60 protein-coding genes (2 of these 60 only partly in view) are annotated in these 55,875 nt (G+C 64.2%); 44 read left to right on the top strand and 16 right to left on the bottom strand.

The genetic code is table 11. The annotated features are described in order from the left end of the window. A protein-coding gene (locus FJ940_RS18310) for a FliM/FliN family flagellar motor switch protein (protein ID WP_140566253.1) crosses the window boundary here: on the bottom strand, positions 1 to 814 show its 5' portion. It extends 134 nt beyond the left edge of the window; the window shows 814 of its 948 coding nt (coding positions 1-814); it begins with the start codon at positions 812 to 814; its stop codon lies off the left edge, out of view. A 32-nt stretch (positions 815 to 846) separates the two neighbouring features. Further along, positions 847 to 1,722 (bottom strand): flagellar motor stator protein MotA, encoded by an 876-nt coding sequence (gene motA / locus FJ940_RS18305; protein ID WP_140496207.1) that lies wholly within the window; start codon positions 1,720 to 1,722, stop codon positions 847 to 849. 157 nt (positions 1,723 to 1,879) lie between these two features. Here motA and FJ940_RS18300 point away from each other — a divergent pair, with 157 nt between their 5' ends. The 31 genes from FJ940_RS18300 (at position 1,880) to FJ940_RS18150 (ending at position 30,444) form a co-directional block, all read left to right on the top strand. After that, complete coding sequence (locus FJ940_RS18300) at positions 1,880 to 3,691, top strand: DUF1217 domain-containing protein (RefSeq protein WP_140657410.1); 1,812 nt, start codon at positions 1,880 to 1,882, stop codon at positions 3,689 to 3,691. Between the two features lie 2 nt (positions 3,692 to 3,693). Continuing rightward, the gene (gene flgF / locus FJ940_RS18295; RefSeq protein WP_140513633.1) at positions 3,694 to 4,416 is read left to right on the top strand and encodes a flagellar basal-body rod protein FlgF; all 723 of its coding nucleotides are present in this window, start codon (positions 3,694 to 3,696) and stop codon (positions 4,414 to 4,416) included. Position 4,417: 1 nt separating this feature from the next. Next, positions 4,418 to 5,818: a flagellar protein export ATPase FliI gene (gene fliI / locus FJ940_RS18290; RefSeq protein WP_140657408.1), complete on the top strand. Its 1,401-nt coding sequence runs from the start codon at positions 4,418 to 4,420 to the stop codon at positions 5,816 to 5,818. Continuing rightward, positions 5,799 to 6,458, top strand: a complete 660-nt coding sequence (locus tag FJ940_RS18285; protein WP_140657406.1) for a hypothetical protein — start codon at positions 5,799 to 5,801, stop codon at positions 6,456 to 6,458. The genes fliI and FJ940_RS18285 overlap by 20 nt, the downstream gene beginning before the upstream one ends. An 86-nt stretch (positions 6,459 to 6,544) precedes the next feature. Further along, the gene (gene flgB, locus FJ940_RS18280) at positions 6,545 to 6,925 is read left to right on the top strand and encodes a flagellar basal body rod protein FlgB (protein ID WP_140496212.1); all 381 of its coding nucleotides are present in this window, start codon (positions 6,545 to 6,547) and stop codon (positions 6,923 to 6,925) included. Between the two features lie 2 nt (positions 6,926 to 6,927). Continuing rightward, positions 6,928 to 7,344 carry a flagellar basal body rod protein FlgC gene (flgC, locus tag FJ940_RS18275; protein WP_140496213.1) on the top strand — a complete coding sequence of 139 codons (417 nt, stop codon included), beginning with the start codon at positions 6,928 to 6,930 and terminating at the stop codon, positions 7,342 to 7,344. Beyond that, the gene (locus tag FJ940_RS18270) at positions 7,341 to 7,664 is read left to right on the top strand and encodes a flagellar hook-basal body complex protein FliE (protein WP_181165227.1); all 324 of its coding nucleotides are present in this window, start codon (positions 7,341 to 7,343) and stop codon (positions 7,662 to 7,664) included. Before flgC ends, FJ940_RS18270 begins: the two co-directional genes overlap by 4 nt. Before the next feature lie 11 nt (positions 7,665 to 7,675). After that, entirely contained in the window at positions 7,676 to 8,464 is a 789-nt protein-coding gene (gene flgG, locus FJ940_RS18265) for a flagellar basal-body rod protein FlgG (protein WP_140513636.1), read from the top strand. Positions 8,465 to 8,469: 5 nt separating this feature from the next. Further along, positions 8,470 to 8,994, top strand: a complete 525-nt coding sequence (gene flgA, locus FJ940_RS18260; protein WP_140496215.1) for a flagellar basal body P-ring formation chaperone FlgA — start codon at positions 8,470 to 8,472, stop codon at positions 8,992 to 8,994. Next, positions 8,991 to 10,232: a flagellar basal body P-ring protein FlgI gene (locus FJ940_RS18255; protein ID WP_140522322.1), complete on the top strand. Its 1,242-nt coding sequence runs from the start codon at positions 8,991 to 8,993 to the stop codon at positions 10,230 to 10,232. The genes flgA and FJ940_RS18255 overlap by 4 nt, the downstream gene beginning before the upstream one ends. A 3-nt stretch (positions 10,233 to 10,235) precedes the next feature. Then, on the top strand, positions 10,236 to 10,814 hold the full coding sequence (locus FJ940_RS18250) for a MotE family protein (protein ID WP_181169624.1): 579 nt from the start codon (positions 10,236 to 10,238) through the stop codon (positions 10,812 to 10,814). Continuing rightward, complete coding sequence (gene flgH, locus FJ940_RS18245; protein WP_140657404.1) at positions 10,811 to 11,515, top strand: flagellar basal body L-ring protein FlgH; 705 nt, start codon at positions 10,811 to 10,813, stop codon at positions 11,513 to 11,515. The genes FJ940_RS18250 and flgH overlap by 4 nt, the downstream gene beginning before the upstream one ends. A gap of 21 nt (positions 11,516 to 11,536) precedes the next feature. Further along, positions 11,537 to 12,031: a flagellar basal body-associated FliL family protein gene (locus FJ940_RS18240; protein ID WP_140496219.1), complete on the top strand. Its 495-nt coding sequence runs from the start codon at positions 11,537 to 11,539 to the stop codon at positions 12,029 to 12,031. Next, positions 12,028 to 12,759: a flagellar type III secretion system pore protein FliP gene (fliP, locus tag FJ940_RS18235; RefSeq protein WP_140513640.1), complete on the top strand. Its 732-nt coding sequence runs from the start codon at positions 12,028 to 12,030 to the stop codon at positions 12,757 to 12,759. Before FJ940_RS18240 ends, fliP begins: the two co-directional genes overlap by 4 nt. 214 nt (positions 12,760 to 12,973) lie before the next feature. Continuing rightward, entirely contained in the window at positions 12,974 to 13,972 is a 999-nt protein-coding gene (locus FJ940_RS18230) for a flagellin (RefSeq protein WP_140496221.1), read from the top strand. Between the two features lie 263 nt (positions 13,973 to 14,235). Further along, a complete protein-coding gene (locus FJ940_RS18225) occupies positions 14,236 to 15,300 on the top strand; it encodes a flagellin (protein WP_140496222.1) in 1,065 nt (354 codons plus the stop codon). A 124-nt stretch (positions 15,301 to 15,424) separates the two neighbouring features. After that, positions 15,425 to 17,074 (top strand): flagellar basal-body MS-ring/collar protein FliF, encoded by a 1,650-nt coding sequence (gene fliF, locus FJ940_RS18220; RefSeq protein WP_140522324.1) that lies wholly within the window; start codon positions 15,425 to 15,427, stop codon positions 17,072 to 17,074. Between the two features lie 3 nt (positions 17,075 to 17,077). Beyond that, complete coding sequence (locus tag FJ940_RS18215; protein ID WP_140657403.1) at positions 17,078 to 17,698, top strand: hypothetical protein; 621 nt, start codon at positions 17,078 to 17,080, stop codon at positions 17,696 to 17,698. Next, the gene (locus FJ940_RS18210; RefSeq protein ID WP_140657401.1) at positions 17,695 to 19,020 is read left to right on the top strand and encodes a MotB family protein; all 1,326 of its coding nucleotides are present in this window, start codon (positions 17,695 to 17,697) and stop codon (positions 19,018 to 19,020) included. The genes FJ940_RS18215 and FJ940_RS18210 overlap by 4 nt, the downstream gene beginning before the upstream one ends. After that, a complete protein-coding gene (locus tag FJ940_RS18205) occupies positions 19,017 to 20,381 on the top strand; it encodes a chemotaxis protein MotC (protein ID WP_140657399.1) in 1,365 nt (454 codons plus the stop codon). The genes FJ940_RS18210 and FJ940_RS18205 overlap by 4 nt, the downstream gene beginning before the upstream one ends. Continuing rightward, positions 20,378 to 21,745 carry a flagellar hook-length control protein FliK gene (locus tag FJ940_RS18200; RefSeq protein WP_140657397.1) on the top strand — a complete coding sequence of 456 codons (1,368 nt, stop codon included), beginning with the start codon at positions 20,378 to 20,380 and terminating at the stop codon, positions 21,743 to 21,745. The genes FJ940_RS18205 and FJ940_RS18200 overlap by 4 nt, the downstream gene beginning before the upstream one ends. Beyond that, positions 21,675 to 22,262, top strand: coding sequence for a transglycosylase SLT domain-containing protein (locus tag FJ940_RS18195; protein WP_181171782.1), 588 nt, complete (start codon positions 21,675 to 21,677; stop codon positions 22,260 to 22,262). Before FJ940_RS18200 ends, FJ940_RS18195 begins: the two co-directional genes overlap by 71 nt. Before the next feature lie 222 nt (positions 22,263 to 22,484). Then, positions 22,485 to 23,153: a response regulator transcription factor gene (locus FJ940_RS18190; RefSeq protein WP_140496228.1), complete on the top strand. Its 669-nt coding sequence runs from the start codon at positions 22,485 to 22,487 to the stop codon at positions 23,151 to 23,153. A 79-nt stretch (positions 23,154 to 23,232) separates the two neighbouring features. After that, positions 23,233 to 24,489, top strand: coding sequence for a flagellar hook protein FlgE (locus tag FJ940_RS18185; protein ID WP_140522332.1), 1,257 nt, complete (start codon positions 23,233 to 23,235; stop codon positions 24,487 to 24,489). A 28-nt stretch (positions 24,490 to 24,517) separates the two neighbouring features. Further along, on the top strand, positions 24,518 to 25,969 hold the full coding sequence (gene flgK / locus FJ940_RS18180; RefSeq protein ID WP_140560324.1) for a flagellar hook-associated protein FlgK: 1,452 nt from the start codon (positions 24,518 to 24,520) through the stop codon (positions 25,967 to 25,969). 3 nt (positions 25,970 to 25,972) lie between these two features. Next, positions 25,973 to 27,016, top strand: a complete 1,044-nt coding sequence (locus FJ940_RS18175; protein WP_140496231.1) for a flagellar hook-associated family protein — start codon at positions 25,973 to 25,975, stop codon at positions 27,014 to 27,016. Positions 27,017 to 27,046: 30 nt separating this feature from the next. Beyond that, the gene (gene flaF / locus FJ940_RS18170; RefSeq protein WP_140496232.1) at positions 27,047 to 27,394 is read left to right on the top strand and encodes a flagellar biosynthesis regulator FlaF; all 348 of its coding nucleotides are present in this window, start codon (positions 27,047 to 27,049) and stop codon (positions 27,392 to 27,394) included. Further along, positions 27,391 to 27,831, top strand: coding sequence for a flagellar biosynthesis repressor FlbT (gene flbT / locus FJ940_RS18165; protein WP_140496233.1), 441 nt, complete (start codon positions 27,391 to 27,393; stop codon positions 27,829 to 27,831). Before flaF ends, flbT begins: the two co-directional genes overlap by 4 nt. Further along, positions 27,831 to 28,238: a flagellar hook assembly protein FlgD gene (flgD, locus tag FJ940_RS18160; RefSeq protein WP_140513649.1), complete on the top strand. Its 408-nt coding sequence runs from the start codon at positions 27,831 to 27,833 to the stop codon at positions 28,236 to 28,238. Before flbT ends, flgD begins: the two co-directional genes overlap by 1 nt. 21 nt (positions 28,239 to 28,259) lie before the next feature. After that, entirely contained in the window at positions 28,260 to 28,526 is a 267-nt protein-coding gene (fliQ, locus tag FJ940_RS18155; RefSeq protein ID WP_140496235.1) for a flagellar biosynthesis protein FliQ, read from the top strand. Between the two features lie 274 nt (positions 28,527 to 28,800). Continuing rightward, a complete protein-coding gene (locus tag FJ940_RS18150; protein ID WP_140657395.1) occupies positions 28,801 to 30,444 on the top strand; it encodes an MFS transporter in 1,644 nt (547 codons plus the stop codon). Between the two features lie 53 nt (positions 30,445 to 30,497). On the opposite strand, the gene FJ940_RS18145 is transcribed toward FJ940_RS18150, so the two are convergent. The 3 genes from FJ940_RS18145 to FJ940_RS18135 all read right to left on the bottom strand — a co-directional run bounded on the left by FJ940_RS18145 (position 30,498) and on the right by FJ940_RS18135 (position 33,557). After that, positions 30,498 to 31,235: a DUF4336 domain-containing protein gene (locus FJ940_RS18145; RefSeq protein ID WP_140496237.1), complete on the bottom strand. Its 738-nt coding sequence runs from the start codon at positions 31,233 to 31,235 to the stop codon at positions 30,498 to 30,500. 96 nt (positions 31,236 to 31,331) lie between these two features. Then, a complete protein-coding gene (locus FJ940_RS18140) occupies positions 31,332 to 33,128 on the bottom strand; it encodes a chloride channel protein (RefSeq protein ID WP_140657393.1) in 1,797 nt (598 codons plus the stop codon). 129 nt (positions 33,129 to 33,257) lie between these two features. Continuing rightward, positions 33,258 to 33,557 carry a putative quinol monooxygenase gene (locus FJ940_RS18135; protein WP_140496239.1) on the bottom strand — a complete coding sequence of 100 codons (300 nt, stop codon included), beginning with the start codon at positions 33,555 to 33,557 and terminating at the stop codon, positions 33,258 to 33,260. A 114-nt stretch (positions 33,558 to 33,671) separates the two neighbouring features. On the opposite strand from FJ940_RS18135, the gene flhA reads away from it, so the two are divergent. From flhA to FJ940_RS18120, 3 genes are read left to right on the top strand one after another with little or no spacing between them, the layout of a single operon-like run. Continuing rightward, on the top strand, positions 33,672 to 35,759 hold the full coding sequence (flhA, locus tag FJ940_RS18130; protein WP_140496240.1) for a flagellar biosynthesis protein FlhA: 2,088 nt from the start codon (positions 33,672 to 33,674) through the stop codon (positions 35,757 to 35,759). Next, entirely contained in the window at positions 35,756 to 36,508 is a 753-nt protein-coding gene (fliR, locus tag FJ940_RS18125) for a flagellar biosynthetic protein FliR (RefSeq protein ID WP_140496241.1), read from the top strand. Before flhA ends, fliR begins: the two co-directional genes overlap by 4 nt. Before the next feature lies 1 nt (position 36,509). After that, positions 36,510 to 36,893, top strand: coding sequence for a hypothetical protein (locus tag FJ940_RS18120; RefSeq protein ID WP_140632544.1), 384 nt, complete (start codon positions 36,510 to 36,512; stop codon positions 36,891 to 36,893). A 175-nt stretch (positions 36,894 to 37,068) separates the two neighbouring features. Here FJ940_RS18120 and FJ940_RS18115 read toward each other — a convergent pair whose 3' ends face one another. Together FJ940_RS18115 and FJ940_RS18110 are read right to left on the bottom strand one after the other, a co-directional pair. Then, on the bottom strand, positions 37,069 to 37,527 hold the full coding sequence (locus FJ940_RS18115; RefSeq protein WP_140496243.1) for a nuclear transport factor 2 family protein: 459 nt from the start codon (positions 37,525 to 37,527) through the stop codon (positions 37,069 to 37,071). 90 nt (positions 37,528 to 37,617) lie between these two features. Beyond that, the gene (locus tag FJ940_RS18110; RefSeq protein WP_140632541.1) at positions 37,618 to 37,980 is read right to left on the bottom strand and encodes a hypothetical protein; all 363 of its coding nucleotides are present in this window, start codon (positions 37,978 to 37,980) and stop codon (positions 37,618 to 37,620) included. Between the two features lie 79 nt (positions 37,981 to 38,059). Between FJ940_RS18110 and FJ940_RS18105 the strand changes: the two genes are divergently transcribed. Both FJ940_RS18105 and FJ940_RS18100 read left to right on the top strand, forming a co-directional pair. Next, the gene (locus tag FJ940_RS18105; protein ID WP_140513927.1) at positions 38,060 to 38,638 is read left to right on the top strand and encodes a TetR/AcrR family transcriptional regulator; all 579 of its coding nucleotides are present in this window, start codon (positions 38,060 to 38,062) and stop codon (positions 38,636 to 38,638) included. Positions 38,639 to 39,087: 449 nt separating this feature from the next. Then, positions 39,088 to 39,882 carry an SDR family oxidoreductase gene (locus tag FJ940_RS18100; protein ID WP_140657391.1) on the top strand — a complete coding sequence of 265 codons (795 nt, stop codon included), beginning with the start codon at positions 39,088 to 39,090 and terminating at the stop codon, positions 39,880 to 39,882. Positions 39,883 to 40,116: 234 nt separating this feature from the next. Here FJ940_RS18100 and FJ940_RS18090 read toward each other — a convergent pair whose 3' ends face one another. The 3 genes from FJ940_RS18090 to FJ940_RS18080 form a co-directional block, all read right to left on the bottom strand. Then, a complete protein-coding gene (locus FJ940_RS18090; protein ID WP_140657436.1) occupies positions 40,117 to 40,998 on the bottom strand; it encodes a DUF1194 domain-containing protein in 882 nt (293 codons plus the stop codon). A 47-nt stretch (positions 40,999 to 41,045) separates the two neighbouring features. Next, entirely contained in the window at positions 41,046 to 41,687 is a 642-nt protein-coding gene (locus FJ940_RS18085) for a hypothetical protein (protein WP_224655832.1), read from the bottom strand. Positions 41,688 to 41,798: 111 nt separating this feature from the next. Beyond that, on the bottom strand, positions 41,799 to 42,797 hold the full coding sequence (locus tag FJ940_RS18080) for a DMT family transporter (protein ID WP_140657387.1): 999 nt from the start codon (positions 42,795 to 42,797) through the stop codon (positions 41,799 to 41,801). A gap of 151 nt (positions 42,798 to 42,948) precedes the next feature. Between FJ940_RS18080 and FJ940_RS18075 the strand changes: the two genes are divergently transcribed. The 5 genes from FJ940_RS18075 to FJ940_RS18055 all read left to right on the top strand — a co-directional run bounded on the left by FJ940_RS18075 (position 42,949) and on the right by FJ940_RS18055 (position 47,205). After that, positions 42,949 to 44,922, top strand: a complete 1,974-nt coding sequence (locus FJ940_RS18075; protein WP_140522356.1) for a BTAD domain-containing putative transcriptional regulator — start codon at positions 42,949 to 42,951, stop codon at positions 44,920 to 44,922. 174 nt (positions 44,923 to 45,096) lie between these two features. Then, entirely contained in the window at positions 45,097 to 45,696 is a 600-nt protein-coding gene (locus FJ940_RS18070) for a rod-binding protein (protein ID WP_181171779.1), read from the top strand. Positions 45,697 to 45,709: 13 nt separating this feature from the next. Further along, on the top strand, positions 45,710 to 46,135 hold the full coding sequence (locus tag FJ940_RS18065) for a hypothetical protein (protein WP_140496250.1): 426 nt from the start codon (positions 45,710 to 45,712) through the stop codon (positions 46,133 to 46,135). A 30-nt stretch (positions 46,136 to 46,165) separates the two neighbouring features. Then, positions 46,166 to 46,687 carry a hypothetical protein gene (locus FJ940_RS18060; protein ID WP_140496251.1) on the top strand — a complete coding sequence of 174 codons (522 nt, stop codon included), beginning with the start codon at positions 46,166 to 46,168 and terminating at the stop codon, positions 46,685 to 46,687. Positions 46,688 to 46,920: 233 nt separating this feature from the next. Then, positions 46,921 to 47,205 (top strand): SCP2 sterol-binding domain-containing protein, encoded by a 285-nt coding sequence (locus FJ940_RS18055; protein WP_140522358.1) that lies wholly within the window; start codon positions 46,921 to 46,923, stop codon positions 47,203 to 47,205. 83 nt (positions 47,206 to 47,288) lie between these two features. On the opposite strand, the gene FJ940_RS18050 is transcribed toward FJ940_RS18055, so the two are convergent. Both FJ940_RS18050 and odc2 read right to left on the bottom strand, forming a co-directional pair. After that, positions 47,289 to 47,846: an N-acetyltransferase gene (locus FJ940_RS18050; RefSeq protein ID WP_224618057.1), complete on the bottom strand. Its 558-nt coding sequence runs from the start codon at positions 47,844 to 47,846 to the stop codon at positions 47,289 to 47,291. Between the two features lie 266 nt (positions 47,847 to 48,112). Continuing rightward, positions 48,113 to 49,246 carry an ornithine/lysine decarboxylase gene (gene odc2, locus FJ940_RS18045; RefSeq protein ID WP_140496253.1) on the bottom strand — a complete coding sequence of 378 codons (1,134 nt, stop codon included), beginning with the start codon at positions 49,244 to 49,246 and terminating at the stop codon, positions 48,113 to 48,115. Positions 49,247 to 49,929: 683 nt separating this feature from the next. Between odc2 and FJ940_RS18040 the strand changes: the two genes are divergently transcribed. The 3 genes from FJ940_RS18040 (at position 49,930) to FJ940_RS18030 (ending at position 52,779) form a co-directional block, all read left to right on the top strand. After that, positions 49,930 to 50,829: a LysR family transcriptional regulator gene (locus tag FJ940_RS18040; RefSeq protein WP_140522360.1), complete on the top strand. Its 900-nt coding sequence runs from the start codon at positions 49,930 to 49,932 to the stop codon at positions 50,827 to 50,829. Positions 50,830 to 50,917: 88 nt separating this feature from the next. Continuing rightward, complete coding sequence (locus tag FJ940_RS18035; RefSeq protein WP_140496255.1) at positions 50,918 to 51,586, top strand: DUF1007 family protein; 669 nt, start codon at positions 50,918 to 50,920, stop codon at positions 51,584 to 51,586. Continuing rightward, positions 51,583 to 52,779: a nickel/cobalt transporter gene (locus FJ940_RS18030; protein ID WP_140556582.1), complete on the top strand. Its 1,197-nt coding sequence runs from the start codon at positions 51,583 to 51,585 to the stop codon at positions 52,777 to 52,779. The genes FJ940_RS18035 and FJ940_RS18030 overlap by 4 nt, the downstream gene beginning before the upstream one ends. A gap of 149 nt (positions 52,780 to 52,928) precedes the next feature. Here the strand turns inward: FJ940_RS18030 and denD are convergent, their stop codons facing one another. The 4 genes in view from denD to FJ940_RS18010 are tightly spaced (at most 60 nt apart) and all read right to left on the bottom strand, a layout consistent with a single transcriptional unit that may run on beyond the window. Then, a complete protein-coding gene (gene denD, locus FJ940_RS18025) occupies positions 52,929 to 53,903 on the bottom strand; it encodes a D-erythronate dehydrogenase (protein WP_140657385.1) in 975 nt (324 codons plus the stop codon). 12 nt (positions 53,904 to 53,915) lie between these two features. Next, positions 53,916 to 54,128: a SoxR reducing system RseC family protein gene (locus tag FJ940_RS18020; RefSeq protein ID WP_140496258.1), complete on the bottom strand. Its 213-nt coding sequence runs from the start codon at positions 54,126 to 54,128 to the stop codon at positions 53,916 to 53,918. Positions 54,129 to 54,188: 60 nt separating this feature from the next. Next, positions 54,189 to 55,202, bottom strand: a complete 1,014-nt coding sequence (locus FJ940_RS18015) for a cation diffusion facilitator family transporter (RefSeq protein ID WP_140657383.1) — start codon at positions 55,200 to 55,202, stop codon at positions 54,189 to 54,191. 27 nt (positions 55,203 to 55,229) lie between these two features. Then, positions 55,230 to 55,875, bottom strand: partial view of a GNAT family protein gene (locus tag FJ940_RS18010; protein WP_140657381.1) — the 3' portion only. The gene runs 41 nt beyond the window's last position; only the last 646 of its 687 coding nucleotides appear in the window; its start codon lies off the right edge, out of view; its stop codon occupies positions 55,230 to 55,232.

The raw sequence follows: 55,875 nt of genomic DNA, 5'->3' as shown, positions 1-55,875 counted from the left end.
CGCCGAGACGCGCTTGCGATTGCGCCGTTGCCTCGAATTCGATGATCTGGCCAATTTCGAAATCGGCAAGATCGCCGAGCGTCAGTCGGGCCAGCGGCATGGTCGCCTCGAGCGCTACCGTGGAGCGCATCACTTCTTCCGAAAAGCGCGCGCGCCAGCTGGCGCCCTGATCGTTCTCGCCGCCGGCAGCAGCGCTGTCTCGGCTGGCCAGCACGACACGCTGCGGCATCGTCACCGTGACGGTGCCGCTGTCGGCCGGCGTCGAGATGCCGAAGACGATGCGGATTGCAGCGCCGTCGCGGAACACGTGTCGTTTGGCTTCGGTGCCCGACATCGCCCGCGGCACTGGCAGGCGCAGGTCGAGCGACCGTCGTCCCGATCCGTTCAGTGCCTGCGCGACCTGCTGGAACATCATGGTCGAAACATCGACCTCGATCTGCGACAGATCACGCTCTATCGGCGATGCCGGCATCTCCGGGTCGCCGCCGAACAGCGTGCAAAGCGTGACCGCGATCGCCGGCGCATCGATCACCAGGGTCATGGCATCGGAGGACGTGGCTGACGCAACGATGGTCATGGCAAACGTATCGCCGGCACGGGAGCGGGCCTCCGCGACGCGGCTGACCTCGACCCCCCTGAGATCGACGGTGACCGGAACTCCAAGCTCACTGGTCAGGCTCTTCTGCAGCAGCGGCGCAGCGCGCTCTGCCATGCCCCGGCCGGCGCCGATGACCTGGGCGGCCTCGCCGCTGTCGCCGACCAGGCGCTCGATGATCAGGGAGCGCGCTTGTGAGGGACTGCCGGGACTGGTCATGACAATGTCGGCACCGATCTGTCGCGCATCGCTCAGGCGGCCCTTTTCTCGGCGGAGCCGGTGTTCATCGTGCTCTGCTCGACGGCGTCGATGGTCGGCCGTTCATAGGACGATATGGTCTTGCGGCCGAACTCGATCGCCACCTGCGGCAGGGCGCCGTTCATGTAGGCGAGCAACGTCTGCTTGACGATGATGTAGAGCCGGTTCTTCTTCTCGCGCACCGTCTTGATCTTGGTGGCGACGGGCCCGACCACCGCGTAAGACAGGAAGATGCCGAGGAAGGTGCCGACGAGGGCGGCGCCGATCAGGCCGCCAAGGATTTCCGGCGACTGGTCGAGCGCGCCCATCGCCTTGACCACGCCGAGCACGGCGGCGACGATCCCGAGCGCCGGCAGGCCGTCGCCGACCGCCACCAGCGCGTGGTAGGCTTTCATCTTGTCGGACTTGATGGTCTGGATTTCCTCATCCATCAGCGCCTCGATCTCGTGCGAACGGGCGTTGCCGATGATGATGATCCGGCAATAGTCGCAGATGAAATGCGTCAGGTCGTGGTTCTTCAGCACGGTGGGGAATGCCTGGAAGATCGCCGATTCCTCGGGATTGTCGATATGCGCCTCGACCTCGCTGCGCGACTTCGAACGCAGTTCACGCATCAGGCTGTGCAGCACGCCGAGCGTTTCCAGATAATCCTGCTCCTTCGGCACGGCCTGCTTGAAGGCTTCGAGGATGCCCCTGCCGGTGTCCTTGACCGTTTTCATCGGATTGGCGACGAGGAAGGTGCCGAGTGCGGCGCCGCAGATGACCACCGCTTCCCAGGGCTGCATCAGCACATGCAGATGCCCGCCCATGGCCATGAAGCCGCCAAGGACGCAGCCGAGCGTCACCACCAGTCCAATCAGAATGCCCACGAGAGGTCCTTCCGCATTTCAAGTCAGGTGCAAGGGATAGTCCCCGTGCCTTGTGTGAGGCTTGAATCGGAGCGGCATCGAGCCGATCGGCGCGATTCAGTTTCGCGCAAGGAAGTGAGTCTATTGTGCTGGCATAGCTTCGGCCGGAGGCGCGTCCTTGCTCAGTACCTATACCAGCTACCAGTTGATCACTAGGGACATCGACAAGTCGATCGACCGCATCGAAAAGCAGCCGGCGGTCGATCGCGACACCAAATATTATCTGGACAACATCACCAAGGTGAAATCGATCGACGATTTCGTCAACAATGACCGTTTGTTCAAATATGCCATGAAGGCCTACGGCCTGGAGGACATGGCTTACGCCAAGGCGTTCATGGTCAAGGCGCTCAAGGAAGGCGTTTCCGACCCCGACAGTTTCGCCAACAAGCTGACCGACAAGCGCTACGCCGAATTTGTCAGCGCCTTCAACTTCGCAGCCAACGGCGCCAATACCACCGTTTACAACAAGTCGCAGCAGCTGGTGACCGGCAACTATGCGCTGCAAGTCCAGATCGGCGCCTCGCAGGCGGGCTTCTCTTATTATCAGAGCGAAACCGCCTATTATGTCACCAACATCTCCAAGGTTAAGTCGATCGACGACCTGATGGGCGACAGCCGTCTGCTGACATACGCGATGGCCGCATTCGGGCTCGACGCCGAAACCGAACCGGCCGCAACGGTCAGGGCGATGCTCGAAGGTGGCGTCAGCGATCCCAACAGTCCCGCCAACAAGCTGACCGACAAGAGTTACGCCAACTTCGTCTCGGCGTTCGACTTCGCCCAGTATGGCGATCAGACGACCACGCGCGACAACGTCCAGCAGGCGGTGCCTAAGGGCTACATGGCCGGAGCCGGGCTGACGTTGGTCAAGCCGAGCGCGCAGTACGTCAAGGGCGAGGCCGACTACTACGCGGCAAACATTTCCAAGGTGAAGTCGATTGACGACCTCATGGCGGACAAGCGCCTGCTTACATTCGCCATGGCGTCCTATGGACTGGATGCGTCAACCGAAACCCCGCGGCAGATCCGCGCCATGCTCGAGGGCGGCGTGAGCGATCCCAACAGCCCTGCAAACAAGCTGACCGATAAACGATACGCCAACTTCGTCACGGCCTTCGATTTTGCCCAATATGGCGATCAGACGACCACGCGCGACGCAGTGCTGAAAGATACGCCGAAAATCTACACGACAGAGTCGGCGCTTGGCCTGATCAAGCCGAATGCGGACTACATCAAGTCGGAGACCGCATATTACCTGGCGAACATCACGAACGTGAAATCCATCGACGATCTGATGGCCAACAGCCGCTTGTACAATTATGCCCTGTCGGCCTACGCGCTCGATCCGGCGACAGAGAGCAAGGATCTCATCCGCAGCGTCCTGGCCGGTGGCGTCCGCGACCCCGACAGCGTCGCCAACAAGATGACCAACAAAGCCTATGCCGGGCTCGCCTCCGCCTTCAACTTCGAACAATACGGCGAAGCGGCCACCACGACCAATCCGGCACAGCAGCCGACCGTCGACAAATACATGCGCCAGACGCTGGAGGAGGATGCCGGCCAAACCAACGAGGGCGTACGGCTGGCGCTCTATTTCCAGCGCAAGGCGCCCGATATCACCAGCTGGTATAATGTGCTCGCCGACACCGCTCTTGCCAGTGTGGTGCGCACCGTGCTCGGCCTGCCCGATTCCTTCGCCACCGCCGACGTCGACAAGCAGGCGCAGCTGTTCGAGCAGAAGCTCGATATTTCCGATTTCTCCGACCCCGAAAAGCTCGGCAAGTTCCTGACCCGCTTCACCTCCATGTACGAGATCAACCACCCGACCTCGTCAGCCGTGTCGTCGATCAGCGTGCTCTTCGCCAAGCCGGTCACGGCGGGGATCTCCACCGACCTGATGATGGCCATGCAGAAGTTGAAGTTCTGACCATGCGGGACAGTCTCTACGTCGCCCTTTCCTCGCAGATCGCGCTCGAGCGTCGGCTCGACACGATCGCCGACAATGTCGCCAACGCCTCGACCGTCGGCTTTCGCGCCACCGGCGTGAAGTTCGAGGACGTGGTGTCCGGCACCGGGCCGAAATCCGTGTCCTTCGCCTCCTCGGGCAAGACCTACCTTTCCGGCGCCCATGGCTCCCTGACCGAGACCGGCAATCCGTTCGATTTCGCCATACAGGGCGACGCCTGGTTCGCCATCGAGACGCCGGTCGGCACCGTCATGACCCGCGATGGCCGCTTCTCGATGAACGAGAATGGCGAGCTGATGTCGGTCGAGGGCCATCCCGTGCTCGACGCCGGCGGCGCACCGATCCAGCTCGACCCCCGCAACGGCCCGCCCAAGGCCGGAGCCGACGGATCGTTGCGCCAGAACGATCAGCTGGTAGGCTCCATCGGCCTGTACAATTTCGATCCGGGTGAGAATTTCGTGCGCTACGGCAATTCCGGCATCGTGCCGGCGCGCACGCCCGAGCCGGTGACCGATCGCGCCGATATCGGCGTCGCCCAGGGCTTCGTCGAGGAATCCAACGTCAATCCGGTGCTGGAGATGACGCGGCTGATCATGGTCCAGCGCGCCTTCGAGAACACCGCCGCCCTGATGCGGCAGACTGATTCCTCAACCGACGAGGCGATCAAGACGCTCGGCTCGAAGTAGCATGTCGCTCGACCAGCCAACCCTGCGCGCACCCGAAAGACTGCCCCAGCCAACGCCGGAAGACCGGCTTGCCGCGCTGGAGCGGATATGGCGGCGCTTCAGCGATGCCGAGGGACTGCTCAAACGCGGCGGCCTCGTCACCGAAGTCACATCGACGCATTACAAGGTGCGCGGCCTTTCGGATTTCGCCAGGCTGGGCGATCTTGTCGAACAGCGCGGCCATGCCGGCACGCGCCGCGGCGAGATCGTCAAGATCAGCCGCGACGAGATTGTCGTGGCCCCCTTCGAACGCAGTGCCGATGCCGGCATAGGCGACGCCGTTTTCCGTCGCGGTCCGCTCGCGGTGGCGCCGCATGCCTCGTGGCGCGGCCGCACGATCGACGCGCTCACAAGGGCGATCGACGGCGGTCCGCCATTGGTCAGGGGCGACGGCATGTCGGCCGCCGCCGCAACGCCGGGCGCCATGGCGCGCCAGCGCGTCGGCACCGCCTTCATGACCGGGGTCAAGATCATCGACATTTTCACGCCGCTCTGTTTCGGCCAGCGCATGGGCGTCTTTGCCGGTTCCGGTGTCGGCAAGTCGACGCTGCTGGCCATGCTCGCCGGCGCAGACGCCTTCGACACCGTCGTTGTGGCGCTGATCGGCGAACGCGGCCGCGAGGTCCGCGAATTCCTCGAGGACACGATCGGCGACAGCATGGCCAAGACCGTAGCCGTCGTCGCCACCAGCGACGAAAGCGCCATGATGCGCCGGCGCGCGCCGGACACCGCGATGCGTGTCGCCGAACATTTTCGCGACCAGGGCCACCGCGTGCTTCTGGTGCTGGATTCGATCACCCGCTTTGCCCACGCCCTGCGCGAAGTGGCGACGGGAACGGGTGAGCCGCCGGTCGCGCGCGGCTATCCCGCTTCGGTTTTCACCGAGCTGCCGAAGCTGCTCGAACGCGCCGGGCCGGGAGTGGAAGGGAAAGGATCGATCACCGCGATCATTTCCGTGCTGGTCGACGGCGACGACCACAACGATCCAGTGGCCGATTCCGTGCGCGGCATCCTTGACGGCCATGTCGTGCTCGACCGCGCGATTGCCGAACAGGGCCGCTATCCGCCGGTCAATCCGCTGTCGTCCATATCACGCCTGGCCGGCAAGGCCTGGAGCGTCGAGCAGCGCGCGCTGGTGACGCGGCTGAAGTCGATGATCTCCCGCTTCGAGGACACGCGCGACATCCGCCTGCTCGGCGCCTACCAGGGCGGCGCCGACGTGGAACTCGATATGGCGGTGCGCCAGGTACCCCTGATCTACGAGGCGCTGATGCAATCGCCGAAGGACCGCCCGTCCGCTGATCCGTTCTCCGATCTCGCCCGCCATCTCAAGGGAAAGCAGAATGCCGAACAAGGGGACTGAGCTCCAGCATACCGAGCGTATCCTGCGCGAAATGATCGCTGAGACGAAAGCCGAAGAAGAGATCGAAGCCAGCCGCAACTCGGCCATCGACGGGCTCTTCGCGGCGCCGCAATGGCCGCAGCCGCCCAAGACCGCGTTTCCCAGGCTGGGCAAGAAGGCCGGCCGGCGCAGCGATTTCGTCATCGCCGCGCTCGGCATCACGCTCGGCCTGATCTGCGCGCTGTTCCCCTGGTATATCTTCTTCAATCAGGAACAGTTCGGCGTCCAGGCAATCAAGTTCGGCGGCACCGGCACCAATTCTGGACGCGAGGGCGGCGGCGTGGTTGCCGAGCGCAGCGCGCCGCTGACGGCCAAGGACGTTCCGAATGCCAATATCGACCTGCTTGCCACCGGAACCGTGCAGGACGATCCCAGCGCCGCCCCGGCACCAGATGACCAGCCCTTTCCAGCCGACGTCACCAAATTCCGCATGGTCCACGTCGCCAATGGCCGCGCCATGATCGAGGACGACACCGGGCTGTGGATGGTCCAGCGCGGCTCGATACTGCCGGATTCCAACAAGGTGTCGTCGATCGAGCAACGCAACGGCAAATGGGTGATGGTCACCAGCGCCAACCAGGTGATCGAGCTTTCCAGATAAGTTCGCCGCGCTTGCCGGTTGCGTCCGCCCGCAAGGTCCGCGCAAGACTGGCGGCCTAGTCTTTGGGCACACGCCCGGAGATTCCCATGGAGCCCGTTTCTCTTTTCGATCTCGCCGCCAAGCAGGCGCAATGGCTGGCCGTGCGTCAGTCGGCGGTCGCCGGCAACATCGCCAACGCCAACACGCCGGGCTATACGGCAAACGATGTCGAGCCGTTCGAAAAGGTGCTCGACCGCGCGGCGGTGTCGTTGCAGACGACACAGGCCGGACACCTCGGCAGCGCCGCGACCAATGCCGGTTTCGCGATCAAGCCACAGGAAGACGACGGCGTCGTCATGCCGTCAAAAAACACCGTCGTGCTCGAGGACCAGCTTCTCAAGGCCGGTGAGGTGCGCCGCTCCTTCGAGCTCAACACGGCAATCGTCAAGGCATTCCATTCGATGATGATGATGGCGGTGAAGAGCTGACCATGGACGCGCTCACAGCAGCCCTCAAAGTAGCAGCCTCCGGCCTCGGCGCCCAGTCGGAGCGGCTGCGCGTGGTTTCCGAAAACCTCGCCAATGCCCAGTCGACCGGCACCACCCCCGGCTCCGACCCCTATCGCCGCAAGACCATCAGCTTCGTCTCGGAGCTCGACCGGACCACTGGCAGCTCAACGGTCGAAGTGAACTCGATCGACCGCGATCCCAGCGATTTTCCCGTGGAATTCCAACCCGGCAACGAGGCCGCCGACGACAAGGGCTACGTCAAGATGCCCAACGTCAACGTGCTGATCGAAATGGCTGACATGACCGAGGCCAACCGCTCCTACGAGGCTAACCTGCAAGTCGTGAAGCAGGCGCGCGATCTCATTTCAATGACCATCGACCTGATGAGGAACCAATGATCGTGAACGGCATCGGCGCGCTCAACTTGAAGCCTGGACTTGGCGACACGGCGACTGAGCTGCTTCAGGGCGGCGTTGCGCCCGCGAGCGCAGGCAACCTCGGCACCTCCTTCGCCGAGGCGCTGAGCCAGGCGGCCACAAAGACCGTCAACACGCTGCAGAACGCCGAGCAGGTCTCGGTCCAGGCGCTCAAGGGCGACGCCGACACCCGTCAGGTCGTCGATGCCGTGATGAGCGCCCAGCAGGCGCTGCAGACCGCCGTCGCCATCCGCGACAAGGTCGTTTCGGCCTATCTCGAAGTCAGCCGCATGGGCATCTGAGGAGTTCGGCCATGAAAGCACTCGCCATCGCCGCCACCGGTATGAACGCCCAGCAGACCAATCTGGAAGTCATCGCCAACAATATCGCCAACATCAACACAACCGGCTACAAGCGGGCGCGGGCCGAATTCTCCGACCTGCTCTACCAGGTCGACCGCACGCAAGGCGTGCCCAACCGCTCCAACGCTTCGCTGGTGCCGGAAGGCGTCTCGATCGGCCTCGGCGTCAAGACCACCGCCGTGCGCAACGTCCACACCCAGGGCGAACTGACCAGCACCGGCAACAGTTTCGACATGGCGCTCACCGGCAGGGGCTGGTTCCAGATCGAAGGCGCCGATGGCGGCACGCTCTATACCCGCGCCGGCGCCTTCAACACCAACGCCACAGGCCAGCTGGTGACGGTGGACGGCGCCAGCGTCATTCCAGCGATCAACGTCCCGGTCGACGCCGTCGAGGTCATCGTCAACAAGACGGGCCAGGTCTTCGCCCGCATCGACGGCCAGACCGATCTGCAGAATCTCGGCCAGCTCCAGATCGTCAACTTCGCCAACGAAGCGGGACTGGCGCCGCTCGGCGACAATCTGTTCCAGGAAACCACCGCTTCCGGCCCCGCCAATGCCGGCGTGCCGGGCGATCCCGGCTTTGCCACCATCCAGCAAGGCTATCTCGAGGCCTCCAACGTCGACCCGGTCAAGGAAATCACCGAACTGATCTCGGCGCAGCGCGCTTATGAGATGAATTCCAAGGTCATCCAGGCCGCCGACGACATGGCCTCGGTCGTCTCCAAGAACATCAGGTAACGACAATGGCCGGTCCGGTCTCCTGCTCCGCGTTCCGCCGCACCGCGCTCGTCCTTGCGCTGGTGACCGGCGGCATGCCGGCTTTCGCGCAGGACGCGGCCAACCGGTCGGCAACGCAGATCGCCAGCAGCCAGCCTGCCGGCGAGGTCGTGCTGATCCCAAACCGGGTCATTTATCCCGGCGAGACCATCGAGCTCGCGGCCCTCAAGCAGGTGACCCTCATCCCCGGCAAGCACAAGCCCGACGCGGTGGCGACCCTTGCCGAGGAACTCCAGGGCAAGATCGCCAAGCGCACGCTGCTGCCCGGCCGCTACATCCCCGCCGCCGCCATTCGCGACGCCTGGCTGGTCGAGCAGGGCGCAGCCGTGCAGGTCTTCTTCATCGCCGGCGGACTGACGATATCGGCCACCGCCGTGACCTTGCAGCCAGGCTCGGCCGGCGATCTCATCAAGGTTCGCAACAGCGACAGCGGCAAGATTCTCTCCGGCACGGTGATGGCCGACGGAACCATCCAGGTCAGCGCTTCATGATGCGTCCGCTTGCTCTTCTGCTTGCAGCCGCGCTCGGCCTGCAGCCTGCCTTGGCCGACGGCCTCACGCCCAAGGCCAAGCGCGAACTCGCCGCCAGGAATGGCGGCGTCTATGACGATCCTGAATATGATCCGGCCACCACCACGCGCATGTTCCGCGTCTCGCCCGGGCCAAGCTCGCTGCCGCCGGGCCAGGTCGCCTCGCGCATCAAGGACATCGCGCAGCTGCAGAGTTCGCGCGACAACCAGCTCGTCGGCTACGGCTTGGTCATCGGCCTCGCCGGATCAGGCGACAGCTTGCGCAACTCGCCGTTCACCGAACAGTCGATCCGCGCCATGCTGGAGAATCTCGGCATCGCCACCGAAGGCGGCAGAGCGCGCGCCAAGAACGTCGCCGCCGTCATCGTCACCGCCAACATGCCGCCCTACGTGCAGTCGGGCGCGCGCATCGACATCGACGTTTCTTCGATGGGCGACGCCACCTCGCTCGCCGGCGGCACGCTGATCATGACGCCGCTGAAGGCGGCGGACGGCGAAATCTATGCCGTCGGCCAGGGCGCGGTCATCGTTTCGGGCTTCACCGCCCAGGGTCAGGCCGAGCAGTTGACGCAAGGCGTCCCGACCGCGGGCCGCGTGCCGAACGGCGCCATCATCGAGCGTGCCGTGAAGGCCGAGTTCGATGACCAGCCGATACTGACGCTGCAGTTGCGCAATCCCGATTTCTCGACCGCCATTCGCATCGCCGACGCGATCAATGACTACACCAGCCAGCGCTTCGGCATGCGCGTGGCGGCCGAGCGCGATTCCCGCACCGTGCAAATCAGACGGCCGAAAAGCGTATCGGCGGCCCGCTTCTACGCCGAGATCGAGAACCTCGTGGTCGAATCCGATACGCCGGCCCGCGTCGTCATCGATGAGCGCACCGGCACCATAGTCATCGGCAACGACGTCAAGATCTCGCGCGTGGCCATCAGCCACGGCACGCTGACGGTGCGCATCACCGAAGCACCACGCGTCGTGCAGCCCGAACCCTTCTCCAAGGGCGAAACCGCCGTCGAGCCGTTTACCGCCATCGACGCCAGCCGGCCCGACGCACGCGTCGCCGTGCTCGACGGCCCCGACCTGCAAACCCTTGTTTCCGGTCTCAACCGCCTCGGCGTGAAGCCCGACGGCATCATTGCCATCCTGCAAGGCATCAAGTCGGCCGGCGCCCTGCAGGCCGACCTGGTTCTCCAATAGGCGATGCCGATGATCTCCTCCCTCTCATTCCATCAAGGACGCCGCCCCGCCGCGATCCTGTTCGCGGCCTGCGCTCTGGCGGCCTTTTCCAGCGGCGTGCATGCCGAGGAAGCCGTCCGCCAGGTCCTGCCGGGGGCGCCGCCCGCACCCGCGCCGCAGCTGTTGGCCCGGGAGAAGGCTCCCGACCAAAGCGAGATCGAGCGCTTCTGCTCCAACATAGCCGACGCCGCCCGCGACCGCCGCTACGTGTTGCAGGCGGAGGAGTTGAAACAGCTCCAGGCCGGCATCGACCAACGCATGAAGGCACTGGACGAAAAGCGGGCCGAATACGAGACCTGGCTGAAGCGGCGCGAGGTGTTCCTGGCCCGGGCCGAGGACAGCGTCGTCAAGATCTATGCCGGCATGAAGCCCGACGCGGCGGCCGAGCGCCTGGCCATTGTCAATGCCGATCTAGCCGCGGCCATCCTGATGAAGCTGGATTCGCGCAAGGCCGGCGTCATCCTCAACGAAATGGACCAGAAGGCGGCGGCGACGCTCACCGGCATCATGGCCAGCGCAGCCCGAAGGGTAGATCCGTCATGATCCGCAGAACGCTTATCCTGTGCGCGGTCACAGCTTTGTCCGGCTGCGGCACCAATCTCAAGGAGATCGGCAGGGAGCCTTCCCTGTCGCCGGTCGGTTCCGGCATCGGCAATGAAGGAGCTTCGCCTTACAGCTATCCCGAGCCGCCTGCGGCGCCGGTCAAGAAATTCTCGCTGTGGGACGATCGCCAGAGCCGGCTGTTCACCGATCCCAGGGCGTTGCGCGAAGGCGACATTCTCACCGTCAGGATCAAGCTCAACGACAAGGCCAACTTCAAGAACCAGAACGACAGGAGCCGCACCGCCTCGCGCAAGCTGGGTTACGACGTCACGCTCGGATGGGAAGACAAGAGCACGAGCGGCAAGGGCGACGCCGGCCTGAGCTCCAGCACCGAAACCAATGCGGACGGCGAGATCAAGCGCTCGGAGAACCTGGAGCTCAACGTTGCTGCCGTCGTCACCGAAGTCCTGCCCAATGGCAATTTGATGATCAGGGGCTCGCAGGAAGTGCGTGTCAATTATGAGCTCAGGGTGCTTACCATCGCCGGCATGGTGCGCCCGTCGGATATCGGCGCGGAGAACACCATCTCCTATGAACGCATCGCCGAGGCGCGCATCTCCTATGGCGGCCGCGGCCGCGTCAGCGAGGTCCAGCAGCCGGCCTACGGCCAGCAGATCCTCGACCAGGTTCTTCCGTTCTAGGGCATTGGAGACCGCAGCACCGTGGCCAGCGTCGAACAGGTTCCGTCTCGCAAGGGTCCTTCCCTTGCCGTCCAGGGCGCCATGCTGCTCCTGGTGACGGCTGCCGCCATCGGCATGGGCTGGCTGTCCGGCGGCTATCTCAAGGGTGTGGGGGCACCGGCATCGGTACCCGTCGCGCCGGAAAACGAGGGCAAGGTGCCCAAGCCCGCCGACGCGCAAGAGCCCGGCACGGGACCGTCACTCGTCGCGCTGGCGCCGATCACCACCAACATCGCCTCGCCCGCCGAGACCTGGATCAGGATGGAAGTGTCGGTGGTCTACGACGCGCCGCAGCCGCCGGCAATGTCGGATGAGATCCATCAGGATCTTCTGGCCTTCGTGCGCACCCTGAAGATGCACCAGATCGAAGGCGCCAGCGGCTATCAGCACCTGAAGGCCGATATCGAGGAGCGCGCCTCGATCCGCAGCCAGGGGCATGCCAAGCAGGTACTCATCAGGACGTTGCTGCTCGAATGAAGAAATTTCTTCTTGCCGCGGCGCTGCTCGGCGCCGCCACATCGATCGCAACGGCCCAGCAACTGGACCTCGGCGGCATCGGCAAGGCCGACGGCACCACCGTTGGCTACATCATCCAGATGTTCGGCCTGCTCACCGTGCTTTCGGTGGCGCCGGGCCTGCTGATCATGGTGACAAGCTTCACCCGTTTCGTCATCGCCTTCTCGATCCTGCGCGCCGGCATCGGCCTGCAGTCGACGCCGGCGAACCTTATCCTCATTTCGCTGTCGCTGTTCATGACCTTCTATGTCATGGCACCGACCTTCGACCAGGCCTGGAATACCGGCGTCAAGCCGCTGATGGACAACCAGATCAGCCAAACCGAGGCTTTCGAGAAGATTTCCGATCCCTTCCGCACCTTCATGCTGCACAATGTGCGCGACAAGGACTTCGACCTGTTCGCCGACCTCGCGCGCGAACGCGGCCAGACCGTTGCGAAGGAAACCGTCGACCTGCGCATCCTGGTGCCCGCCTTCATGATCTCCGAGATCAGGCGCGGCTTCGAGATCGGCTTCCTGATCGTGCTGCCGTTCCTGGTCATCGACCTGATCGTCGCCACCATCACCATGGCGATGGGCATGATGATGCTGCCGCCGACGGTGGTGTCGCTGCCGTTCAAGATCCTGTTCTTCGTGCTGATCGACGGCTGGAACCTGCTTGTCGGCAGCCTGGTGCGCTCCTTCAACTGATCGCGCCCGGCGCCGAACCGCGCCCTCCCGTTTTTTTCGACAATATTTTTCGATTAACCGTCCGGTTTAGTCCTTTGGTAGGGACTTGCCGCCATATTCCCCGCAGATGGCGGGTGATCGGGTCTCAGACAGATCATTGGCATGATGCCGCTCCGTCATACCGGCCAATCCGGTATGTCAAAAAACACCTGTAAAAAGTAAGGTACGAGTAGACATGGCCAGTATCATGACCAATGCCTCGGCGCTGACCGCGCTGCAGAGCTTGAACGCCACCAACAAGAACCTCGAAACCACCCAGGCCCGCATCTCGACGGGCTATCGCGTTTCCCAGGCTTCGGACAACGCCGCTTACTGGTCGATCGCCACCACGATGCGTTCCGACAACCAGCAGATGTCGACCGTTTCGGACGCGCTCGGCCTCGGCGCCTCGAAGGTCGATACCGCTTACACCGGCATGAACAGCGCGATCGACACCATCAACCAGATCAAGACCAAGCTGACCGCCTCTTACGGCCAGACGGATGCCGACAAGGAAAAGACCCAGACCGAAATCGCCGCCCTTCAGAAGCAGCTGAAGGCCTATGCCGACGGCGCCAGCTTCTCCGGCACCAACATGCTGTCCGTGGACAGCGGCACGGGCACGTCCGTGGCGGACATCAAGATCGTTTCGGCCTTCAACCGTGACGCTTCCGGCGCGGTATCGATCTCGACGATCGACGTCAACGTGGAAAGCACCAAGCTGTACGAGGCGGGTACCACGGCCGGCACCGCGAAGGGCATCCTCGACGCCGCGCGTCTGGGCACCGACGGCAGCGTCACCGCCACGGCGGCTACTCCGGCTGCTGGTGCTACCGTTGCGGCCGGCGACACCTATTCGGTCGCCAGCCTGAAGATCTTCGACTCCGCAACGGGCAAGGGCTTCAGCGACGACCAGATCTCGGGGATGATGAACGTCGTCGACGCCGCGCTCAAGGACATGACGAACGCCGCCACCACGCTCGGCGCCGCCAAGAGCAGCATCGACCTGCAGAAGACGTTCACGCAGAGCCTGATGGACTCCATCGACCGCGGCGTTGGCCAGCTCGTCGATGCCGACATGAACAAGGAATCGACCCGCCTCCAGGCCCTGCAGGTTCAGCAGCAGCTCGGCATCCAGGCGCTGTCGATCGCCAACGGTTCGTCGCAGTCGATCCTGTCGCTCTTCCGCGGCTGATCGCCTTCACCATCCACGAACAGCACCAAGATATCGGGCCGCGCCAAAAGCGCGGCCCGATTGCGTTTGCTCCAGCCCCGCGCAATCCTCGTTCCTTAACTGTCGAAAGCTGACTTTTAACAGGGCGTTAACCATATCGCGCTAGCTATGGTTAACCAATAGCTTACGACAGGTTGTCGAATCGGCCCGACCGGCACGATCGCAGCCGATGGGCAGGCCGACCAGGCCTGTGGGCATGCCGGCTTAGAGAAGGAGCGAGTTTCTTGGCGAGCATCATGACGAACGCTGCGGCGTTGACTGCACTTCAAAGCCTCAACGCCACCAACAAGTCGCTCGAGCAGACACAGGCCCGCGTCTCGACGGGCTATCGCGTCTCCGAAGCCTCCGACAACGCCGCCTACTGGTCGATCGCCACCACCATGCGCTCCGACAACCAGGCGCTCTCGACCGTGCAGGATGCGCTCGGCCTCGGCGCCTCGAAGGTCGACACCGCCTATACAGGCATGAACAATGTGCTGGACACGATCGGCAAGATCAAAACCAAGCTGCTTTCGACCGTCGGCCAGACGGATGCCGCCAAGGCAAAGACGCAGACCGAAATCACGGCGCTTCAGGCGCAGATGAAATCCTTTGCCGACGCCGCCACCTTCTCCGGTTCGAATTTCCTGTCGGTGATCTCCAAGCAGGTGTCGGCCGCCAATGACGGCGTCCAGCCCGACTCCAAGATCGTGTCCTCGTTCAACCGCACCTCGTCCGGCGCCGTCCAACTCGGGACGATTGACATCGATGTCGAGAGCACCAAGCTTTTCGATTCCGGTCTCGCCGGCGAGGTCAAGAACCAGGGCATTCTCGACCGCAAGACATCGGTCTATTCGACCGCGGCCGCGCAGACCCTGTATGACACCGCCTATGCGGCATCGATCGCGGGTGGATCAACGGATATCGCAGCCAACACCGCCGGCCAGACCGCGGCGGGGGCGGTTGCCAAGGTCGACAATATTTCCGCCTACAATCTCGACATCACTGCGGCGGGCGTGACCGACGACATCATCACCCAGATGATCACCAAGATCGACAACGTCATGAGCCAGCTGACCGATTCCGCCACCATCCTCGGTTCGGCCAAGAGCAGCATCGACCTGCAGAAGACCTTCACGCAGAGCCTGATGGACTCCATCGACCGCGGTGTCGGCCAGCTCGTCGATGCCGACATGAACAAGGAATCGACCCGCCTTCAGGCGCTCCAGGTGCAGCAGCAGCTCGGCATCCAGTCGCTGTCGATCGCCAACAGTTCCTCGCAGTCGATCCTGTCGCTGTTCAAGAGCTGACCGCCCACTCGACGTCTTCACCTCAAGGTTGACGGGCCGCGCGCCGAGCGCGGCCCGATTTCATTTTCGCACAAGCTTCGAGGGCTAGTGTTCCAGCGGACAGTCATGCTGGGAGTAGTCGACCGTGCCGGAACAGATCCAGAGCATCATCGCGAATCTCCGCGGGTTTGGCGTGAAGCGCCTGGCCATGCTGGCGGGCATCGCCGCATTGGTGATGAGCGTCATCGGTGTCGCTTCCGTCTATCTCAACCGTCCGGCCTACGACACGCTCTATGTCGGGCTCGACCGCGCCGACGTGAACCAGATCGGCCTCGTGCTGGGCGAGGCCGGCATCGGCTTCGACGTCGGCTCCGACGGAACCTCGGTCCTGGTCCCGGCCGGCACCACCGCGCAGGCCCGCATGCTGCTTGCCGAAAAGGGCCTGCCGACCAGCGCCAATGCCGGCTATGAACTGTTCGACAATGTCGGCTCGCTCGGCCTGACCTCCTTCATGCAGCAGATCACGCGTGTGCGCGCGCTGGAGGGCGAAATATCGCGCACCATCCAGTCGATCGCGGGCGTCAAGGCTGCGCGCGTCCATATCGTTATGTCCGAGCGTGCCAATTTCCGCCGCGACGAGCAGCAGCCCTCCGCGTCGGTCGTCATCCGCTACGCCGGCATCGACGCCGAGAAAAGCGCCATGTCGATCCGCCATCTCGTCGCCGCCGCCGTTCCCGGCCTGTCGGCCGACAAGGTGACGGTGCTCGATTCCAACGGCAATCTGCTGGCGGCGGGAGACGATCCCTCCAACACAAGTGCCGCCCGCACGCTGGGCGTCGAGCAGACCGTCGAGGCGCAGATCGGTGACAACATCCGGCGCGCCCTCACCCCGTATCTTGGCCCGGACAATTTCCGCGCCAGCGTCAAGGCCGACGTCAACACCGATACCCGCCAAACCGAGGAGACGATCTTCGATCCGGAGTCGCGCGTCGAGCGTTCGGTGCAGTCGGTGCGCGCCAACGAGAACAACAACCAGAAGCAGGCCTCCACCCCGGCCAGCGTCGAGCAGAACCTGCCCGAGACGCAGACGACCGCCACCGAGGGTCCGCAATCCTCCTCGCAGAACGACCGCAGGGAAGAGATCACCAACTACGAGATCAACTCCAAGAAGATCGCCACCGTCTCCAACGGCTACAGCGTCACCAAGATGTCTATCGCCGTGGTCGTCAACCAGGATCGGCTGAAGGCGATCCTGGGCAAGGACGCCACGCCCGAACAGATCGCCAAGCGCGTCGCCGACATCCAGAAGATGGTGACCTCTGCCACCGGCTTCGACGACAAGCGCGGCGATGTCATCGACGTCTCGGCGGTCGAGTTCATCGACGGGCTCGACGGCGAGGCGATCCCGCAGGCCGGAATGCTCGATTCCGTCGGCCAGCACGCCGGCACGCTGATCAATGCCGGCGCCTTCATCGTCGTGGTGTTCCTGGTGGCCTTCTTCGGCCTGCGCCCGATGGCGGCGGCCCTGACAGCAAAGGCGACGCCGTCCATAGCCGGTCCCAATTTCGACGAGGTCCAGCGCTCGCTGCCGACGCCAGAGGGCACGGCTTCCGCCGAAGCCGGCTCGGCCGTCGGCGCCTTGCCGGGCGTGCGGGCCGGCTCCACGCCGCTCGACGACCTGCGCCAGAAGATCAGGCCCGCGCCGCAGGAGCGGCTTGCCCGCATGGTCGACCTCAACGAGGAGCGCACAGCGCAGATCCTGCGCAAATGGGCGGCCCAGGAAGTCGCGGTGTAGTCCATGCCTTCCCTAGCCCTTTTCGATCTCCTGCCGGATTTCGGCCCGCGCCCGCAACGTGTCAGCCAGCCGAGGGCCGCCGCCGAGCACGAGCCGGAAGCAGCCGTGCCTCAAGCCGATATCGGCACGCTGATCGCCGAAGCGGTCGCCCAGGCGGAGGCAGCGCTTGGCGAGCGGCTTGCGGCTGCCCACGAAGCAGCGATGGACGCTGAACGCCGGGCGAATGCCGAGGAAGCGAAGGCCTTTCTGGAGAGCTTCGGCGGCGATGTCGGCGAGGCGGTCTCGCTGCGCATCGATACCATGGAGGCGCGCGTGACGGACCTCGTCGCCGCCACGGTCGCCCGCATCATCGGCGGCATCGTCAGTGATGACCTGCAAAAGCGCTCGCTTGAAGCGCTTGCCGGTGCGGTCCGCGAAGCGGTCGGCGATGGCGAAGCGGTGCGCATAGTCGTTCGCGGCCCGCTTTCCCTTTTCGAAGCGCTGAAGGCCTCGCTCGGAGCGCGCGCCGCCAATCTCGACTTCATCGAAGCTCCCGGCTTCGACCTCACGGTCTCCATCGACGAAGCGGTGTTCGAGACGCGCATGGCCGAATGGTCGGCAACGCTCTCCCAGGTGTTGGCATGAGCGTCGCCGATGCCGATCAGGCCAGGCACGAGATCATCATCGTGCGTCGCGGCCATGACGACCACGAGGAGGGCCATCACGGTGGCGTCTGGAAGATCGCCTTCGCCGACTTCATGACGGCCATGATGTGCTTCTTCCTGGTCATGTGGCTGATCAACGCCGCCAACGAACAGACCAAGGCGGCGGTCGCCAGCTATTTCAATCCGGTCAAGCTGGTCGACCGCACGTCGAGCCGCAAGGGCCTGGAGGATCTCGGCGACGGTCCGCGCGCCATCGGGCTGACCGCCGACAATCCGGAAGAGGCGGCCACCAAGGCCGGACAGGATGGAGCCGGCGGCGCGGGTTCATCCGACCCCAAAAAGGAAAAGCAGGAGCCGCAGCAGTCGGAGCAGTCCGACGAACACCTGTTCGCCGATCCCTACGCGGTGCTTTCGGAAATCGCCACCAACACCGGCATCATGCAGAACGTCAGCCAGAAGGGCGATGGCGGCGCGCAGAGTGCCGGCCCGGCAACGGGCGCTTCCGGCGGCGCCTCCTATCGCGATCCGTTCGAGCCTGATTTCTGGTCTCAGCAGGTGGCCTCGCCGGGCGCCGAGGCCAGCGCGCAGCGCGCCAGGATCGAAGGTGATCCGGTGAAGCCCGGCGACAAGGCCGCCGAGGCGCAGGTCGCCAAGGTCAAGGCCGTGCCGCCTGCGCCGCCGGTCATCGCGGCGCCTCTGGCAAAGGACGGCAAGCCCGCAACGGCAATCGCCGAGGCCACCGATGCGAAAGCCGGCACCGCCGGACCCGCGGACGCCAAGGTTGCCGCCGCCCAGGAGGCGGCCAAGCCCGATGCCGGCGAAAAGAAGCCGGGCGCGGCCGCGCTCAAGGCTGCGGCCGATGTCAGGCAGCAGCTGGCCGATGCCTTCAAACCTGGCGACAAGTTGCACGACGGCGTCTCGGTCGAAGCCACCGACAAGGGCGTCCTCATCTCGATCACCGACCAGCTTGACTTCGGCATGTTCGAGGTCGGCTCCGCGATGCCGCGCCGTGAGCTGGTGCTCGCGATGGAAAAGATCGGCCGCATCGTCAACAGCCAGAAGGGCACGATCAGCATCAACGGCCACACCGACGCGCGGCCGTTCCGCAGCGCCGGCTACGACAATTGGCGGCTGTCGACCGCGCGCGCGCATTCGGCGTACTACATGCTGGTGCGCGGCGGCGTCGACCAGCGCCGCATCACCGAAGTCGCCGGCTTCGCCGACCGCCAGCCGAAGGACCCCGCCGATCCGCTGTCGGCGGTGAACCGCCGCATCGAGATACTGATGGCGACCGGCGGATGAAGCGGGCGGTCTTCACCAGCCGCTTGATGGGCCTTTTGCTGTTGGCCGGCCAGCCTACGGCCGCCCTCGCCCAGGATTCGTTGCAGCCCTATCAGCTGGTGCGCTCGTTACAGCTTATTCAAGACCGTATCGCCGTCGGCGACCACGCCGCGCTGCCGATGCAGTCCAAGCTGCTGGAGATGATCGATACGCGCCTTCGCGAGGCGGACAAGAACGATTTCAGGGATCCGAAGAATTTTCGCGCGCTGCTGGTCTACGGCATGAGCGGCGGCAATCCGGTGACCGTCGAGGCGGCCGTGTCGCGCGCCACCGCCGATGCGCGGGATCTAGCCCTTGCCAGGGGCGTCATCGATTACCTGAACGGCCGCCCCGGCGAGGCCATCGAAGCCTTGAAGCCGGTCGATCCGATGGCGCAGCCCAGCGACCTCGGCGCCTTCCTTGCCCTGGTCAAGGGTTCGCTGCTCGCCAGCGACCAGCCGGCCGCGGCGCTGATGCTGCTCGACGAGGCGAAATTGCTCGGCCCCGGGACACTCGTCGAGGAGGCGGCATTGCGCCGCTCGGTCGGCATTGCGGTCGCGCAGCGCGACGCGGCGCGCTTTGCGCTTGCCTCCACACAATATGTCGAGCGCTATCTCTATTCGCCCTATGCCAGCCAGTTCGCCGACTCCTTCGTCTCGGGCGTGATTGAGCTGCACATGTCGATCAGCCAGGACAAATTGGCCGATATCACCTCAATGATGGATCCCGAGCGCGAGAAGGTCATTTATCTGCGCATCGCCCGCCGCGCCGCGATCGACGGCCTGAACGAACTGTCCGCCTTCGCCTCGGCGCGGGCCGAGCAAGGCCGCGACGGCAACACCAATCAGGGCGATCCGCGCGCCCTGCTCTACTCAAGCCTGTCCACCGTGACATCGGGTACCATCGAGGACGTGCGCGCCAAGCTGGGCAAGATCGACCGCAGCCGGTTATCGGACGGCGACCGCGCGCTGCTCGACGCCGCCGAGGCCATCGCCGGCGAAGTGGTGGCGCCGCCCGCTTCCCTCCCGACCGCCAGCTCGGCACCTGCCGAGGTCATGCCATCGCACGAGCCCGAGCCTGCCGCCGCGCAGACGGCCGACGCCGCCGGATTGCCGCCCGTCGAGGGTGCTGTGTCCGAACGGCCGGCCGTCGCGCCATCCGGCGATACAGTGGCCGTTGCGCCGAACGCGCCGGCTCCGGGCGATGCGGCAACTGTCCTGCCGGCATCGGCGCCGGCGGCCGCGGCCAGCACCGACACGTCAGACCCAACCGATGCCGCCATGGTCAAAACCCGTCGACAGCTCGACCTGATCGACCAGATGCTTGGAGCCGCTCCGAAATGACCCCCAGCCTCGGTCCGGCGCTGCCGGGAATCACCACCGCGCGCACGACGGCGGAACAGCCGGCGGCGACCGGAAAAAATGACGACACGGGTTTCGGCAAGATGCTGGACGACAAGGCCGGGCCGGCCCACCCGGACAAGCATCCGGCAGCCGGGGCCGGATCGCGCGATGAGCGCTGGAGCAGGCTTGCCGCCGGTCCTGCCGGGCAGAAGGACGAGCCACTGCCGGCTGGCAAGGCAAGGATCCCATCCAGCGGAATGCTGGCCGCGAAAGCAGCCAGGGACGACAAGACCGCCGAGTCGGACAAGGACGCCGATGGCGCAGCGGCCGAGACAGGTACAACGCCGCTCGAGGACCATCTGCCGTTGCTGATCGCGTTGCATGACCTGCGCCATTTCTCGACATCGGCCAGACCGGCCGATACGAACGAAACCGGACAGGAACCGGCGCTCGACGGGCAGCTCCTGCCGAAGGCCTACCGGCCGAAATCCGCCGCCGGGCATGACGATCTCGACCCGATCTCGAAGCCCGAGCGGACATCGCTCGTCGATGGGTCGCTGACCAAGCTCGATGGCCAGACCGTCCACGACGCCGCCGGCACGCCAAAACGCGACAATGCGATCGCGGCCGGGCCGCTGCCCCAGACAGCGCCGGCCGAAGTGCCGGGCGTGGATCCGAAGCAGGCGGCACCGCAGCTGAAATCCATGGCCGATGTTCAGTCCTCGTTGCGGCACGAGCCCGGAAAACAACTGTCGGCGGCAGGGCGCATCGACGTGGTCTCCGAGCGCAGCTTCCCTGCCCCGCCGCAGGCGCCGATGAGCCAGGCCGCCCTCAACGTGATCGGCGCCATAACAGCCGATGGCGGCCCGAAAACGACGCTTTCGACACACTCCGCAACCGCGCAACTGACAGGCCCTGTTGCCGCCGCGACACATGTGTTGAAGATCGAACTTCATCCGGCCGAGCTTGGCATGGTCACCGCCAATCTTCGCCTCTCCGGAGAACAACTTTCGATTGAGTTGAAGCCTCAAACACATGACGCCTACCACCGGCTGTCCTCTGATAGCGATGTCATCGTCAAGTCCCTGCGCGGACTCGGCTTCGAGGTTGACGAGGTCACGATACTACAACCTTCGGTAGCGATCCCCGCAACGACCCGCACTGATGCAACCGCATCCTTGCAGGCGGCAGCGGGCCGCGACCAGTCGTCCTTTCAACCCGGGAATTCCGGCGGCGGCAACAGCGGCGCCGGCGGCCAGCAACCGGGCCAGCATTCCGCCGGAAGACACAATGATGACGCGCAAACACACGGCCGCCCCGCTTCGCCTTCTCGCGAGCGCGCTGGCGGCGATATCTTTATCTAGTCTCGCGGGCGGCGCCGCTGCCGCCGCCAATGCTTGCGAACCGGAGATCCTGCGCGCCGCCGACCGCTATGGCGTGCCGGCTGGCATCCTCTATGCCGTCGGCTTGACCGAGACCGGCAAGAAGGGCAGCTTGCAGCCCAACGCATTGAATATAGGAGGAAAAGCGGTCTTCCCGACAAGCCGCGCCGAAGCTCTTGCCACCTTCGCCAATGCCCGACGCGAAGGCAAGACGCTGATTGATCTCGGCTGCATGCAAATCAATCACCACTACCACGGCGCGCATTTTCGCAGCGTCGAGGACATGCTAGATCCGCGTCAGAATGTCGACTATGCGGCGCGTTTCCTGGCCAGCCTTCATGCCCGTCACGTGACCTGGTCGATGGCTGTCGCCCGCTATCACGCGGGGCCCGACAACGACCCGGCGCAGAAGGTCTATGTCTGCCGCGTGATATCAAACATGGTGGCCACAGGCTTCGGCAAATGGACCGGCAACGCTCGCACGTTCTGCAATCCATGAGTGTATTGTTGCATCTCATGCAATCGGTCGCAAAGTCTCGGCGTTGCGCTTCGACTTGGCCGGGACTTGGAGCACCAAGCATATCTCACCCCATGCTAATGCAACCGATGCGATTCCGGACTCCCAAGAAACTAGTTACAAGAAATGACGGTTGTTCAGGATTCCTGCCAGCGGATACGGCTTTCCCCACGGGGCAGATGAGCTGATTCGGAGGCGGGGCCGATGATCGTTATCGTTGACGAGCGAGAGCTCGTGACAGACGGATACAATTCACTTTTTGACCGCGAGGGCATCGCCTGCGCGGGCTTCGCTTCCGGCGAATTCGGCGAGTGGGTGAACTCGGCCGCCGATGCCGATCTGCGCTCGGTCCGGGCCTTCCTCATCGGCGACTGCCGCGAAGGCGCGATCTCTCCGCGCCAGATCCGCGACCGCACCGGAGCCCCGGTGATTGCTCTCAGCGAGCAGCATTCGCTGGAAAACACGTTGCGGCTGTTCGAGAGCGGTGTCGATGACGTCATCCGCAAGCCGGTCCATATCCGCGAGATCCTGGCTCGCATAACAGCCATCCGCCGCCGCGCCAACGAGGATGCCGCCTTTACCGAGATCGGCGCCATGCGCATTTTCATGGATGGCCGCGACCCCGAAATCAATGGCCAGCCGCTTCCCTTGCCGCGCCGTGAGCGCCGCATTCTCGAATATTTGGCAAGCAATCGCGGCCGCCGCGTCACCAAGACCCAAGTATTCAACGCCATCTACGGCATCTTCGACGAAGAGGTCGAGGAGAACGTGGTGGAAAGCCACATCAGCAAGCTGCGCAAGAAGCTGCGCGAGAAGCTGGGCACCGATCCGATCGATTCCAAGCGCTTCCTCGGTTACCGGCTGGTGTTCTGATGCACCGCCGCGCCAGCCTCGCGCAAGACAGGACGCGTAGCCTCGCTGCCAGTGGCATGGACATTGCGGAGACATTTCGATGAGCCTCTACGGGATGATGCGGACCGGCGTTTCCGGCATGAACGCGCAGGCCAACCGTCTGTCGACGACAGCCGACAACATCGCCAATTCCGATACCACCGGCTACAAGCGGTCCTCCGCCGAATTTTCAACACTGGTCATGCCCTCGACGGGCGGCGCCTATAATTCCGGCGGCATCACCACCACGATCCGGCAGGCGGTCAGCGATCCCGGCGTGCTCCAATACACTACCTCTGTCTCCGACCTTGCCGTCAGCGGCGACGGCTTCTTTGTCGTCCAGGACCCGAGCGGCACGCCTTTCCTGACCCGCGCCGGCGCCTTCGTTCCCGATGGGCAGGGCAGGCTGGTCAACTCGGCCGGCTTCCAGCTGATGGCCTACAGCTACGAAAACGGCGTGCCGGCGGCGACGGTGAACGGTTTTGAAGGATTGGTCCCGGTCGTCATCTCCGACCAGGGAATGACCGCGACCCCGAGCACCGAGGGTCTCTACAGCGGCAACCTGCCCGCAGGCGCGACGCCAGTCGCGGCCGGCAACCTGCCCACCACCAATGCCGCAGGCGCGCAGTACACCTCGAAATCCTCGATGGTCGCCTATGACAATCTCGGCAACAAGAAGCTGCTCGACGTCTATTTCACCAACACCGGCGCCGGCACCTGGCAGGTGTCGGTCTTCGACCAGTCGAAGGCGACCGCCGGAACGTCATTCCCCTACACCGGCGGCGCGCTTGGCTCGGCCAACCTGACCTTCGACACGACCACGGGCAAGCTCACCGGCGCCGTCGACAGCGTCTCGCTCACCGTGCCCAACGGCAGCACCTTTTCACTGGATCTGTCGGCATTGACTCAGCTCGGCACCGGCTTCACGGTTTCGGACGCTCAGGTCAACGGCAACGCGCCGAGCACCATCGACAAGGTGCAGATCAGCAAGGACGGCACCATCTACGCCCAGTACAAGGACGGCTCCACCAAGCCGCTCTACAAGATCCCGCTGGCCGATGTGCAGAGTCCCGACCAGCTCACCGCGCTGCCCGGCAATGTGTACTCGCAGGGCACCGAATCCGGCGCGGTCCGCGTCGGCTTTGCCAATGAAGGCAAGCTCGGCTCCATCATCTCCGGCGCGCTCGAGAATTCGAACGTCGATATCGCCGAGGAACTGACCAACATGATCGCGGCGCAGCGCAGCTACACCGCCAATTCGAAAGTCTTCCAGACGGGTTCCGACCTGATGGACGTCCTTGTCAACCTGAAGAGATAAAACCGGGCAACGCCCGTGAAAGACCCGCATGTCGCTTTCCACCGCATTGAGCATCGCCCAATCGGCGCTTATGAACACCGCTCGGCAGACCAGCGTTGTCTCGCGCAACGTCGCCGACGCTTCCAATCCGGACTATACGCGCCGTATCGCCGTCGTCACCAGCACGGCGCCGGGCGCGCGCTCGGTTGATATCCAGCGCGTAGCCAACGACCTGCTCTTCCGCCAGAATCTCAGCGCCCTGTCGGCATACAGCGGCCAGAACGCGCTCTATAGCGGCCTGGATCAGCTGGATGTTTCGGTCAATGGCGTCGACAATGCGTCCTCTCCCTCGACCGCGATCGGCAATTTGCAGCAGGCGCTGCAGCTCTATGCCACCTCGCCGTCCAACCAGAATCTCGGCTCCAGCGTTATCGACGCGGCTAAGCAGGTCGTGCGCTCCCTGAACGAAGGCTCCAGGGCCATTCAGGACTTTCGCACCCAGACCGACGGCCAGATCGCCACCGCGGTAGACGATCTCAACTCGCTGCTCAGCCAGTTCCAGGATGCCAACCAGGCCGTCATATCAGGCACGCGCTCCGGCACCGACGTTTCCGATGCGCTGGACCAGCGCGACGCGCTTTTGAAGAAGATCTCGGACTATGTTCCGGTCTCGACCTTCACGCGCGGCGACAATGACATGGTCATCACCACGGGTGACGGCACGACGCTGTTCGAAACCATCCCGCGAACGGTCAGCTTCGCCCCATCCTCCGGCTACAGCGCCGGTACCGTCGGCAATGCCCTCTATATCGATAACGTGCCGATCTCGGCGGGAACCGGCGGCAACACCAGCGCCAGCGGTAAGCTTGCCGGTTTGCTGCAATTGCGCGATGGCGTAGCCTCGACCATGCAGAGCCAGCTCGACGAGACCGCGCGCGGCCTGATCACGGCCTTCGCCGAGACCGCGCCGTCAATGCCCAACGCCGCCGGGCTGTTCACCTGGTCGGGCGCGCCGGCGGTGCCGGCCGCTGGCACGCTGGTCAATGGCCTTGCCGGCACGATCAGCGTCAATGCCGCCATGGATCCAAGTGTCGGCGGCAATCCGGCACTGCTGCGCGACGGCGGCGCCAACGGCGCGGCCTATGTCGTCAACACTGGCGGCGCCTCTTATTCCAGCCTTCTGGTCGCCTATGGCGACCGGCTCGATCAGCCGATGACATTCGACCCCGCCGCCGGGATTTCGGCGACGTCGAGCGTTGCCGACTATGCCGCCAATTCGATCGGGTGGCTCCAGGGCGTGCGCCAGCAGGCGTCGACCGCAGCCGACGCCAAGCAAGCTTTGGCATCGCGTAGCGCCGAGGCGCTGTCCAACGCCACCGGCGTCAATGTCGACCAGGAAATGTCGCTGCTTCTCGATCTCGAACACACCTATCAGGCATCGGCCCGAATGATGAAAACCGTCGACGACATGTTGGCGGCTCTGCTCAGCGCGGTGGGATAATCCATGACCTCAGTCTCTTCGGCCGCTCTCTCGAACGCCATGCGCTATCAGCAGATGCGCATGCAGGCCGAACTCGTCAAAGCCACGAAGGAGTCCTCGACCGGCAGGGTCGCCGATGTCGGCCTGGCACTGGGCGGACGCACCGCCCAGTCCGTCACCTTCTCGCGCGATCTCGACCGGCTCAACGTCATCATCGATTCCAACGGCCTGGTGGCCGCCCGGCTCTCCTCGACGCAGACCTCGCTCGGCCAGCTTTCCAGCGTCGCGCAGACCTTGCTGTCGAGCCTGACCACCTCAACGTCGGGCGATTCTTCCGCCAACCTCACCCAGTCGGCCGGCAAGACGGCCGTCCAGCAGCTCGCCTCGATCCTCAACACCAGCGTCAACGGCGAGTATCTGTTTGCCGGCACCAACACCGACGTCAAGCCGATCAACGATTTCACAGCGGCCGGATCACCCGCCAAGGCTGCCTTCGACGCCTCCTTTGTCGCCAATTTCGGTTTCACGCCGGATGACCCCGCCGCGGCAAACATCACCGCGGCCCAGATGGACGATTTCATCACCAACGACGTCGAGCCGCAGTTCTTCGGTTCGGGCTGGCAGGCCAACTGGTCGAACGCCACCGACCAGCAGATCGTCAGCCGCATCGCGCTCAACGAAACCACCGCGACCTCGACCAGCGCCAACAGCGACGGCATCAAGAAGCTCGCCATGGCGGCGGCCATGGTCTCCAGCCTGATGTCGACCAACATCAGCCAGGCGGCGAAGGACACCATCGTCGGCCGCTCGCAGTCGCTGGTTGGCGAAGCGCTCAGCGGCATCGGCCAGGTTCAGTCCGAAACCGGTATCGTCCAGAAGCGCGTGTCCGACGCCGTCGACCGCATGAAGACGCAGGTCGACCTGTTCGAGCGCCACATCCTCGATCTCGAAGCGGTCGACCCGGCCGAAGCCGCGACCCGCGTCGCCGACCTGACGCAGCACATCGAGACCTCCTTCGCATTGACGGCGCGGCTCCAGCAGCTCAGCCTGTTGAATTACCTGACCTGACAACTCTGAACCGGAACGGTAGAGCCAACGATGTACCAATTCTCCTACGCCGACATCCAGAGCACCTCTGTCGCCGATGCGAAGGACCGTGAACGGGAGCTGTTGACCCGCTCGATCGACATGCTGGCGGCGGCCGCCGCCCTTGGCCCCGCTTCGATGGAGGCAGTGGAGGCGCTGCATTTCACCAACCGCGTCTGGACCGCCTTTGTCGAGGATCTCGGCTCCAACGACAACGCGCTTCCCAAGGAACTGCGCGCCAACCTGATTTCGATCGGCCTTTGGCTGCTGCGCGAGGCGGAAGACATCCGCCAGGGCCGCACCCAGAATTTCGAGGGACTGATCGAGGTATCCCAGATCATCCGCGACGGCATTCAATGACCAACACGCTGAAGATATCGCTGAAGCCGAACGAGAAGATCTACATCAACGGTGCCGTCATCCGCGTCGACCGCAAGGTCACCGTCGAACTGATGAACGACGTGCAGTTCCTGCTCGAAAGCCATGTGATCCAGGCCGATGACGCCTCGACGCCGCTCAAGCAGCTGTATTTCATCCTCCAGGTGATGCTCATGAATCCGGCCGGCGCCGGCGAGGCGCGCGAAATGTTCCGCCGCTCCCTGCCGCTGCTGCTTGCAAGTTTCGAGGACGCCGAGATCGGCAGTGCGCTGAAACAGATCGACCGCATGGTCGGCGAGGACCACATCTACGAGGCGCTAAAGGCGATCCGGTCGCTCTATCCGCTCGAACGCCGCGCGCTGGGCGGCAATGACGACGTTCCGGGCGCCTCGCGTCCGCTGGCTGTGGGAGCACGCTGATGACCGTGGACATGACGACGACGATACCGGTTGGCACCAATCAGGCCAGCCAGCAGACCTCAAAGACCGCTGTCGACTACCAGTCCTTCCTGAAGCTTCTGATCGCCGAGATGAAGAACCAGGATCCGACCAAGCCGATGGATTCGACACAGTACGTCGCCCAGCTCGCCACCTTCTCGCAGGTCGAGCAGTCTGTGCAGACCAATACCAAGCTGGACCAGATCATGCAGTCCTCGGCGCTGTCGCAGGCCGATGCGCTGATCGGGCGCTCGATAACGTCCGCCGACGGCAAGACGACAGGCACCGTCGCGTCCGTGCGCCTTGCCAGCAGCGGCCTCATCGCCGTGCTGGGCAACGGCACCGAGATCGCGGTCGGCCCCGGCGTCTCGGTCAAAGCGGCAAGCTGACGGCTCCGGCGGGCCGACCCCATGAACGAGGCCGACGCACTCGACATCGTCCAGTACGCGGTGTGGACGGTGCTGACCGCATCCGCGCCGGTGGTGCTGGTCGCCATGGCGGTGGGTATCGGCATCGCCTTGATCCAGGCCCTGACGCAGGTCCAGGAGATCACCTTGACCTTCGTGCCGAAGATCGTCGCCATCATGCTCGTGGCGGCGCTGACCGGTCCCTTCATCGGCAGCCAGATATCGGCCTTCACCAACGTCGTCTTCGAGCGCATTGAAAACGGGTTCTAGCCGCAGCTTGCGGCGAGCCGGCCCGTTCTGTCCCGACGACTTACCGGCAGCAGCCTGCTGTCGCCGATGCGGACCGTGTATGGCATAGGGCTGCATCCGCGGCGCGGCGTCGAAGCAAAGCCGCACGGCTGCGTGGTCCTCCTCTATCCCCTTGTTGGACCATGATCTTTTTTTCAAGACGGTCGCTCTTTGCGGCACGATGCCATAGTTTCGGCAAACCATCCGGGGAAACGGATCACCGCAACGATCGGCAAGCCATGGCAGGGCCTTTCCTATGATTGACGAAAAGCCGGAGAGCGAGAGCGTTTCGGCGCTGGCGCCGTTCCGGCACGGCATCTTCCGCGCCGTGTGGTCGGCCAGCCTCGTGTCGAATTTCGGCGGCCTCATCCAGGGCGTCGGCGCCGCCTGGATGATGACCACGATCGCCACCTCGCCCTATCAGGTCGCGCTGGTGCAGGCCTCGACCACCTTGCCGATCATGCTGTTCGCGCTCGTCGCCGGCGCCATCGCCGACAGCTTCGACCGGCGCAAGGTTATGCTGGTCGCCCAGACCTTAATGCTGGTCGTCTCGGTGCTTCTGACCCTGTTCACCTATTCCGGCCTGATGACGCCGTGGACGCTGCTTGCCTTCACCTTCCTGATCGACAGCGGCACGGCCCTGAACAGCCCGTCCTGGCAAGCCTCCGTCGGCGACATCGTGCCCCGCAACAAGGTGCCGGCCGCCGTCGCGTTGAACTCGATGGGCTTCAACCTGACCCGCAGCGTCGGTCCGGCGATCGGCGGCATCATCGTCGCCGCAGCCGGGGCGGCGGCCGCCTTCGCGGCCAACGCGGTGAGCTATATCGGTCTCATCGTCGTGCTGGCGCGCTGGAAGCCGCAGGTTCAGCCATCGACGCTGCCGCGCGAATCGCTTGGCGCGGCCATGGGCGCAGGCCTGCGCTATGTCGCCATGTCGCCCAATATCGGCAAGGTGCTGGTCAGGGGCTCCGCCTTCGGCTTCAGCGCCGGCGCGGTGCTGGCGCTCCTGCCGCTGGTGGCACGCGACGTCGTCAAGGGCGACGCCTTGACCTATGGCATCATGCTGGGCGCCTTCGGCATCGGCGCGGTCGGCGGCGCGCTGATCAGCGTGCGGCTGCGCCAGCTTTTGTCCAGCGAGACCATGGTGCGCTCGGCCTTCGCCGGCTTCGCCGTCTGCGCCTTCAATGCCGCCGTCAGCCACAACGCCTGGCAGACATCGCTCGGCCTGCTGGTCGGCGGCGCGTGCTGGGTGATCGCGCTTTCGCACTTCAACGTCACCGTGCAGATGGCAACGCCGCGCTGGGTCGTCGGCCGGGTGCTGTCGGTCTATCAGACCGCGACCTTCGGCGGCATCGCGCTCGGCAGCTGGATCTGGGGCATCGTCGCCGACGCGCATGGCGCCGGGACAGCGCTGATCGCGGCGGCCATCGCCATGCTGGCTGGCGGCGCCATCGGCCTCGTGCTGCCGCTGCCGCAGCAGCAGGTGCTGAACCTCGATCCGCTCAACCGCTTCAAGGAGCCGCACCTCGCGCTCGACCTGAAGCCGCGCAGCGGCCCCATCGCCATCATGATCGAATACATCATCCGCGACGAGGACGTGCCGGAGTTCCTCGCCACCATGGCCGAGCGCGGCCGCATCCGCCGCCGCGACGGTGCCCGCAACTGGACGCTGGCGCGCGATCTCGAAAATCCGGCGATCTGGATCGAGCACTACCACACGCCGACCTGGCTCGAATATGTCAGGCACAACGGCCGCATCACCCAAGCCGACGCCATGGTCGGCGAGCGCCTGCGGGCACTGCACAGCGGCGACGAGCCGCCGCGGGTGCGCCGCGTGATCGAGCGCCCGACAACCGCGGGCACGGCGCTGGTCATGGCAAAGGGGCCGATCGAGCATTAGGAGTGCAGGAAAGCGCGAAGACGTTTTCGTCCGGGCTTGCATCAGACAAAGCGTTAGAGCGGACCCAGCCAGCGGAACGCGCGCTTCAGTTCGGCGACGCCATCGTGTTCGTACCAACGGCCGTGCGCCATGATCACGCGTTCCGGATTCCATTCTATCATCTTTTCGACTGCCGCCTTGAGTTGCCCCCTGGGGAAGGTCAATCGCAAATCGCGCGGCGTCTTGCCATCCGGATCAACGACACCAGCCGCCCTGGCAAGCCAGCGCCACGGCCAGCCAAGCTTCCGCGGTTCGAAGTTCTCGATCACGTCTGTCAGGATCAATGTTCGGCTGACGGAATGGAAGAAAACCATCTCTGTCATGAAGCTGCCTTCCACCGGCAGCGACTTGAGGTCATCGTCCCACGGGTAGCCGCTCTCGGCACCAAGCTCGTTCGCCTCGAAATCGATCCTGTCGCCCGCCTGCTCGCGAATCCGCGGTGCCAGCCAGATGCCCGCATCCGCAAAGGCCCTGCGCCACATCGGAATCCACCAATAGTGGATCCGGTTCGGCCCGATGATGTAGCGGACCTTGCCCAATCCAGCGATCTCGGCCTCGAGGCTCTCTGTCAGCAAGGTGGGTGAATGGACGAACAAATCGCCATCGTTGACGCGGATGACGGTCATCCGCGTCGGAAACCGCATTTTCGGCCAAGGCATGCCGAAGCGGATGACCGGGCCATCCACGATCCAGATGTCCTTCGAAACCAGCTTTAACGTGTTGAGCGGCGGATATGGTGTGCGGTCGGCCATGGTCTGCTGATGTAGGGTGGAGAACAAGCTTGGCCACGGCAGCTTCGCCTTGCACGAGTTCAGCCGGGCCGGCTCGGCAGCCTACCTTCGCCCGACCTACCCTTCGCCCGACAAGTCCCGGCGCGCTTTTTCCAGCTCCTCGGCATAGCGCCGCATCAGATGGCCCTCGGTCAGCAGTCCGAGCACGATGTGGTCGGTGAAATCCTCGACCACGGCCAACTCCTCGGCGCCGGCCCGCTGGAAGGTCTCGGCGGCCGACTGCACGTTCATGCTCGGCACCAGGACGGCATCCTTGTATTGCGCGAGGTCGCGCACCGCCGTCTCGCCGTCGGACAGGTCGCTGTGCAGTTCGGCAACGATCAGCACGCCGACATATTGATCGCCGGCGTCGACGGCAATGACGCGCTGGGCCGAACCCAGCGGCACCTGCTTGCGGAAGGCCGCAAGCGTCGTGTCGGCATTGATGGTCTTGATGTCCTTGCGCATCATCGAGCCGACGGTCAGGCTGCGCATCCAGCCGACGTCATGGGCGCTGCGGATCGTCTCGCCGCGCAGATGAAAACGCCACGTCGAGAAGGAGTAGCCGAAGGTCTCGCGCACCAGGATCGCCGCTATGATCGAGGCCGCCAGGACGACGCCGGTTAGCGTCAGGTCGCGGGTCGATTCCAGCGCCAGGAACGTCATCGTCAGCGGCCCGCCGACGACGCCGACCGCCAGCGATGTCATGCCGACGACGGCAGCGACGGCGGGATCGATGCCGGTCGACGGCGAGATGAAAGCCATCACATCGGCGAATGCCTTGCCGAGCAGGGCGCCAAGAAACAGAGAAGCGAAGAACAGTCCGCCGCGAAACCCCGAACCCAGCGAGATCGCGGAAGCCGCCAGCTTCAGCACGAAGACGCTGGCCACCACGCTCAGCCCATAGTTCATGGCGAATTCGCGATGCAGCGCGCCGTGGCCGCTCGACAGCACCTGTGGCGTGACCAGCCCAAGCAGGCCGACGATGACGCCGCCGATGACGGGACGCAGCGAGGCGTCGACCGACAGTTTGGCAAAGGCGCGCTCGACCAGCGTCACCAGATGCATGATGGCGATCGAGGCGGCCCCGCCAAGAAGCCCAAGCAGCAGGAAGGGCACGTACTGGCTGGCCGTGAGTGCCGGTAGGCCCGCAAGCTCCAGCGGGAACGGCACGCCGCCGAACATCTCGGCGGTGAGCGAGGCGGAGATCGCCGCGGTCATGACAGGCACCACATTGGCGACCGAATAGATGCCGATGACCAGTTCGAAACCATAGAAAGCGCCGGTCAGCGGCGCGTCGAAAGCCGCCGCGATGGCGCCGGCCGCGCCGCAGCCGACCAGGATGCGGACATCGTTGCGGCGCAGCTTGAAAAGCCGCGCCAGCCGCGAAGCCAGGCCGGAACCGACCTGCGTATAGCCGGCTTCCAGCCCGACAGAGGCGCCGAAACCGCTGGAGATCATGGTCTGGCCGGCGATGATGAACGTATCGGTCAGCGACATGCGACCGCCATAGAGCGCGTTGGCCTCGATCGGGTCGACAGGCGTGCGGAATCTCCGCTTTCTCAGCCAGATCACCGTCAGCCCGAGCAGGATGCCGCCGATCGCCGGGATCAGGGCCTGCATGGGGTGGGCGAGGGAGAACATGCCGGAAAGCCGGCCGCCGGGCTGCACGCCGAACAACAGTCCGTGCAGGTCCTGCACGATCTGGCTCATCGCGGTGACCAGTATGCCCGCCATCACGCCGACGATGCCGGCAAGGACGACAACCGCGATGCCTCGCGCTTCGAGCAGCGGGATCGAATTGATGAGCACCGCGCGCAGCCGGCGAGCGTAGACTTGCGGTTGATTCCTGGGCGATTGGTTTTTGGTAAGCACCGGAGCGGCTCGCCGACATCAGCAAGGCATTGAAAACACTGCCGTGCTGATACGCCGAGCGGCACCGCATGGCAACCACAATGACGGCGCCCGCGCGCCGTTTGGAGGGGCCCGTCCGGCCGCCGATGGTCAGGTCGGCTTCGGGTCGCCGGCCTCGTAGAGCACGAGATTGCGCTCGCCGATGCCGAGCGACGGCCAACTTGCGCGCCAGTCCACAAGGTGTGGCGCGGCGAAATGTGCGTCGAGCGCCGCCCTGTCATTCCAGACTTCCGTGACCCGGATCAACCCGGCGTCGAGGACATCCTGCGCATAGGAGTATGCGAGGCAACCGGGCTCGGCACGGCTGGCAACAACCATGCGTTCCATCGCTGGCCTTGCCTGTTCGAGCTTGTCGGGTGGCAGACGAACCGTGCCGATGACCAGCAGCATGAGATTTCCTTTCGATGGTTGGGCAGGCCACTCTCCCACCCTCGCGCAAGCTTGGCCAGCTACCCTCGCCGGGCTGTCGCATGCTCGGCAGCCCCACGGTTTTCGAGGACTAGAATGGCGATAAGCGAAAGCATCCAGCCCGGCGCCGTGGCCAAGAACGGCCGCGACGTCTTCTTCGCGCTGGGCATCGTCATCATCCTGGCCGTGCTGTTCCTGCCGATCCCGGCTTTTCTCATCGACGTCGGCCTTGCCTTCTCGATCGCACTTTCGGTGCTGATCCTGATGGTCGCGCTGTGGATCCAGCGGCCGCTCGACTTCTCCTCGTTTCCGACCGTGCTGCTGATCGCAACCATGCTGCGGCTGTCGCTCAACATCGCCACCACGCGCATGATCCTGTCGCACGGCAATGAAGGCACGCATGCCGCCGGCTACGTCATCGCCGGCTTCTCCAAACTGGTCATGGCCAGCGATTTCGTCATCGGCCTGATCGTCTTCATGATCCTGATCGTGGTGAACTTCATCGTCATCACCAAGGGCGCCACCCGTATCGCCGAGGTCGGCGCCCGTTTCACCCTCGATGCCATCCCCGGCAAGCAGATGTCGATCGACGCCGACCTCTCCGCCGGCATGATCGACGACAAGACAGCGCAGTTGCGCCGCCGCGAGCTGGAAGAGGAATCCTCCTTCTTCGGCTCGATGGACGGCGCCTCGAAATTCGTCCGCGGCGACGCCATCGCCGGCCTCATCATCACCGCCATCAACATCGTCGGCGGCATCGCCATCGGCTATATCAGGCACGGCATGGGCATGGGCGAGGCCGCCGACGTGTTCATCAAGCTGTCGGTCGGCGACGGTCTGGTCACCCAGATCCCAGCGCTCATCGTCTCGCTCGCCGCCGGCCTGCTGGTTTCCAAGGGCGGTACGCGCGGTTCGACGAACCAGGCCGTGTTCGGGCAGCTCGGCGCGCATCCGCGCGCGCTCTATGTGGCGGCGGCGCTGCTGGTGCTGCTCGGGCTGATGCCTGGCCTGCCCTTCTTCCCCTTCTTCGCGCTCGCCGGCGGCATGGCCGGCCTCGGCTATGTCATTCCGATGCGCCACAACCGGGCCATGGCCGAGGCCGAGGCGCTGAAGAACCAGGAGAAGGCGACCAAGGCCGAGGAAGAGAAGAACTCGGTCAAGGCCTCGCTCGCCACCGCCGAGATCGAGCTTCTGATCGGCAAGCAGCTTTCGACCCGGCTGCTGGTCTCGCATCAGGAGCTGGTCTTCCGCATGGCCAAGATGCGCAAGAAGTTCGCCCAGCAATATGGCTTCGTCGTGCCCGAAGTGCGCGTCGCCGACGATTTCGCCATCCCGCCGAAAAGCTATCAGATCAAAGTGCACGGAACGGTGGTCGCCGAATATTCGATGCGCGTCGGGGAGATCATGGTGCTGCTCGGCAACCGCGACGTTCCCGAAATTCCGGGCGAGGAGATCCGCGAGCCGGCCTTCGGCATGCGTGCCTATTCCGTCATGGAAACATTCGCCGAGGATCTGAAGCGCGAGAACTACACCTTCGCCGACAACATGTCGGTGCTGCTCACCCACCTCTCCGAGGTCATCCGCAACAACCTGCCGCAGCTCCTGTCCTACAAGGACATGAAGGCGCTGCTCGAGCGCCAGGATCAGGAATACCGCAAGCTCGCCGACGAGATCTGCACCACGCACATCTCCTATCCCGGCCTGCAGGCAGTGCTGAAGCTGCTGCTGGCCGAGCGTGTCTCGATCCGCAACCTGCACCTGATCATCGAGGCCATCGCCGAGATCGCGCCGCATGTGCGCCGCACCGAGCAGATCGTCGAGCATGTCCGCATCCGCATGGCGCAGCAGATCTGCGGCGATCTTTCGGAGGGCGGCGTGCTCAAGGTGTTGCGTCTCGGCAACCGCTGGGACCTCGCCTTCCACCAGAGCCTCAAGCGCGACGCCAAGGGCGAGGTGCGCGAGTTCGACATCGATCCGCGCCAGCTCGAGGAATTCGGCCAGGACGCCACCAAGGCGATCAAGAAATTCCTCGAAGCCGGCGAGCGTTTCGTCCTCGTCACCGCGCCCGACGCGCGCCCCTATGTGCGCATGATCATCGAGCGGCTGTTCACCACGCTGCCGGTGCTCTCGCATGTCGAAATCGCCAAGGGCGTCGAGATCAGGGTGCTCGGGACCATATCGTGAGCGTTCTCTCGCAAGCGGTCGTCATCGCGGCGTTCCTCGCCTTCTGCCGCATCGGCGCCTGCTTCATGCTGATGCCCGGCCTGTCCAGCGCCCGCATCCCGGTGCAGGTCAGGCTGTTCGTTGCGGTCGCCGCCACCGGCGGCCTGCTCGCCTTCCTGTGGGACAAGATCTTTCCCTTCGTCGATCCGCGTCCGCAGATCCTGGTGCCGATGATCGTTTCCGAACTCCTGGTCGGCGGCCTGATCGGCGCCATGACCAGGCTCTACATGGAAGCCCTGCGCTTCATGGGGTCGGCCATCGCCATGCTGATCGGCTATGGCGGCTCGGGCGGGCCAGCGATCGAGGAGCCCGAACCGCAGGCGGCGCTCGCCGCCATGATCTCGTTCTCGGCACTGCTGCTGCTGTTCGTCTTCGACTTCGACCATGAGATCATACGCGCGCTGGTGACGTCCTATACGGTCGCGCCGGTCAACGTCTTCTTCAACCCGCAGGCGGCACTGGTCGATGTCGCCGACACGGTGTCGGACACCTTCTTCCTGGTCATCCGCCTCGGCAGCCCTTTCGTCGCCTATGCCATTCTCGTCAACCTGACGATCGGCTTCGTCAACAAGCTGACGCCGCAGATCCCGATCTATTTCATCTCTCAGCCCTTCGTCATCGCCGGCGGCATGCTCATCTTCTATTTCGCCGTCGGCTCCATGCTGTCGCTGTTCGTCGACGGCTTTGTCGACCTGACGCTGGCGAGGTGACATGAGCACGCGCAAGGACCGCCTGAAGAAGCTGGTCAAGGTTCAGGAACAGTTGAAGGCGCTGCACGAGACGCGCCACGCCACCCTCCTCGCCGCCGCAAATGCCGCCGAAGCCGAGGCCAAGGAACTGGTCGAGCATTTCGATAGGGACAATTCCCTCTCCGGCCTTTTCCCCGATCTCTACCACCGCCGCATCGCCCAGGCCGTCGTGCGCCAGGAGGCGAACCTCGAAAGCGCCAGGAAGGAAGCCGGCCTCGTCGCGTCGGCAACCGCGCGCACCAACATGGTCGAGCGCGCCTACAAGGACGTGCGCAATCGCGACGAACGCGAACGCTCCGACCGCGAACGCCTCGATTTGATCGCGCAGAAGCGGAGACAGGAGTAGAGGAGGAGGTCTGGACGCAAAGCAAGCCTTCGCAGCGGAATCCTGGATGACCGCTTTGCGCCTCGTACGGGCTATGGATGCAATTTCGCGTCTACCCAGAAGCCGCCCGTACAGCCTGTCGAAGAATGTGCCGAGCCTCCGCATTGCGGAGGATCGTGAAAAGGCGACGTTTCAGCTAGCTTGTTATCTGCTCGGCGGCAGCTTCCTCGAGGCCAGCTGCCGCTTGGACGGCAAGACCGCGAGCCGCTGCCTGTGAATCGTAAAATTCCTCCAGCGCATGGACCCTGCCCCACCGCAGGGTAAACACGTGGAGACCTCGGTTGATGTACGACGTGTCGCCGTTAAGCAGGGTCGCGGTGCCATCCCACTGGGCAAACACAGTGGTATGCCACGGCCAGCCCTCCACCCAGATGTGATTGACCCTGAGACGGAGGGTGGGCAGAACACGGCCGAGGCGTTCAAACCAGCGGCGCAGGGCTTCCTTGTCGTGGCGCTCTCCACCAAGCGCGTGGGCGCCGCCAACCCGATGATGGACATGCGGCGCGAGTGCTTTCACCGCCGCATCCCAGCGATGATTGTTGACGTCATCGAAGCTCTTTCGGATCGATTTCTCGACAAAATAACTATATAGCATATCACTCTCCTCCAACTCATTCGGTAGCGCGATCGAAGGCACCTGTGGCAAGCTGTTCGGACGCAGCCGACACCATGCAGGGTCTGCGCGTCAGCGCATTGTCGCGTCGGCTCGCAGGTATGTGTCGGTCTCGGTCGAGATCGTGACCTCCTCGCCCGACCTTGAGAACGCATAAAGCGAATCCTGGTGGCCCGGCATGGAAAAGGCCACGGAGTCGCCGTCAGCAAGGCCCATGACGAAGCGCAGCGGATCACCTCCGATCTTCGGCGCGAGGGTGGCGGTGACCTCCAGCAGGCCGCCGTTGACCGGGACGTAGTAGACCACCATGTCGAGCTGTCCCTCGTGCAGGCTGGCAGCTTCGATCGGCCGTCCGATGGTCGCTTCCTCGGCAAAAGCCGGGTTCGCAAGAAACATCGCGGCCAGAACGGACGCACTCAGGGTTTTGCGGATCATCTCATATCTCCTTTTTTGGATTGCGTTCGACCTCTATATAATGTATAGATTACGAATGCAATCTAAAAAGGAGATGGCGATGCGCGTAAGTCGCACTCAGGCCGCGGAAAACCGCGAAACCGTGATCAATGTGGCAAGCCGCCTTTTTCGGGAGCGAGGCTTTGACGGCATTGGCCTCAAGGATCTGATGAAGGGCGCCGGGCTGACCCAGGGCGCCTTTTACAAGCAGTTCGAGTCAAAGGACGACCTGGCGGCGCAGGCATCCAGGCGCGCGATGGAAAGCGCCACCGACAAGTGGTCGGCCGCGACAGCGGCAAACCCTGGGAAACCGCTCGACGGGGTGATCTCATTCTACCTCAGTATGGATCATCGCGCGGAAAAGATGGACGGCTGCCCGGTCGTCGCGCTCGGCTCGGATGCGGCCAGGCAAGGCGCCGAGGTAAAGGCCTCATTCGAGGCCGGCATCAGGGAGTATCTCGAGATGCTCGGCAGTTGGGTTGGCGAGGACGACGGCGAAAAGGGCGGCAACAAGGCAATGGCCGTTCTCTCGACAATGGTCGGCGCGGTCATGCTCTCGCGGGTGGTCAACGACCCGGACCTCGCGCAGGCTTTTCTGGATGCGGCGGCCGATCAGGTTCGCGAGACAGTCGCCATCTGAATGATGCGGGCAGCGGCGCCTGATCCATTGCTCGCCGCTCGGACCGAACCGTCGCGCGCGACTGCGAAGAAGTAACGGATACCGTCCCAGTCGATCATGGAGAAGTTCGCGTCGTCACGTGAAGCCTCCGGTGCGATTTCGCACCACCGTAGTGCGTGTCTTCCGACTGCATGGCGCGCCTGGGCATGCCTACCTCTTGGCGTGGGGCAGCGGCGATGCGTCCGCCCGAAGGAGAAGCGCGATGAGCTATTCCACCATGAGATTTGGGGCTGTTGGCCAGGCATTGGCCCGTATGTTCGGCCGCTAGGCAAGCACCGGGCTCGGCATCCTTCGGCACTAGCATCGGAACGCCTGCGTGCGCTCGCGCGGCTTATCTAGCTGAGCGGCATCAGCTGACCTCCGGGCCATCCGTCCGGTCGTCTGGCCACCTATAATCGGAGATCAAGGGCATGAACATCGAACTCAAGGGCCGAAAGGCCATCGTCACCGGATCGACCGCCGGCATCGGTCGCGCGATCGCCGAAGGGCTGGCGCGCGCAGGCTCCGCCGTCGTCGTCAATGGACGTACTGAAGAGCGGGTCGCCGCGACGCTCCGGGAACTGCGCGCGCTGCTGCCTGGCGCCGACCTCACCGGCATTGCCGCCGATCTCGCGACAGCCGAGGGCTCGGCGGCGCTCGCGGCACAGGCGCCGGATGCCGACATCCTCGTCAACAATGTTGGCACTGCGCGTCCCAATGGCTTCTTCGAGCAGGACGACGCCGCATGGCTCGACCTCTTCCAGCTCAACGTGATGAGCGGCGTGCGCGCCGCGCGCCACTATATGCCGGGTATGGTCGAGCGCGGGTGGGGACGGGTCGTCTTCATGAGCAGCGAGTCCGCGCTCGCCATCCCCAAGGAGATGATCGACTACGGCATGACCAAGACCGCGTTGCTGGCCGTGTCGCGCGGGCTGGCCGAACTTGTCGGTGGCACCGGCGTCACGGTCAACGCTGTCCTGCCGGGGCCGACCGACTCCGAGATTCTTGGCGACTGGATGAAGGCCACCGCGAAGGAGCAGGGCATCACGCAAACGGACGCCGAGCATGATTTCCTGAAATCGCTGCGTCCGACCACGCTCATCAACCGGTTCGCGACAACCGAGGAAGTCGCGAACATGGTCGTCTACACCTGCTCCGAGCAGGCCTCGGCGACCACCGGCGCCGCGTTGCGCGTCGACGGTGGTGTGCTCCGCTCGATCGGATGAGCCGCGTCCCACCGCCGCGGTGGCATGAGGGTCGCCGCGGCTGGGCCAGCCTCAAATCGGCGCCGGCTCGGGTGACTCATATCGGCGGCGATTATCGGATCGTCGGAGCCGCCTGGGGTGCCCCGATCGACCGGGCCGAGGTCAAGATCGACGAGCGGCCGTGGATCGATGCCAGGAGCCGCCGTCTGCTCTCGGCCCTTACGCGGACGTGCAGCAATGCGCCACTGTCCGGAATTACGGTTGAGAAGAGCGCCCGTCCGCCGGTTGCGGGAATTGCCCTTCGTTGTTCATGCTTACTTCCGTGACCAGCTTGCGGCGAAGCGCCGTGCTGTAGTCGTTTGGCCCTTTCGGCGTCATGACGAAGGCCTGGGAGCCGCCAATGACCGATTTGGCAAAATAGGATGCCAGCGAATTGTCAGGATCGTCGTCTTCGGTGGGAATGGCGATGGCGTTGATCGTATATCCCTTGGCAATGGCGTTCAGCCTGCTCGGCTGAACAGGAAGTCCGTCGTTGTTCTCACCATTGGAAGAGATATCGATGACCTTCTTGGCGGCATTTCCAGGAAACTGGTCCAGCAGAAGACTGCCAATGTCGATAGCCGAGGAAACCGATGTTCCGGCTCGCCCTCGGCGGATGACGCCGGTATCCCCTTTCCTGCTGATCTCCGCCGCCGCCGCTCTTGCATCTTCTAGTCCGCAAATGCTTGTCCACGGCAGTACGGTGCGTGCGTGTCCGGGGCTCGACCATTCAAAGTAGGCCACGCCGATGCAGCCGACGTAATTCCGGCCGATGGCGGCGATTATCTCGGGCGAAGTGAGTGCCGCGGCATGTCCCTCGCGTTGCAGATCGGCGATCTTTGGATCAATCGATGCCGAGAAGTCGACCGCGAACACGATGGCGACGTCGACATTCGCTGCATGCGCCGGGAGATTCCAGAACGCAGAAGCTGCAAGTATCCCCGCCAGCCTCAGGAGTGAATTGGCTCGCCTTGCCAGCCCCCTTCCCGATGTCTTTGTCGGCGAAAAAAGATTGCCCCGGCCTATCGACTGCACCCGCCCGCGAAAGGAGACCGCTCCAGAAGAGGGACCGGCGTCCTGATACATATCTGTAAACATGCCCATTCTCCATCTCGACAACCGATCGTTGTCAAAGCCGCCCATTTTCAACATGTGGAAATTTGACGAGGGACCTTGGACCCAACGCCGAACAGCAGCAGATCGGCCTTGGTCCACAAAAGATAACAGCCGAGTAACGTCAGCGGCATGATGAGTGCCGCGAAGGACTCGCCCGACCAGACCACCGGCAAAGCCTGGCCGAGGGCGACGGTTGTCGCCACCACTGCCGGCAACCTGCTGGCGAGCACCGCACTGCGGAACGGATCGGGCCAGGCGGTCGGCCACACCGGAACCGGCCTGCCCGGCCTGTGAAAGGTGCTGCCGAACTTGCCGAGCGCATGCAGCAGGCCGGAGGTCGCCGCAAGCAGCGGGTCGCCGAGCAGCAAGAGCGCGATGCCGAGCCCGATTGCGCCTAATCCCGAGAGGAAGTCGCCCAGACGATTGAGGGTGGGATCGGGGACATCCGGCTTTGCCCAAGCCCGGTGGTAGGCTTCGCCGCCGCAGAAAAAGACGAGGGTAGCCAAGGTGAGCGCAACAGTGCCATGGCTGCCCGCGAAATAGTCCATCACCGCCGCGATGACAGCGCTTTCCTCATGCTGGCCGACTGGCGCGGCCGCAATTTGGGTTGCAAGACCTACGATGAGGCCAAGCGCGTTGCCACTGTTGTAATAGCCGCCGGGTCCCTTCATGCGGGCACCAAGGGCCGATCTCAAATGTGCGAGCGGAAGAAGGACTGTCCACGCGTTCATCGCAGCGCCCCCGCGGCCTGTCCGGCCGCGCTCGATACGGCGACGTTCGCATCAGCGGCAGTGGTCATCGCATTCCTCCACCGGACCTGAACTGTTGACGCGGCGTTCGCCTGCCCCGCTTGCCGGCGCTGTTGCAAAGGCAGGGGCAATGTCGAAGCGTTGGTTCGAAGCGGTCCGCAAGGACGCACGTGCCTGCGGCGCTCGGTTCGATCGTGCCACGGAAAGGATCGCACCGAGAATGATCGCTGCTCCCAAGGCGCCCGGCCACGAACTCCGCTCGCCCAGAAAGATCGCCGCGCCCAGCGCCCCGAAAACGCTTTCGGCACTGACGATCACGGCGGCGTGGCTGGCCGGCGTGAAGCGCAGGGCAACCGTCTGTATGCCGAAGGCTATCGCGGTGGAGAAGACGCCGAGTATCGCCAATTCCGGACCGGCTGCGAATGCGGCGGCCAGCGACAGGTTGCCTTGCATTGCCCCAAGCGGCAGGGCGAAGACTGCGGCGCCGAGGAATTGTGCGGCGGCGGCGGTGAACGGCCGCGCATGGGCCTGCATGTGCCGGCCGAGCTCGACCGCCCAGAGCGCATAGCAGGCAGCCGACAGGATTGCGGTGAGATCCCCGCTGCCGAGGCCGCCGATCCCATCCGACAAAAGCAGGGCTCCGACCAGGGTCAGCCCGGCAGCGATCGTGAGGCCCGCTGTCGGACGCTCGCCGACGAGCAACCAGGCGGCCAATGGTGTCATTACGGTTGCCGTGCTCACCAGAAAGCTTGCATTGGTGACCGAGGCTCCGACATAGCAAAGCTGCTGAAGCGTGATGGAGATGGCGAACAGCGCGCCCACCCTGGCCAGGCTCGGAAAATAGCCCGCCCCGATCGCCACTCGCCTTTCGGTCAAGACAAAGGGCAGCACCAGCAGCCCGCCGATCAGGCAACGCAGACTTACCGCGCTCATGGCGTCGAGATGGACCAGCACCGTCTTTTGCGAGACGTTGCCGAAGCCCCACAATGCGGCTGCAAGGAGCAGCAGCAAATTGGCTCTTGTTCTGGACACGCGCCCCCCTTGAACCAAGCATTGCGTTGACTTGGCCGCCTAATTTAGCGAAGTCTAAATGACCTGCCGTCACGGGAGCGCTTGAAGCGCGGTGACGGACGATTGCGGAACGTTAGATTTGCGTTAGAATTTCGTCAGGCTGAGGCAGCAGATGCAAAGTGACGACGGCGGCGCTGCAAATAGAATCTCACTCTTCGGCGGCTTCCGTATTGAAACAACTGGCCCGCTTCGACTGGTCGGGAAACGCGGCCCGGCAATCGTTGCTTATCTGGCCCGATGTCCGGGCATGGCAGCGACGCGGGAGAGACTGGCTGATCTGCTATGGGGCGACAGCGATGGCGAACATTCGCGCAACAGTCTTCGCCAAGCGCTCAGCGTCCTGCGCCGCGATCTCTCGGGTGTCGATCTTATCCATTCCACCGGAGAGTTGATCCACCTCAGGCCAGAGGCGTTCCGGGTCGATGTGGAGGAGTTCGAGACGGGTTTATCGGCCCGCTCCGCGCAGGAACTCGAAAAGGCTCTGGCGAACTACACCGGCCCGTTCCTCGACGGTCTCCATGTGGGAAGCAATGGCTTCGACGACTGGGTCGCGTCGGAACGCGACAGGTTGCTCGGTCGTGCGCTTGAATCGTTCGAGAAACTGGCTCGCCTCGTCGACGCTGAAGCGGGCCTCGTCCTGGCCGATCGCGTCCTGGCTATGGATCCGGCGCGGGAAGAATCCTATCGGCTCAAGATGGAATTGCTCCTTGCTTGTGGTCAACGCGACAAGGCGCTCAGGACATACGAGGCTTGCAGAAGCATGCTGAAGAAGGAGTTCGGCGTCGAAGCCGGCCCTGAGACGCGGGCACTATGGCAGTCCCTGCTGCTCACTTCCGACACGGCGTCACACGCACCGTCGGCAAGTGGTGTTGCGGCCAGCCATCGTCTCGGACACCCCTCCATCGGCGTTGCCGACTTCACCAATCTGACCGGAAAACAAGGCGACAATTTTTTCTCCAAGGGACTGGTCCAGGACATCACGACAGCCCTTTCCGAGGTGGCCGACTATGTCGTGCTCTCCGCGGTTCCCCCGACAGATAAGATCGGCCCGCGCCAGGAAGGTAAAGCGCCGGGAGCGCTGCGCGCACAATATGTGCTCAGCGGCAGCATCCAGAGATCCGGCAATGGGCTGAGGGTGAACATCCAGCTTGTCGATGCCGTCGGCGGTCATCATGTCTGGGCCCAGAAGTTCGACGGCCACTCCGAGAATGCGCTCGAATTCCAGGACAGGATCGCCCAGTCCGTCGTTCTGGCGGTGATCCTCGAACTTCAACTGACCAACTGGAAGGTCCGCGACAAGAGTCCGCCTGGTCCCCCTGAAGTGCGCAGGTTGGTGAACGAGGCGCTCATGAAATATTTTGAGATGACCCACGACTCGCTGCTGGTCGGGATGGAACTTGCGACGAAGGCGCTCTCGACAGGGCCCGACAACGCCCGTGCGAAGCGGACGCTCTCGATCATGATTTCCATGGGCATCGCGTTTGGCGCGCTGCCCCGCGAGCAGGGCAATATCGAGTATACGCTGGCGCTTGCCGAGGCCGCGGTGCGGGCGGTGCCGGACGATGAAATTGCCCGGTGCATCTTGTCATTCGCTCTCGAAAGTTGCGGTCGTATCGACGAGGCGATCGTCGAATGCCGGCACGCGATCAGCCTCAACCCAAATTATCCGAGCGGCCACGGCGATATTGCGATGCTCTTCGCGCTGCGCGGGCAGGTCAGCGAAGCCGTGCGCGAGGCGAACGAGGCGATCCGGCTGGGAACCCATGACGTCATCGACTACTGGCGTCACCACGGGCTCGTTATGGCGCTGTTTGCCGGCGGAGACGATCAGCGGGCGCTCGAGGTCGCGCGCAAGGTGGTCAGGACAAAGCCGGGCTTCGTTCGTGGCGCGCTTTATTGGGCCGCGGCCGCGGCCGCAACCGGCAATCGCGATGAAGCGTCGCGGGCCATCCATCATTGCCTGTCACAACTTCCGCATCTCAATCTGAGCAATGTCTGCCCTGGCTTTGTGCCGCGCTATGTGAAGGATCATCACCATTCCCGGTTCCTTGAAATGCTGTCGAGGGCCGGTCTTCCCCCGTCCTGAAGCGCGTCACGTTCGAACGGATTCGGGCGAGACGCCTTCTGCAGGTCGTTCTCCCAAAACCGGAAGCCACATTTTTACCCGACATGCGTTGTTGAAATCTGGCTGCGCGGCTGGATGCAGAGAACCCTGACCTTCCTTCCTCCCCCCGCAAGCCTGCCACAAGCTTGTTGAGGCATGGTCTGGCCAAGGAAACCCGACAAAAGGCGGACTTTCTTGGCGATCTCTCCCCCCAGCGACATCGTGATGGATGTTATCCGAGCAGCCGAGCCGGCGGATCTCGCGGCCGCGCGCGCCGCGCTGACCAGGCATGCGGGCGGCGTTGCCGGCAGCTTTTCGGTCGATGCCGCTTCGGCCGGGACGATGCTGTCGCGCGCCACCGCCGACCAGGCCATGGCGGCCGATCCATCCAAGAAGTTCAAGAAATTCGAAGCCATGGTGCTCCAGACCTTCATCCAGAACATGATGCCCAAGGACACCGAGGGCGTGTACGGCAAGGGCCTGGCCGGCGACATGTGGAAATCGCAGCTCGCCGAGCGCGTCGCCGACGTCATGGCCGAGCGTGGTGGCATCGGCATCGCCAAGTCGCTGCTCGCCGACCATTATCTCGAAGGCAAGCGCAAGGTGCCGATCGGCCCAGTCTCCGGCGGGCCTGAAAAGACCGAGACCGACCGGCAGAGCCGTCTGTCCACCTCGCTCGTCCAGGAGCTGCAGCGCAAGGCCGCCAGGTCCATGACCGGCGATGAAACGACCACAAAGACAGACATCAAGATCTAGACTGGGAAACGCCATGGCCGACTTTTCGGAATTCACCGCCAACCTGCCGGCGCGCACGGCCACATCGGAAGCCCCGGTCGCACTCGCGCGGCCCGGAAACCTTGCCGCCATCATCGGCCGCATCGAGGAAGTCGTCGAGCAAGAGACGGCCGGGCTGCGCAGCGACACCGGCTACGACCTCAAGGCATCGAACGCGCGCAAGAGCCGCTATCTCTATGAACTGACCCGTGCCATGCGCGGCGGCAGCGAAGCCGAGTTCCTCGAACAGCACCGCGAAGGCCTTGTCCGGCTTCGCCAGAAGCTTGCGAAGAACGAGGCGGCGATCCTGGCGCATCTGAGCGCCGTCAACGAGGTCGCAGGCCTGTTGCGCACCGCCATCCAGCGCGCCGAAACCGACGGCACTTATTCCGCCGGCGAGTTCGGCCGGGCGCGCGGTTAGCGCGCGGTGGTCGCCGGCTCGGGTGCCTGAATGGTCAAGGTCATCGCCATCGCGGTCTGGATCTGCGTCGCCACGCTCGGCGCGGTGTTCTATTCGTTCCAGGCCGCCGGCGAGCGTGGCGTCGGCGAAAAGCCGAAGCCGATGCTGGGCGGACTGGACTACGTCAAGACCGAGGTCATCTCGGTGCCGCTGATCCGCAACGCCAGGATCGACGGTTATTTCCTGACCAAGTTGGTCTACACGGTCGAACCCGAGCAGATCAAGAAACTGTCGATCCCGGCCGAGGCACTGATCACCGACCAGGTCTATTCCTACCTGTATTCCAATCCGCAGATCGACTTCACCAAGAAGGAGACGATCGACCTCGACGCCTTCCGCGCCGCGATCCGCGATACCGTCAACACACGCGTCGGCGCCACACTGGTGCATGAGGTTCTGGTCGATCAGGTCAATTTCCTGAGCAAGGATGAGATTCGCGACAACTGGCTGCGCCGCCGGCAGGAGGCCGGCGCCACGGCATCCGAGATGACCAAGGCGTTCAAGTCGCATTGAGCCATCGGGATACCACTGGCCAGGGACGGTGATCGGCTCCTCGCCCGGCTGCGGCGATAGGAACCAGGCCCTGCAATCCGCGTTGACGTAAACGTCAATCCAAAGCTATATGCGGCAGCGACCGTGACCGCGAAGATGCATGGCCCTCGGGCGGATCATGCCGTGCCGCGACAGATGCAACCAGATAAGCAGATGCAACCGAACAGGCAGATGCAACCAGACAGGAGAATAGCGTGAGCGTTCAGGAGATTGCCGACAAGATCAGGTCGCGCGTGGCCAGCAGCGGGTTCGATCGTTCCGTGAAATTCGACACCGGCGGCGACGGCGTCATCGTCATCGACGGCGCCGATGTCTCGACCACCGATGGCCCCGCCGACTGCACCATCAAGCTCTCGCTCGACGATCTGGACTCGCTGATATCGGGCGATCTCAACCCGACCATGGCGTTCATGACCGGCAAGATAAAGGTCGAAGGCGACATGTCTGTCGCCATGGCGCTCAGCCAGTTGATCGGCTGAGACAGAAGACCGCCGAGACTGTTCTCGGAACGAAAACGCCGCCGTTTCGGGCGGCGTTTTTCGTTCGTTTGGGGCTCAGCGCCTCAGGCCGCCAGCGCCTGCGCCTTCAGCTTGCGTCCCGCGGCCTTCAGCGTGCCATGGACGCCGTCGAGCGCGCCCTCCACCAGTTCCACCGCGAGCAGCCGATGCCGCTCATACGGGCCCGGCATGGCCAGCGAACCGGTCTTTGCGGCTGAGAAGCCGAAGCGGCCGTAATAGGGCGCGTCGCCGACCAGCAGGATCGCCGCGTGGCCGAGACGCGCGGCTTCGGCGACCGCATGGCGCATCAGCGCCGAGCCGATGCCGGCACTCTTGAGCGAAGGAGCGACCGCCAGGGGCCCAAGCAACAGTGCTGCCGGACCGCCCTCGCCCAGCGTGACGTCCCAGAGCCGCACCGTGCCCATCACGGCGCCCGATGCGTCGCGCGCGACGAAAGCCAGGCCTTCCGAGGGCCGCCGGCCCCGCCGCAGCTTCTCCGACGACTTCGTCTTGCGCTTCGGCCCCATGGCGGCATCGAGCAACGCCTCGCGCGCCGCGATGTCATCAGGCGTTTCGGCAACGATGGCGAAAGCACGGGCACTCTCCCCCCTCGAGGGGGAGATGTCGCCGAAGGCGACAGAGGGGTTCGCCGCGCGTGAAGCGCTAGCCCCATGCGGTCCAAGAGACGTCGAGGCGGCTGAGACAAACCCCTCCGGCCACTTCGCGCCCATCTCCCCATCTGAGGGGGAGATGTCGCGCGCAGCGCCTTCGACAACGAAATTTGCAATGTCCATTTCCGCGATCCCTTCACGAGCGGAGACTGTTCCACAGGCGAGCCCGGATGGGCGACAAACGCCCACCTGGGATGATCCGACGGTTCTTTCGACCGTCAGATCACGTAGGATCGGAGAGGCTCGAAACCGTTGAAGGCGACCGCCGAATAGGTGGTCGTGTAGGCCCCGGTGCCTTCGATCAGCACCTCGTCGCCGATGGTCAGCGACAGAGGCAGCGGATAGGGCGTCTTCTCATACATCACGTCGGCCGAATCGCAGGTCGGGCCGGCGAGCACGCAAGGCGCGGTTTCTGAGCCGTCATGCGCGGTCACTAGGGGATAGCGGATCGCCTCGTCCATCGTCTCGGCCAGGCCGCCGAATTTGCCGATATCGAGGAACACCCAGCGCACATTGTCGTTGTCCGCCTTCTTCGAGATCAGCACGACTTCCGACTTGATGACGCCGGCATTGCCGACCATGCCGCGGCCCGGCTCGATGATGGTCTCGGGAATGGCGTTGCCGAAATGCTTGCGCAGCGCCGAGAAGATGGCCTGGCCGTAAGCCTGGGCCGCCGGCACGTCGCGCAGGTAGCGCGTCGGGAAGCCGCCGCCCATATTGACCATCTTCAAGACGATGCCTTCCTCGGCGAGCGTCGAAAACACGGTCTTGGCGTCGGCCAGCGCGCGATCCCAGGCCGTCAGGTCGGTCTGCTGCGAGCCGACATGGAACGACACGCCATAGGCGTCGAGCCCGAGCGCCTTGGCATGGCGCAGCACGTCGACGGCCATCGCAGGCACGCAGCCGAACTTGCGCGACAGCGGCCATTCGGCGCCCTCGCCATCGGTCAGCACGCGGCAGAACACGCGGGCGCCTGGAGCGGCGCGGGCGATCTTCTCGACCTCCTCGACGCAATCGACGGCGAACAGCTTGATACCGAGCTGGTAGGCGCGCGCGATGTCGCGCTCCTTCTTGATGGTGTTGCCGAAGGAGATGCGGTCCGCCGGCGCACCGGCGTCCATCGCCATCTCGACTTCGGCAACGGAAGCGGTGTCGAAGGACGAGCCCATCGCAGCAAGGAGGCGCAGGATTTCCGGCGCCGGGTTTGCTTTCACCGCATAGTAGATCCTGGAATCGGGCAGCGCCTTCTCGAAGGCGCGGAAATTGTCGCGCACGACATCAAGGTCGACGACGAGGCAAGGACCGGTCGGACGTCGGGTGGCGAGGAAGTCGAGGATGCGCTGCGTGGCCATCGGGTTTCTCCATCACGCCTTTCGGCGCGCACAAGGGTGCGGACGCGGGCTGTCGGCCTCGCGAACACGCGGTGGACAAAGGCGGGACGGAAATCCATGGAACCAGCCGGTGGAGACCCCGGAACCATGAAACGCCGTCTCGCGGCGATGAACCTTGGCCTTGCCCGGCTTCGGTTCGCTTTGTCTGCCTTGGCTTGGACTGGGAGAACCCCGTTCCGCACTGCCGGCAATGATGGTGTGCCTCTTCAGTAACCCCGGTCTTTGGACAACCGGCAGAGAACCAGAAAGGCCCGCACCGTCGTTGCTTCAAGGTGTCCTCGGTCTGGCGGTTGGCCGCTAAACCGACTGGAGGGGTTGGCTCCAGTTACCTTACCGATTTCCCTCACCATTCAGAGGATCGGCGGACACCCACAGGCACGTGCGACTTTGGGCAAGCGCGATATAGGGGCAGAGAGATTCACAATCAATAAAAATCGTATCGCAGGTTGTAAAAATTCCGGCATCGAACAATGTTGGTTCACCGTATCCGGATATCGAACGATGACAGGCACGCACGACCCTCTCGACCCCCTTCTGCACCCTCGCAAGATACCGGTGGGCCGGCCTGTCGCTGGCCCTTCCGGCGGCGACATTGCCCTGATACGGCTCGGCCGAAACTCGACGCCGCACGAAAGGCCTGATTCATGGACACACTGACCCGCATGCGCGCCTTCATCGACGTGGTCGAGGCCGAGGGCTTTTCGGCGGCGGCGCGCAAGATCGGCCGCTCCAAGGCGCTGCTGTCGAAATATGTGCGCGAGCTGGAGGACGAGCTCGGCGCGCTGCTGCTCAACCGCACCACCCGCCAGTTCTCGATGACCGAGGCCGGCCACACCTATTATCGCCGCGCCTCCGAGATCGTGCGCGAGGTCGACAGTCTTGCCGACGCCGTGCGCGAATCCTCCGGCGATGTGCGCGGCAGGATCAAACTGTCTGCGCCGCGCACCTTCGCCGACGCGCCGATCGGCCAGTCGCTGATCGACTTCGCCAAGCAATATCCCGACATCGTGCTCGACATCCAGCTGGACGACCGCTTCGTCGACCTCGTCGAGGAAGGCTTCGATCTCGCGGTGCGCATCTCGCGCCTGGAGAACTCGTCGCTGATCGCCAGGCGTCTGGCGCCGTTCTCGACGCGGCTGTGCGCATCTCCCGAACTCATCGCAAAACATGGCATGCCGGTACGGGCGCAGGATCTCGGCCGCATGCCCTGCATCGTCGACACCAATGGCCGCGGCTTGAACAACTGGCAATTCAAGGGAGACGGCGAGGATACGGTGAGCGTCTCGGTCTCCGGCCCGATCGAAGTCAACAGCCCGATGGCGGCGCGGGCTGCTGCCCTGTCGGGGTTGGGATTTGCCATCCTGCCGGATTTCATCGCCGCGCCGGATATTGCGAGCGGCCGGCTGGTGACGGTGCTGGATGACCGCACCCTGTCGGGCGCCGGCATTTTCGCCGTCTATCCGCACCGGCGCTATTTGCCCGCCAAGGTGCGTGTCTTCGTCGATTTCCTGGTCCAGTGGTTCAGGACGCGCGAAACCGCATGACCGCCTTCAATTGCGGCGCGGTCCCATTTTCGCCCCCTTTCTGGTAACTGTCGACTTCTCTCCGAAGCCAAGGGAATCGCGACCGCGAATGCATCTGAGACGGCACGCAATCATGCTGGCTTCGGCCCTGGCGGCGACATTGGCCGCCGTTGGACCGGCAGAGGTGCATCCGCACGTTTTCGCCGAGGCCCGCCTCGACGTGATCCTCTCCCCGGATCACCAAAGCGTGAAAGCGCTGCGCCATCTCTGGCGCTTCGACGATCTGTTTTCCAGTACTGTCATGATGGAGTTCGACAAGAATTCCGACCTGAAGCTTGACGACAAGGAGTTGAAGGAGGTCGCCGACACGGTCCACGCCTCGCTGGCCGAATTCAACTACTTCCAGCTCGTCACCCAGGACGGCAAGGACGTGCCGATGACGCCGCCGCCGCATCTGATGGCCAATTTCGACAACGACCAGCTGATCATCCTGTTCGAGTCCGAACCGAAGGCGCCGATCAAGCTCGCCGGCAAGATCGATATCGGCGTCTACGATCCGACCTTCTACACGGCGATCGATTTCACCGAGGACGCCAACATCACGGTCGAGGGCCTGCCCCCGAACTGCACCGACAAGGTGGTCCGCCCCGACCCGGATGAGGCCATCAAGGAAAACCAGAAGACCCTGACGGACGCCTTCTTCAACGACCCGACAGGCACCGACATGAGCAAGATCTTTGCCACCAAGCTCGAACTGACCTGTCAGCCAGAAGGATGAACCCGGTGATGAGACCGTCCCTGCGTTTGGCATTCGGCCTGTTGGCCATCAGCTTCGCGATGGTGCATTTCGCCGGCTCGGCTCATGCCCAGAGCTCGCTCGGCATCGGCGTCAACGATGGCATGGCGCCGACCACCGGCCCGTTCGCCCACATCCTGATGTGGATCAATCTGCGGCAGCAGGAATTCTATCGCGCGCTCGCCACGGCGATGAAGGCGATGCGCCAGGACAACAGCAAGCTCTGGGTGCTCATCGGCCTGTCCTTCGCCTACGGCATTTTCCACGCCGCCGGCCCCGGCCACGGCAAGGCGGTGATCTCGTCCTACATGGTCGCCAACGAAGTGGCGCTGCGGCGTGGCATCCTGTTGTCGTTTGTCTCGGCCCTGCTTCAGGGCCTGACCGCGGTCGCGGTCATGGCGGTCGCCTATTTCGTCCTGCGCGGCACCGCCGTCTCGATGACCGACGCGGCCTGGTTCATGGAGATCATGAGCTTCGTCTTCGTCACCCTGTTCGGCGCCTGGCTGCTGTGGCGCAAGCTCGGCCCCTCCGTCCTGCGCCTGTTCGGCAGAGGTCCCGCCTACAGCCTGTCGGCGGCTCACGCGGGGCATTCCCATGCGGGCCATTCGCATGCCGGTCATACAGGTCACACGGGCCATTCGCATGCCGCTCACAGCCATTCGGCGAACGCGCTGCATGGGCATGAACATCACGACCATGGGGATGACCATTCGCACGATCACCATGACCACGGCGCGCATGACCATCACCACGATCATGGCGCGCACGATCACGCGCACGCGGCGGGCGAGGTCTGCGAGACCTGCGGCCACTCGCATGCGCCAGATCCGGCGCTGCTGTCCGGCGACCGCTTCGACTGGCGCACCGCCTGGACGGCGGTGGCCGCGGTCGGTATCCGCCCCTGCTCCGGCGCGCTGATCGTGCTCAGCTTCGCCCTGCTCAATGGCCTGTGGCTCGGCGGCCTGCTGTCGGTGCTGGCGATGTCGATCGGCACCGCCATAACCGTCTCGGCGCTGGCCACGATCGCGGTGACCGCAAAGAACTGGGCGGTGTATTTCGCCGGCGACGGCCGCATGGGCAACCGCATCCATTCGATCGTCGAGATCGGCGGCGCCGCCTTCGTGTTCCTGTTCGGACTGCTGCTGCTGTCGGCGAGCCTGACGGGTGGCGTTTGACCCGGAAGTAGCGCCCCAAGGTGTGTTGAGATTCAGGTCAGGCCGTGCCGAGAACGGTTGATATCGAGAACCGGAGCGGAGCGTACTTAAAGTACGTGAGCACCGGAAGCGCAGGTATCAGCCGTTCGCAGGCCGGCATCACCTGAATATCAATACACCTTGGGGCCGAGTTCATCCTCGATATGAGCGCGGATAATCTCGTCAAAGCTCTTCTCGGCACTGAAGCCGAGTTCCCTTGACCGCCGCGCCTCGAACCGCGTCGGCCAACCCTTGACGATCGCCCAGATCGTCTCGTCCGGCTCCTCGCGGATCAGGCTCACCGCCTTCGGCCCGGCGATGCGTTCCAGCGCCTCGATCTGCTCGCCGACGGTGACGGCGACGCCTGGCATCGTCAGGTTGCGGCGCGGCCCGACGGCGGCGCCGTCGATCCCGGCCGCATGGATCAGGAAATTCACCGCCGATCGCGGGCTGGCGTGGGTATGGACGACGGTGCGCGGCACCGGCAGGATCGCCTCCTGACCGTTCAGCGGCTCGCGGATGATGCCGGAGAAGAAGCCGGAGGCCGCCTTGTTCGGCTTGCCCGGCCGCACGCAGATGGTCGGCAGCCGGATGCCGATGCCGTCGAAGAAGCCGCGCCTGGAATAGTCGGCCAGCAGCGCCTCGCTCATCTGCTTCTGCGTGCCGTAGGAGGTCAGCGGCGTAGTGTGGAATTCATCGGGAATGACGTCCGGGAACGGCGCGCCGAACACGGCGATCGACGAGGTGAACACGACGCGCGGCGCAAACCCAGCCAGGCGGACGGCATCGAACAAGGCGCGCGTGCCGTCGAGATTGACGCGGTAGCCGAGATCGAAATTGGCTTCCGCCTCGCCCGATACGATGCCGGCGAGATGGAACACGACGTCGGGCCGCGACGCGACCAGCCTCTCGGCGGCGCCCGCCTCGGCGAGATCGCCGGTATGGCTGTGGATGCTGACGCCATCGATGGCCGGCGCCTGTGGCGGTACGATGTCGTGCAGGTCGAGCGCGGTGATCTTCTGGCCGCGCAGCCTGCCGTCCTTCGCCAGCCGTGCAATGAGCTTGCGGCCGACCATGCCGGCGGCGCCCGTGATCAGAATGCGCATGTCGAACTTCCCTTATTTGCCCTGATTTTTGCGTTGGCTGCGCGCGCGCAGCCAGAACACCAAGAAAAACGCCAGCACGAACGCGGTGCCGAAGATGCCGGCCAGCACGGTCGACAGATCGCCGAGGGCCAGCATGATGTTTGGCAGGAAATAAACGGCAATGCCGAACAGCAGCATGATCGACAGCGCGGCGATGGCGGCGTTCTTGCTATCGCGATCCATTATGCTGTCCCGGCGTGGCCAGGGGTCGTCGAGCTCGGATTCAAGGCGCTTGGGTTCCCTGCGTCAGTGATGGTGGCCATGATGCAAAGCCGCGTCATGCCCCTGGTGGTGATCATGGTCATGACCATGGTCGTGCTCGTCGCCGTCGTCGGCGCACTGGCCGAATTCAGGTTCCACCGTGGCATGGCTGATGCCATGCTCCGACGCAAGCCGCTTCTTGATCGCGCTGACCGCCTTGTGCGCGTCCACGCCCTCGTTGAGGCAGGCATGCAGCGTCGCCATGCTGCTGGTGCCGTCGATCGACCAGATATGCATGTGGTGCACCTCGCGCACCCCCTGGACCGTCGTCGCGATGTCGCTGGCGATCAGGTCCCGGTCGAGGCTCGGCGGCACCCCTTCGAGCAGGACGTGGGCGGCCGCGCGCATCAGCGACCATGCCGTGGACAGGATCAGCAGCGAGACCAGCACCGACAGGATCGGATCGATCGGGGTCCAGCCGGTCGCCAGAATGACGATCGCCGCCACGATTGCCGCGGCCGAGCCGAGCAGGTCGCCGAGCACATGCAGTATGGCGCCGCGCATGTTGAGGCTCTCACGGTCGCCGCCATGCAGCACCAGGAAGGAGCCGATGTTGACCAGCAGGCCGAGGATCGCCACCACCAGCATCGGCCCGCCCAGCACCGGCGCCGGCGTCTGCAGGCGCTCCCACGCCTCGTAGACGATCCACAGCGCGATGACGAAGATGGCGATGCCGTTGGTGTAGGCCACCAACGTCTTGACCCGGCCGAAGCCATAGGTCAGGCGGACGGTCGCCGGCCGGTCCGCAAGATGAAACGCATACCAGGCCAGGCCGAGCGCAATGGCGTCGGCAAGCATGTGGCCGGCATCGGCCAGCAGCGCCAGAGAGCCGGTGAAGAGGCCGCCAAGCGCCTCCGCCACCATAAAGCCCGCCGTCAGGCAGGCCGCGATCAGAACGCGCTTCTTGTCGGTCGAGCCATGACTATGCCCGCTGTGGCCGTGCCCGCTGTGGCCGTGCCCGCTGTGATCGTGCCGGCTGTCGTCGTCACTGTGCGCCAATGGCAAACTCCCATGCCCGGATTCAGCTCAGGCGCCGAATTCCGCGCGAAAATCCTCGAGCCGTCGTTTCTGCTGGCCGGCACCGTCGAAATTGGCCGGATCGAGCCACGCCTCGTAGGCTTTGCGCAAGGCCGGCCATTCCTTATCGATGATCGAATACCATGCGGTGTCGCGGTTTTCACCCTTGACGATCAGGTGCTGGCGGAAAACGCCCTCGAAGTTGAAGCCGAACCGTTCCGCGGCGCGCTTCGACGGCTCGTTGCGGTTGTTGCATTTCCATTCGTAGCGGCGATAGCCGAGCTCGTCGAAAATGTATTTCATGAACAGGAACTGCGCTTCCGTCGCCGCCGGCTTGCGCGCGATGAGCGGCCCCCAATAGATGTTGCCGATCTCGATGACGCCATAGGCCGGATCGATGCGCATCAACGTCTGGCGCCCGGCGACCTTGCCGCTCGGTTTGTCGATGACGGCGAAGAACAGCGGATCCTCGCTCGCCTCCACCTTGTCCAGCCAAGGCTGGAAGGCGGCGCGGGTTTCCGGCGGATAGTCGGGCAGCCAGGCGAAGCGGCCATCGACGTCGGCCACGGAAGACGCTTCATAGAGGCCATCGCCATGCTTCGCGGCGCTCAGCGGCTCAAGCCTGACATAGCGGCCCTCCAGCACCTTGCGCTCC

Source organism: Mesorhizobium sp. B2-3-7 (assembly GCF_006442695.1).
In the GTDB taxonomy this organism is placed as follows: Bacteria; Pseudomonadota; Alphaproteobacteria; order Rhizobiales; family Rhizobiaceae; genus Mesorhizobium.
This window is presented reverse-complemented; position numbering and strand designations above follow the sequence as displayed.

Coding starts and splice junctions, on each gene's coding strand:
- FJ940_RS18215 (WP_140657403.1), top strand. CDS start 17,078: ATGCCTTCCCTAGCCCTTTTCGATCTCCTGCCGGATTTCGGCCCGCGC.
- flbT (WP_140496233.1), top strand. CDS start 27,391: ATGACCAACACGCTGAAGATATCGCTGAAGCCGAACGAGAAGATCTAC.
- flaF (WP_140496232.1), top strand. CDS start 27,047: ATGTACCAATTCTCCTACGCCGACATCCAGAGCACCTCTGTCGCCGAT.
- FJ940_RS18030 (WP_140556582.1), top strand. CDS start 51,583: ATGAACCCGGTGATGAGACCGTCCCTGCGTTTGGCATTCGGCCTGTTG.
- FJ940_RS18070 (WP_181171779.1), top strand. CDS start 45,097: ATGGTCTGGCCAAGGAAACCCGACAAAAGGCGGACTTTCTTGGCGATC.
- FJ940_RS18285 (WP_140657406.1), top strand. CDS start 5,799: ATGCCGAACAAGGGGACTGAGCTCCAGCATACCGAGCGTATCCTGCGC.
- FJ940_RS18090 (WP_140657436.1), bottom strand. CDS start 40,998: ATGTTTACAGATATGTATCAGGACGCCGGTCCCTCTTCTGGAGCGGTC.
- FJ940_RS18175 (WP_140496231.1), top strand. CDS start 25,973: ATGACCTCAGTCTCTTCGGCCGCTCTCTCGAACGCCATGCGCTATCAG.
- flgK (WP_140560324.1), top strand. CDS start 24,518: ATGTCGCTTTCCACCGCATTGAGCATCGCCCAATCGGCGCTTATGAAC.
- FJ940_RS18250 (WP_181169624.1), top strand. CDS start 10,236: ATGCCGATGATCTCCTCCCTCTCATTCCATCAAGGACGCCGCCCCGCC.
- FJ940_RS18200 (WP_140657397.1), top strand. CDS start 20,378: ATGACCCCCAGCCTCGGTCCGGCGCTGCCGGGAATCACCACCGCGCGC.
- FJ940_RS18270 (WP_181165227.1), top strand. CDS start 7,341: ATGATCGTGAACGGCATCGGCGCGCTCAACTTGAAGCCTGGACTTGGC.
- flgH (WP_140657404.1), top strand. CDS start 10,811: ATGATCCGCAGAACGCTTATCCTGTGCGCGGTCACAGCTTTGTCCGGC.
- FJ940_RS18115 (WP_140496243.1), bottom strand. CDS start 37,527: ATGCTATATAGTTATTTTGTCGAGAAATCGATCCGAAAGAGCTTCGAT.
- odc2 (WP_140496253.1), bottom strand. CDS start 49,246: ATGGCCACGCAGCGCATCCTCGACTTCCTCGCCACCCGACGTCCGACC.
- FJ940_RS18110 (WP_140632541.1), bottom strand. CDS start 37,980: ATGATCCGCAAAACCCTGAGTGCGTCCGTTCTGGCCGCGATGTTTCTT.
- FJ940_RS18185 (WP_140522332.1), top strand. CDS start 23,233: ATGAGCCTCTACGGGATGATGCGGACCGGCGTTTCCGGCATGAACGCG.
- flgB (WP_140496212.1), top strand. CDS start 6,545: ATGGAGCCCGTTTCTCTTTTCGATCTCGCCGCCAAGCAGGCGCAATGG.
- denD (WP_140657385.1), bottom strand. CDS start 53,903: ATGCGCATTCTGATCACGGGCGCCGCCGGCATGGTCGGCCGCAAGCTC.
- FJ940_RS18120 (WP_140632544.1), top strand. CDS start 36,510: ATGAGCACGCGCAAGGACCGCCTGAAGAAGCTGGTCAAGGTTCAGGAA.
- FJ940_RS18085 (WP_224655832.1), bottom strand. CDS start 41,687: ATGAAGGGACCCGGCGGCTATTACAACAGTGGCAACGCGCTTGGCCTC.
- FJ940_RS18040 (WP_140522360.1), top strand. CDS start 49,930: ATGGACACACTGACCCGCATGCGCGCCTTCATCGACGTGGTCGAGGCC.
- fliP (WP_140513640.1), top strand. CDS start 12,028: ATGAAGAAATTTCTTCTTGCCGCGGCGCTGCTCGGCGCCGCCACATCG.
- FJ940_RS18205 (WP_140657399.1), top strand. CDS start 19,017: ATGAAGCGGGCGGTCTTCACCAGCCGCTTGATGGGCCTTTTGCTGTTG.
- flgG (WP_140513636.1), top strand. CDS start 7,676: ATGAAAGCACTCGCCATCGCCGCCACCGGTATGAACGCCCAGCAGACC.
- FJ940_RS18230 (WP_140496221.1), top strand. CDS start 12,974: ATGGCCAGTATCATGACCAATGCCTCGGCGCTGACCGCGCTGCAGAGC.
- FJ940_RS18035 (WP_140496255.1), top strand. CDS start 50,918: ATGCATCTGAGACGGCACGCAATCATGCTGGCTTCGGCCCTGGCGGCG.
- flhA (WP_140496240.1), top strand. CDS start 33,672: ATGGCGATAAGCGAAAGCATCCAGCCCGGCGCCGTGGCCAAGAACGGC.
- FJ940_RS18145 (WP_140496237.1), bottom strand. CDS start 31,235: ATGGCCGACCGCACACCATATCCGCCGCTCAACACGTTAAAGCTGGTT.
- FJ940_RS18060 (WP_140496251.1), top strand. CDS start 46,166: ATGGTCAAGGTCATCGCCATCGCGGTCTGGATCTGCGTCGCCACGCTC.
- FJ940_RS18065 (WP_140496250.1), top strand. CDS start 45,710: ATGGCCGACTTTTCGGAATTCACCGCCAACCTGCCGGCGCGCACGGCC.
- FJ940_RS18075 (WP_140522356.1), top strand. CDS start 42,949: ATGCAAAGTGACGACGGCGGCGCTGCAAATAGAATCTCACTCTTCGGC.
- fliQ (WP_140496235.1), top strand. CDS start 28,260: ATGAACGAGGCCGACGCACTCGACATCGTCCAGTACGCGGTGTGGACG.
- FJ940_RS18105 (WP_140513927.1), top strand. CDS start 38,060: ATGCGCGTAAGTCGCACTCAGGCCGCGGAAAACCGCGAAACCGTGATC.
- FJ940_RS18190 (WP_140496228.1), top strand. CDS start 22,485: ATGATCGTTATCGTTGACGAGCGAGAGCTCGTGACAGACGGATACAAT.
- FJ940_RS18135 (WP_140496239.1), bottom strand. CDS start 33,557: ATGCTGCTGGTCATCGGCACGGTTCGTCTGCCACCCGACAAGCTCGAA.
- FJ940_RS18210 (WP_140657401.1), top strand. CDS start 17,695: ATGAGCGTCGCCGATGCCGATCAGGCCAGGCACGAGATCATCATCGTG.
- FJ940_RS18150 (WP_140657395.1), top strand. CDS start 28,801: ATGATTGACGAAAAGCCGGAGAGCGAGAGCGTTTCGGCGCTGGCGCCG.
- flgA (WP_140496215.1), top strand. CDS start 8,470: ATGGCCGGTCCGGTCTCCTGCTCCGCGTTCCGCCGCACCGCGCTCGTC.
- fliI (WP_140657408.1), top strand. CDS start 4,418: ATGTCGCTCGACCAGCCAACCCTGCGCGCACCCGAAAGACTGCCCCAG.
- FJ940_RS18195 (WP_181171782.1), top strand. CDS start 21,675: ATGACGCGCAAACACACGGCCGCCCCGCTTCGCCTTCTCGCGAGCGCG.
- FJ940_RS18100 (WP_140657391.1), top strand. CDS start 39,088: ATGAACATCGAACTCAAGGGCCGAAAGGCCATCGTCACCGGATCGACC.
- FJ940_RS18255 (WP_140522322.1), top strand. CDS start 8,991: ATGATGCGTCCGCTTGCTCTTCTGCTTGCAGCCGCGCTCGGCCTGCAG.
- flgF (WP_140513633.1), top strand. CDS start 3,694: ATGCGGGACAGTCTCTACGTCGCCCTTTCCTCGCAGATCGCGCTCGAG.
- flgD (WP_140513649.1), top strand. CDS start 27,831: ATGACCGTGGACATGACGACGACGATACCGGTTGGCACCAATCAGGCC.
- flgC (WP_140496213.1), top strand. CDS start 6,928: ATGGACGCGCTCACAGCAGCCCTCAAAGTAGCAGCCTCCGGCCTCGGC.